At 63.3% G+C, this 57,671-nt stretch carries 48 protein-coding genes (2 of these 48 running past the window's edge); 14 read left to right on the top strand and 34 right to left on the bottom strand.

Translation table 11 applies throughout. From position 1 onward, the window contains the following. A protein-coding gene (locus SJI03_RS17900) for a hypothetical protein (protein WP_322428088.1) crosses the window boundary here: on the top strand, nt 1–755 show its 3' portion. The gene continues 271 nt to the left of window position 1, outside the view; only the last 755 of its 1,026 coding nucleotides appear in the window; the start codon falls outside the window, past its left edge; the stop codon is at nt 753–755. A gap of 2 nt (nt 756–757) precedes the next feature. Here SJI03_RS17900 and SJI03_RS17895 read toward each other — a convergent pair whose 3' ends face one another. Continuing rightward, nucleotides 758–1,795, bottom strand: coding sequence for a hypothetical protein (locus SJI03_RS17895; RefSeq protein ID WP_322428087.1), 1,038 nt, complete (start codon nt 1,793–1,795; stop codon nt 758–760). A gap of 134 nt (nt 1,796–1,929) precedes the next feature. Between SJI03_RS17895 and SJI03_RS17890 the strand changes: the two genes are divergently transcribed. Then, the gene (locus SJI03_RS17890) at nt 1,930–2,661 is read left to right on the top strand and encodes an alpha/beta fold hydrolase (protein WP_322428086.1); all 732 of its coding nucleotides are present in this window, start codon (nt 1,930–1,932) and stop codon (nt 2,659–2,661) included. Here the strand turns inward: SJI03_RS17890 and SJI03_RS17885 are convergent. From SJI03_RS17885 to SJI03_RS17870, 4 genes are all read right to left on the bottom strand, one after another. Further along, nucleotides 2,638–3,003: a hypothetical protein gene (locus SJI03_RS17885; RefSeq protein WP_322428085.1), complete on the bottom strand. Its 366-nt coding sequence runs from the start codon at nt 3,001–3,003 to the stop codon at nt 2,638–2,640. The genes SJI03_RS17890 and SJI03_RS17885 overlap by 24 nt on opposite strands. Further along, nucleotides 3,000–3,389, bottom strand: a complete 390-nt coding sequence (locus tag SJI03_RS17880; RefSeq protein ID WP_099380606.1) for a hypothetical protein — start codon at nt 3,387–3,389, stop codon at nt 3,000–3,002. The genes SJI03_RS17885 and SJI03_RS17880 overlap by 4 nt, the downstream gene beginning before the upstream one ends. A gap of 149 nt (nt 3,390–3,538) precedes the next feature. Further along, on the bottom strand, nt 3,539–5,458 hold the full coding sequence (gene htpG / locus SJI03_RS17875; RefSeq protein WP_322428084.1) for a molecular chaperone HtpG: 1,920 nt from the start codon (nt 5,456–5,458) through the stop codon (nt 3,539–3,541). An 88-nt stretch (nt 5,459–5,546) separates the two neighbouring features. Next, complete coding sequence (locus tag SJI03_RS17870) at nt 5,547–6,980, bottom strand: PLP-dependent aminotransferase family protein (protein WP_322428083.1); 1,434 nt, start codon at nt 6,978–6,980, stop codon at nt 5,547–5,549. A 136-nt stretch (nt 6,981–7,116) separates the two neighbouring features. Here SJI03_RS17870 and SJI03_RS17865 point away from each other — a divergent pair, with 136 nt between their 5' ends. The 3 genes from SJI03_RS17865 (at nt 7,117) to SJI03_RS17855 (ending at nt 11,048) form a co-directional block, all read left to right on the top strand. Continuing rightward, the gene (locus SJI03_RS17865) at nt 7,117–8,028 is read left to right on the top strand and encodes a DMT family transporter (RefSeq protein WP_322428082.1); all 912 of its coding nucleotides are present in this window, start codon (nt 7,117–7,119) and stop codon (nt 8,026–8,028) included. Between the two features lie 176 nt (nt 8,029–8,204). Then, complete coding sequence (locus SJI03_RS17860) at nt 8,205–9,398, top strand: PLP-dependent aminotransferase family protein (RefSeq protein WP_035826548.1); 1,194 nt, start codon at nt 8,205–8,207, stop codon at nt 9,396–9,398. Between the two features lie 291 nt (nt 9,399–9,689). Beyond that, a complete protein-coding gene (locus SJI03_RS17855) occupies nt 9,690–11,048 on the top strand; it encodes a diguanylate cyclase (protein WP_099380601.1) in 1,359 nt (452 codons plus the stop codon). 4 nt (nt 11,049–11,052) lie between these two features. On the opposite strand, the gene SJI03_RS17850 is transcribed toward SJI03_RS17855, so the two are convergent. The 4 genes from SJI03_RS17850 to SJI03_RS17835 all read right to left on the bottom strand — a co-directional run bounded on the left by SJI03_RS17850 (nt 11,053) and on the right by SJI03_RS17835 (nt 16,162). After that, nucleotides 11,053–12,633: an FGGY-family carbohydrate kinase gene (locus SJI03_RS17850; RefSeq protein WP_322428081.1), complete on the bottom strand. Its 1,581-nt coding sequence runs from the start codon at nt 12,631–12,633 to the stop codon at nt 11,053–11,055. Nucleotides 12,634–12,636: 3 nt separating this feature from the next. Then, complete coding sequence (locus tag SJI03_RS17845; RefSeq protein WP_322428080.1) at nt 12,637–12,864, bottom strand: hypothetical protein; 228 nt, start codon at nt 12,862–12,864, stop codon at nt 12,637–12,639. 122 nt (nt 12,865–12,986) lie between these two features. Next, a complete protein-coding gene (locus tag SJI03_RS17840) occupies nt 12,987–14,555 on the bottom strand; it encodes a glycerol-3-phosphate dehydrogenase/oxidase (RefSeq protein WP_322428079.1) in 1,569 nt (522 codons plus the stop codon). Further along, entirely contained in the window at nt 14,552–16,162 is a 1,611-nt protein-coding gene (locus tag SJI03_RS17835) for an FAD-binding oxidoreductase (protein WP_322428078.1), read from the bottom strand. Before SJI03_RS17835 ends, SJI03_RS17840 begins: the two co-directional genes overlap by 4 nt. Before the next feature lie 139 nt (nt 16,163–16,301). On the opposite strand from SJI03_RS17835, the gene SJI03_RS17830 reads away from it, so the two are divergent. The 3 genes from SJI03_RS17830 to SJI03_RS17820 all read left to right on the top strand — a co-directional run bounded on the left by SJI03_RS17830 (nt 16,302) and on the right by SJI03_RS17820 (nt 19,255). Next, the gene (locus tag SJI03_RS17830; RefSeq protein ID WP_322428077.1) at nt 16,302–17,363 is read left to right on the top strand and encodes an AraC family transcriptional regulator; all 1,062 of its coding nucleotides are present in this window, start codon (nt 16,302–16,304) and stop codon (nt 17,361–17,363) included. A 92-nt stretch (nt 17,364–17,455) separates the two neighbouring features. Then, on the top strand, nt 17,456–18,238 hold the full coding sequence (locus tag SJI03_RS17825) for a 3-hydroxybutyrate dehydrogenase (protein ID WP_099380595.1): 783 nt from the start codon (nt 17,456–17,458) through the stop codon (nt 18,236–18,238). A 270-nt stretch (nt 18,239–18,508) separates the two neighbouring features. Beyond that, complete coding sequence (locus SJI03_RS17820) at nt 18,509–19,255, top strand: DUF2071 domain-containing protein (RefSeq protein WP_322428076.1); 747 nt, start codon at nt 18,509–18,511, stop codon at nt 19,253–19,255. On the opposite strand, the gene SJI03_RS17815 is transcribed toward SJI03_RS17820, so the two are convergent. The 3 genes from SJI03_RS17815 to SJI03_RS17805 form a co-directional block, all read right to left on the bottom strand. Next, nucleotides 19,227–20,879, bottom strand: a complete 1,653-nt coding sequence (locus tag SJI03_RS17815; RefSeq protein ID WP_322428075.1) for a methyl-accepting chemotaxis protein — start codon at nt 20,877–20,879, stop codon at nt 19,227–19,229. The genes SJI03_RS17820 and SJI03_RS17815 overlap by 29 nt on opposite strands. A gap of 264 nt (nt 20,880–21,143) precedes the next feature. After that, nucleotides 21,144–21,740, bottom strand: a complete 597-nt coding sequence (locus tag SJI03_RS17810) for a hypothetical protein (protein ID WP_322428074.1) — start codon at nt 21,738–21,740, stop codon at nt 21,144–21,146. Between the two features lie 61 nt (nt 21,741–21,801). Continuing rightward, nucleotides 21,802–22,167, bottom strand: coding sequence for a helix-turn-helix domain-containing protein (locus SJI03_RS17805; protein ID WP_322428073.1), 366 nt, complete (start codon nt 22,165–22,167; stop codon nt 21,802–21,804). 114 nt (nt 22,168–22,281) lie between these two features. Between SJI03_RS17805 and SJI03_RS17800 the strand changes: the two genes are divergently transcribed. Further along, a complete protein-coding gene (locus SJI03_RS17800) occupies nt 22,282–22,989 on the top strand; it encodes a glutathione S-transferase family protein (RefSeq protein WP_322428072.1) in 708 nt (235 codons plus the stop codon). A 117-nt stretch (nt 22,990–23,106) separates the two neighbouring features. Then, entirely contained in the window at nt 23,107–25,203 is a 2,097-nt protein-coding gene (locus SJI03_RS17795) for a prolyl oligopeptidase family serine peptidase (protein ID WP_416208762.1), read from the top strand. Nucleotides 25,204–25,269: 66 nt separating this feature from the next. On the opposite strand, the gene SJI03_RS17790 is transcribed toward SJI03_RS17795, so the two are convergent. The 8 genes from SJI03_RS17790 to SJI03_RS17755 form a co-directional block, all read right to left on the bottom strand. Then, entirely contained in the window at nt 25,270–27,324 is a 2,055-nt protein-coding gene (locus SJI03_RS17790; protein ID WP_322428071.1) for an esterase-like activity of phytase family protein, read from the bottom strand. Nucleotides 27,325–27,397: 73 nt separating this feature from the next. Further along, the gene (locus SJI03_RS17785; RefSeq protein WP_099380587.1) at nt 27,398–28,324 is read right to left on the bottom strand and encodes a helix-turn-helix domain-containing protein; all 927 of its coding nucleotides are present in this window, start codon (nt 28,322–28,324) and stop codon (nt 27,398–27,400) included. A 55-nt stretch (nt 28,325–28,379) separates the two neighbouring features. Beyond that, nucleotides 28,380–29,297 (bottom strand): helix-turn-helix domain-containing protein, encoded by a 918-nt coding sequence (locus SJI03_RS17780; RefSeq protein WP_099380586.1) that lies wholly within the window; start codon nt 29,295–29,297, stop codon nt 28,380–28,382. A gap of 15 nt (nt 29,298–29,312) precedes the next feature. Further along, nucleotides 29,313–30,788, bottom strand: coding sequence for a mannitol dehydrogenase family protein (locus SJI03_RS17775; protein ID WP_322428070.1), 1,476 nt, complete (start codon nt 30,786–30,788; stop codon nt 29,313–29,315). Then, the gene (locus tag SJI03_RS17770; protein ID WP_099380585.1) at nt 30,788–31,837 is read right to left on the bottom strand and encodes an ABC transporter ATP-binding protein; all 1,050 of its coding nucleotides are present in this window, start codon (nt 31,835–31,837) and stop codon (nt 30,788–30,790) included. Before SJI03_RS17770 ends, SJI03_RS17775 begins: the two co-directional genes overlap by 1 nt. 16 nt (nt 31,838–31,853) lie before the next feature. Continuing rightward, on the bottom strand, nt 31,854–32,672 hold the full coding sequence (locus SJI03_RS17765; protein WP_099380584.1) for a carbohydrate ABC transporter permease: 819 nt from the start codon (nt 32,670–32,672) through the stop codon (nt 31,854–31,856). Nucleotides 32,673–32,682: 10 nt separating this feature from the next. Continuing rightward, nucleotides 32,683–33,543 carry a sugar ABC transporter permease gene (locus tag SJI03_RS17760; protein WP_322428069.1) on the bottom strand — a complete coding sequence of 287 codons (861 nt, stop codon included), beginning with the start codon at nt 33,541–33,543 and terminating at the stop codon, nt 32,683–32,685. A gap of 123 nt (nt 33,544–33,666) precedes the next feature. Then, nucleotides 33,667–34,977 (bottom strand): ABC transporter substrate-binding protein, encoded by a 1,311-nt coding sequence (locus tag SJI03_RS17755; protein WP_046684817.1) that lies wholly within the window; start codon nt 34,975–34,977, stop codon nt 33,667–33,669. Nucleotides 34,978–35,286: 309 nt separating this feature from the next. Between SJI03_RS17755 and SJI03_RS17750 the strand changes: the two genes are divergently transcribed. After that, nucleotides 35,287–36,555 carry a carbohydrate porin gene (locus SJI03_RS17750; protein ID WP_322428068.1) on the top strand — a complete coding sequence of 423 codons (1,269 nt, stop codon included), beginning with the start codon at nt 35,287–35,289 and terminating at the stop codon, nt 36,553–36,555. Between the two features lie 70 nt (nt 36,556–36,625). Here the strand turns inward: SJI03_RS17750 and SJI03_RS17745 are convergent, their stop codons facing one another. The 11 genes from SJI03_RS17745 to xsc form a co-directional block, all read right to left on the bottom strand. Continuing rightward, nucleotides 36,626–39,025, bottom strand: a complete 2,400-nt coding sequence (locus tag SJI03_RS17745; protein ID WP_322428067.1) for a chitinase C-terminal domain-containing protein — start codon at nt 39,023–39,025, stop codon at nt 36,626–36,628. 102 nt (nt 39,026–39,127) lie between these two features. Then, nucleotides 39,128–40,573: a glycoside hydrolase family 19 protein gene (locus tag SJI03_RS17740; protein WP_322428066.1), complete on the bottom strand. Its 1,446-nt coding sequence runs from the start codon at nt 40,571–40,573 to the stop codon at nt 39,128–39,130. Between the two features lie 299 nt (nt 40,574–40,872). After that, complete coding sequence (locus SJI03_RS17735) at nt 40,873–41,490, bottom strand: c-type cytochrome (protein WP_322428065.1); 618 nt, start codon at nt 41,488–41,490, stop codon at nt 40,873–40,875. A 10-nt stretch (nt 41,491–41,500) separates the two neighbouring features. Next, nucleotides 41,501–42,721, bottom strand: coding sequence for a molybdopterin-dependent oxidoreductase (locus SJI03_RS17730; RefSeq protein WP_322428064.1), 1,221 nt, complete (start codon nt 42,719–42,721; stop codon nt 41,501–41,503). Further along, nucleotides 42,714–44,141: an amino acid permease gene (locus SJI03_RS17725; RefSeq protein ID WP_322428063.1), complete on the bottom strand. Its 1,428-nt coding sequence runs from the start codon at nt 44,139–44,141 to the stop codon at nt 42,714–42,716. Before SJI03_RS17725 ends, SJI03_RS17730 begins: the two co-directional genes overlap by 8 nt. Nucleotides 44,142–44,420: 279 nt before the next feature. Next, complete coding sequence (locus tag SJI03_RS17720; protein ID WP_051959683.1) at nt 44,421–45,215, bottom strand: ABC transporter permease subunit; 795 nt, start codon at nt 45,213–45,215, stop codon at nt 44,421–44,423. A 79-nt stretch (nt 45,216–45,294) separates the two neighbouring features. After that, nucleotides 45,295–46,110 (bottom strand): taurine ABC transporter ATP-binding protein, encoded by an 816-nt coding sequence (locus SJI03_RS17715; RefSeq protein ID WP_322428157.1) that lies wholly within the window; start codon nt 46,108–46,110, stop codon nt 45,295–45,297. An 84-nt stretch (nt 46,111–46,194) separates the two neighbouring features. Continuing rightward, entirely contained in the window at nt 46,195–47,244 is a 1,050-nt protein-coding gene (gene tauA / locus SJI03_RS17710) for a taurine ABC transporter substrate-binding protein (RefSeq protein WP_416208761.1), read from the bottom strand. Between the two features lie 119 nt (nt 47,245–47,363). Then, on the bottom strand, nt 47,364–48,803 hold the full coding sequence (locus SJI03_RS17705; protein WP_322428062.1) for an FAD-dependent oxidoreductase: 1,440 nt from the start codon (nt 48,801–48,803) through the stop codon (nt 47,364–47,366). A gap of 25 nt (nt 48,804–48,828) precedes the next feature. Further along, on the bottom strand, nt 48,829–49,248 hold the full coding sequence (locus tag SJI03_RS17700; RefSeq protein ID WP_099380819.1) for a nuclear transport factor 2 family protein: 420 nt from the start codon (nt 49,246–49,248) through the stop codon (nt 48,829–48,831). Nucleotides 49,249–49,442: 194 nt separating this feature from the next. Beyond that, nucleotides 49,443–51,251 (bottom strand): sulfoacetaldehyde acetyltransferase, encoded by a 1,809-nt coding sequence (gene xsc, locus SJI03_RS17695; protein WP_322428155.1) that lies wholly within the window; start codon nt 51,249–51,251, stop codon nt 49,443–49,445. A gap of 223 nt (nt 51,252–51,474) precedes the next feature. Here xsc and SJI03_RS17690 point away from each other — a divergent pair, with 223 nt between their 5' ends. The 3 genes from SJI03_RS17690 to SJI03_RS17680 are packed head-to-tail and all read left to right on the top strand — an operon-like array spanning nt 51,475 to nt 55,065. Next, a complete protein-coding gene (locus SJI03_RS17690; RefSeq protein WP_374106449.1) occupies nt 51,475–52,323 on the top strand; it encodes an IclR family transcriptional regulator in 849 nt (282 codons plus the stop codon). A gap of 40 nt (nt 52,324–52,363) precedes the next feature. Continuing rightward, nucleotides 52,364–53,338 carry an AAA family ATPase gene (locus SJI03_RS17685; protein ID WP_322428061.1) on the top strand — a complete coding sequence of 325 codons (975 nt, stop codon included), beginning with the start codon at nt 52,364–52,366 and terminating at the stop codon, nt 53,336–53,338. Continuing rightward, the gene (locus tag SJI03_RS17680; RefSeq protein ID WP_322428060.1) at nt 53,335–55,065 is read left to right on the top strand and encodes a cobaltochelatase CobT-related protein; all 1,731 of its coding nucleotides are present in this window, start codon (nt 53,335–53,337) and stop codon (nt 55,063–55,065) included. Before SJI03_RS17685 ends, SJI03_RS17680 begins: the two co-directional genes overlap by 4 nt. Before the next feature lie 3 nt (nt 55,066–55,068). Here SJI03_RS17680 and SJI03_RS17675 read toward each other — a convergent pair whose 3' ends face one another. From SJI03_RS17675 to SJI03_RS17665, 3 genes are all read right to left on the bottom strand, one after another. Beyond that, on the bottom strand, nt 55,069–55,956 hold the full coding sequence (locus tag SJI03_RS17675; RefSeq protein WP_322428059.1) for an NAD(P)H-binding protein: 888 nt from the start codon (nt 55,954–55,956) through the stop codon (nt 55,069–55,071). A 233-nt stretch (nt 55,957–56,189) separates the two neighbouring features. Continuing rightward, nucleotides 56,190–57,329 carry an AAA family ATPase gene (locus tag SJI03_RS17670; protein ID WP_322428058.1) on the bottom strand — a complete coding sequence of 380 codons (1,140 nt, stop codon included), beginning with the start codon at nt 57,327–57,329 and terminating at the stop codon, nt 56,190–56,192. Continuing rightward, a protein-coding gene (locus SJI03_RS17665; protein WP_322428057.1) for an RNA ligase family protein crosses the window boundary here: on the bottom strand, nt 57,326–57,671 show its end. It continues 542 nt past the right edge of the window; only the last 346 of its 888 coding nucleotides appear in the window; its start codon lies off the right edge, out of view; its stop codon occupies nt 57,326–57,328. The genes SJI03_RS17670 and SJI03_RS17665 overlap by 4 nt, the downstream gene beginning before the upstream one ends.

Below are 57,671 nucleotides of genomic sequence, written 5' to 3'. Positions count from 1 at the left end.
GGCAAGCCATCCATCTGGAAACCTTGGGCGAGCTGCGCCACCTGAAGCGCCTGAGCCTGGGTGTGTACCAGCTGGCCGAGGCCGACATCCTGCAGCTGGACAATTTGCGCGGCCTCGAATTCCTGTATCTGGGCGAGTCGGCCAAAAACAATATCGACCTGGCGCCCCTGCGCCAGTATGCGCACCTGGCCAGCCTGGCCATCGAGGGCCACCACCAGCATATCGACACCCTGGCCAGCCTGCCGGCGCTGCACGAGCTGTCGCTGTACCGCATCAAGAACAAGGTGCCGCTGGATTTTATTTCGGAGATGGCCCGCCTGGACAGGCTGCTGTTGCAGCTGGGCGGCCGCGAATCGCTCGCGCACATCGAGGCGCCGCTGTTGCGGAAATTGGAAGTGATACGCGTGCGCGGCCTGGAAACACTGGGCGATATCGGCCGTTTCCCGCTGTTGCAGGCCCTATGGGTGGAAGACCAGATCAAGCTGCGGCAGATCGCGCTGGGGCCCAATCCCGCGCTCGAACGCCTGAATCTGCACACCTGCAAGACGCTCGACAGCCTGCCCGGCCTGGCCACGTTGCCCGCCCTGCGCCAGCTGTCGGCATCCGAGACCATGCTCGACATCGACGCCTTGCTGGCGCATGGCTTGCCCGCATCCCTGACGCATGCGCGCCTGCGCACGGGCAGGAAAACACGCGACGACGCCATCGCCGCGCAGCTGGCGCAACTGGGCTACGAACAGGCGCGCCCTTGCTAATATCAGCGGCCGGCCGCCAGCTTGCGCTGCCATAGCGCCACGTCGATCATCACGCCATCCGCGCCCGTGTTGCGGATGTAGACGCGGTAACTGCCCTGCCCCATGTCGCCATCGAGGTAAGCCGTGCGCTCGTTGCGTTGCAGCCTGGCGCCCTTGGCCACCCGGCGATAGCGCTCCACCACCGTATCGAAACTGGCATAGCTGCGCAGCGCCACTTCCAGGTCGCGCGGCGGGCGGCCTTCGGCATGGTCCAGTACATTGTTCTGCTTCTTGCCCTTCAAGGTAAGCGGATAGGCAAACACGCCGGCGCCGGCCGACGTCAACACCGTGGACTTATCGAGCAGCAGCGGCAGCAGCGCCGGCGGATACGCGGGCGGCAGCTGGGCGCGATTCCAGCCCGGCAGGGCCGGTTGCGCCAGCACATATTCGACGCTGGCGATCCTCTGCCCATCGGCGCCCGCTTCCTTGTCGCCCGCGATCAGCGCCAGCATGGGCGGCAATTGCCGGGCCCAGGCCAGCAAGGGTGCCGCATCCCCGACCAGCATGCCCTTGCGGTGGAATACCGTCAGCACCGCATTCGGATCGGGATTGCAGACTTTCGCCAGCGGCTGGCCCTCCAGGTGGCAATGCCCGTTGACCAGGCCAAAGGCGATGATGGCGCCGCGCTTGTCGAGCAACATGGCGCCCCGCTCACGGCCCTGCTTGCGGTCATTCATCGACGCCAGCAACTGGCGGCCATCGGCCAGCACGGTACGCGTGGCGTCGCGCTTTTCGCTGATCGCTTCGAGCGCCTGCGCCAGCAGCAGTTCATCGTCTTCCGTGTAGCTGCCGCGCGCGTAACCGAAGAAATCGAACAGGGCCGCGCGCACTTGCGGGTCTTCGCTCAATCGCGGCAAGGGACCGCCGGCCAGCAGTGAGGACAGGCTTTTCCCGGCCGGCGCCGAAGGTGCCGCCGTGGCGCAGGCAGGCTGGGAAAGGACGCAGGACGCTGCCAGCAAGGCGCCGCCCAGGGTACGGTAATTCGAAAAAATGATATGCATGATTCTGTCTGTCGGGGATTTGGCCGCTCTTACGGCCACGCATGGCGCGCTGGCGATTCTAGCATGGCGCCAGCGCCCATGCCGTGCCGCTGGCGGACAGTGCATATGCCGGCGCGGCTGCTATGATGGCCGCAATGACGACTCCCACCCACGCCTCGCCCCTGCTTGTCCTCCTGCCCGGCATGGATGGCACAGCCCGGCTATTCCACCGTTTTGACGCCGCCTTGCGCGCGCAGGCCGCCATCGACACCCTGGCCATCGCCTATCCGGCTGCACCGCTCGATTACGCGGCGCTGGAAGCATTCGTGCGCGAGCGCTTGCCGCAAGACCGCCCTTTCGTCGTGCTGGCCGAATCGTTTTCCGGACCGCTGGGGGCAGCCCTGCGCGCCGATCCGCCGCCCGGCATGCGCGCCCTGATCCTGTGCTGTTCATTCGTGCGCAATCCGCGTCCGATGCTGGCGCCGCTGCGCCACCTGCTCGGCCTTGTGCCCTTTGGCGCCATGCCCGGCTTCGCCCTGCGCCAGGCGCTGCTGGCGCCCTGCTCCACGCCGGAATTGCAGGATGAACTGGCAGCGGCGCTGGCGCAAGTGCCGCCCAGCGTACTGCGCCAGCGCCTGCGCGCCGTGCTGGAAACCGACGCCTCGCGCAGCTTCGCGCGCGGCAGCCTGCCCGTGCTGTATCTGCGCGCGCGCCACGACCGCCTGGTGCCGCCGGCGAACGCCCTGCAGATACTGCTGCAGGCGCCCGGCGCGCAACTGGCCGACATCGCTGCGCCGCACATGCTGCTGCAGGCGGCGCCGGAAGCGGCAGCCAGCGCCGTCACCGCTTTTCTTGATGGCCTGTCAGCCGCGCAGGTATCCGCTTAAACGCGCGCTGGCCAGCACGGCCAGCCAGCTCAAGCCGCCCGCCAGCGCGCTGAAGTAGATTGCCCGCAGCGGATGCTGGGGCAACAGATACGCGAGCACGGCCGCGCCCAGCAAGCCGCACAGCGCCGGCTTCCACCTGCCGGGCGGCAACAGCGCCAGCAGCAGATTCGTCCCCGCATACACGTAAAACACGAGCAGCAAGGCCAGGCCGCCGGCCACGCCGCGCGAGCCGAGGCTGCCGAACAGCTGCGTGTACAGAAAAAATCCCAGCCAGCTCAACACAATAAACAGCAGGCAGCCCAGCGCGTGCGCGCCCAGGCCCGCCACCAGGCGGTTTTTCATGGTTGCCTGAGTACGGGAACGAAGCGGTGGCCGCAGGCATGGCACATGAAGGTACGCGCATATTTGTCCTGCATGGCGGCGGCATCCTTGTCCCAATTGGCGATGAAGGCCGTTTGCGACCAGGCGATGGAGACGACGCCCCCTGCCACGAATATCCAGAACAGGCCATTTGCGCCGGCCTGGTAAAAGACGACGGCGGCGATGACGAAAGCGATGACGCCCAACACGATCAGTCCTACCTTCTGGCCCGCCTGCATCGCCGGCCTGGCGGCCTGGCGCGACAACAAGGTCTGGCTGCGCGTATGCGCATGGCCGTGGATGAAATCACCATCGATCCTGCCCGACATATGGGTCGATGTGCCGGAAATGCCGGAGGCATGCACCATGGAGAGGCGTTGAACGTTGGAACTGTCACATGCAGGGCAATGCGCCATTGCTATTTCCACAAAATAAAATAATCGCGCACTGTAGCATAAAAAAAAGCCGGCCCTTTCACGCAGAAAGGGCCGGCTTGATTACGTCGACAGCAAGGCGTTTACTTCGCCGTATTGAGCAGCAATTCGTTCAGGCGTTTCACGAAACTGGCAGGGTCGGCCAGCGAACCGCCTTCGGCCAGCATGGCCTGGTCGAACAGGATGTTGGCCCAGTCGCCGAACTTGCCGCCTTCCGCGTCTTCATACTTCAGACGCGTCACCAGCGGGTGGTTCGGGTTGATTTCCAAAATCGGCTTCGATTCCGGCGCGTTCTGGCCCGCCGCCTTGAGCATGCGCAGCAGGTTGCCCGACAATTCGTTCTCATCGGCCACCAGGCAGGCTGGCGAATCGGTCAGACGGAACGTGACGCGCACGTCCTTGGCCTTGTCGGCCAGCACAGTCTTCATCTTGCCTACCAGGTCGGCGTACGAGGTTTCCGTTTCTTCGTGCTCTTTCTTTTCCGCTTCGTCTTCCAGCGCGCCCAGATCCAGGCCGCCCTTGGCGACGGAGACCAGTTCCTTGCCTTCGAAGTCCTGGATAAACGACAGCATCCATTCATCGACGCGATCCGTCAACAGCAGCACTTCGACGCCCTTCTTGCGGAAGATTTCCAGGTGCGGGCTGTTCTTGGCGGCAGCGTAGTTGTCGGCCGTGACGTAGTAAATCTTGTCCTGGCCTTCCTTCATGCGCGCCACGTAATCGGCGAACGAGGTGATTTGTTCATCGCTGTCGTTGGCGGTCGACGCAAAGCGCAGCAGCTTGGCCAGACGTTCCTTGTTGGCCGCGTCTTCGCCGATGCCCTCTTTCAGCACCTGGCCGAATTCCTTCCAGAAGACGGCGTACTTGTCCTTCTTGTCCTGCTCGTCCGCGTTCGCCAGTTCTTCCAGCATGCCCAGCACGCGCTTGGTCGAGCCTTCGCGGATCACCTTGACGTCGCGCGACTCCTGCAGGATTTCACGCGATACGTTCAGCGGCAGATCGGCCGAGTCGATCACCCCGCGCACGAATCGCAGGTAGGTCGGCATCAGCTGCTCGGCATCGTCCATGATGAAGACGCGCTTGACGTACAGCTTGATGCCGCCGCGCTTGTTGCGGTCCCACATGTCGAACGGCGCCTTGGCCGGGATGTACAGCAGCTGCGTATATTCGCTGCGCCCTTCCACGCGGTTGTGCGTATGCGTGAGCGGCGACTGGAAGTCGTGCGACACGTGCTTGTAGAATTCGTCGTACTGTTCCGGCGTGATGTCGGCCTTGTTGCGGGCCCACAGGGCGCTGGCCTGATTGACGGTTTCGAATTCGTCTTTCAGGACGGTTTCCTTTTTCTCGTCGTCCCACTCTTCTTTCTGCATCACGATCGGCAGCGAGATATGGTCCGAGTATTTGCGGATGATGGACTTGATCTTCCAGCTCGACAGCAATTCGTCCTCGCCTTCGCGCAAGTGCAGGATGATGTCCGTGCCACGGCCCGTTTTTTCGATGGTCTCGATGCTGTAATCGCCTTCGCCGGCCGATTCCCAGCGCACGCCTTCAGAGGCGTCCGCGCCGGCGCGGCGCGTTTCGACGGTGATCTTGTCGGCGACGATGAAGCCCGAATAGAAGCCCACGCCGAACTGGCCGATCAGGGCTGCGTCCTGCTGCTGGTCGCCCGACAGCTTGCCGAAGAATTCCTTGGTGCCCGACTTGGCGATGGTGCCCAGGTGCGAGATCGCCTCGTCACGGGTCATGCCGATGCCGTTGTCGGAAATGGTGATGGTACGCGCATCCTTGTCGAAGCTGACCTTGATCTTCAATTCGTGATCGTTGCCGTACAGGGCGTCGTTATCGATCGCCTCGAAGCGCAATTTGTCGGCCGCGTCGGACGCGTTCGAGATCAATTCGCGCAGGAAGATTTCCTTGTTCGAGTACAGGGAATGGATCATCAGGTGCAGCATTTGCTTCACTTCGGTCTGAAAACCCAGGGTTTGCTTTTCGGAGACAGCCATTTTTACCTCATAGTCTTGTGGATGGACGGATTCTACCGAGTTGGGGATGGTACAAGCGATTTCAAGAGCCCCCTGCAAATGTGCTGTTTTACCCCAGTGTGCGGCCGAAAAACGCCCAGATGCGCTCATCCTGCACCGTGGCCAGGTTCAGGCGCATGCGCGTCGACGGCAGCTGGCGCGGGGAAAACAGGCTGCCCGGCGCCAGCACCAGGCCTTCGGCCAGCGCTTTTTCGGCCAAGACATTCGTGTCGCAGCCCGCATCGGCCCACACGAACATGCCCGCCGATGCCGGCTCGAAGCGCAAGCCCGCCTGTTCGACCTTGCGGTAGGTACCCTCGCGCACCTTGTCGAGCCGCGCGCGCAGGCGCTCCGCATGCTTGCGGTACAGCCCTTGCGAGAGGATTTTATACACGACCCTTTCGCCGATGTCGCTGGTGGTGAGGGTAGCCAGCATCTTGCGGTCGGCCAGGCGCTGCGCCCGTTCCGGGGACGTGGCGATGAAGCCCACGCGCAGGTTCGCCGCCAGGCTCTTGGAAAAGCCGCCCAGGTAAATCACGCGGCGCAGCTGGTCCAGCGCGGCCAGGCGCGTGGCCGGCTGCACCGCGCCGCCCGGGTGCATGTCGCAATAAATGTCATCTTCGACGATGAGGAAATCATGCTGTTCGGCCAGCCGCAGCACCTGAAAAGCCTTGGCCGCCGACAGCGACGTCGAACTGGGGTTGTGCAGCACCGAGTTGATCACGTACAGCCTGGGGCGATGCAGGGCCGCCAGCTCGGCCAGCACGGCGATATCGGGACCGTCGCCGAGGCGCGGGATGCCGATGACGTGCATGCCCATGGCGGCAAAGGCGCCGAACATCAGCCAGTACGCGGGATCGTCGACGAAAATGGTCTCGCCGGGGCGGGCAAACTCGCGCGCCACCAGGTCCAGCGCCTGCATTACGCCCACCGTGGTGACGATCTGCTCGGGCGGGCAGGCGATTTCCAGCTCCGCCAGCTTCAGCTGCAACTGCTGGCGCAACGGCAGGAAACCCTGCGGCGCGCCATAGCCCAGCAGCAAACTGCCAGGCTGGCGGCTGACGTCGCGCAAGGCGCGCGCCACCAGGTCGCCATCGAGCCATTCGGCGGGCAGCATGCCGGAACCGGGCGCGGGGATGGACGGTGTCTGGCGAAACATGTTACGGATCAACCACACCACGTCCATCGGCTGCGCCACCGCGTCCTGCGCGCCAGCGGGCGGCGCCGGCGTGTTCAGGGGCGAGCGCTCGCGCACGAAAAAGCCGGCGCCGCGCCGCGATTCCAGGTAGCCGCGCGCCACCAGCTTGTCGTAGCTGGCCACCACCGTGGCGCACGACACGTCCAGGCTGGCGGCGCACTGGCGGATCGACGGCATGCGCGCGCCGCCGCGCAGCAGCTTGTCGTCGATGCGCGCCGCCAGCGAGCGCGCGATCTGGTCGATCAGGGTTTCGCCCGAGGCGCGCGACAGCAAGGGCAGGGACGGAGAGGCGAGTGTATTGCTCATATGACCATCACAGTATGTGGAATTATGCGTAAAAGTGTATTTGCACTGTATTGCTATTGCGCCCTAGGATAGCAGTACCGGGCACATTCATCCACCTCTGCCCGCCTTTATCTCACACACCCGCACCAGGACAGCCATGCCATCGCACGCCACCACCTCCTCCAGTCACCCCTTGCGCCTCGGCGCCGACCGCACAGGCCTGTTGCTGGGCTTGATCGCCGTCGCCCTCTTCAGCCTGACCCTGCCCTTTACGCGCATGGCCGTGGCCGAACTCGATCCCACCTTTGTCGCCCTGGGCCGCGCTCTGGTGGCGGCCATGCTGGCCGGCCTGTGGCTGTGGCAGCAGCGCGCGCCCATGCCGCGGCGCGAGCAATGGTTGCCGCTGGCGCTCGTGTCGCTGGGCTGCGTGCTGGGCTTTCCCTGGCTGACGTCGATCGCCATGCGCAGCCTGCCTGCCTCGCACGGCGCCGTGCTGGTGGGCATCCTGCCGCTGGCCACGGCCGTCTTTGCCGTGCTGCGCGGCAAGGAACGTCCATCACCGGGTTTCTGGCTGATGGCCCTGCTCGGCACGGCGCTGGTGGTGGCGTTCGCGCTGCGCCAGGGCGGCGGCAGCTTCCACCTGGCCGACTGGCTGATCTTTGCCGCCGTGCTGCTGGCTGCACTCGGCTATGCGGAAGGGGGACGCCTGGCGCAAGCCATGCCGGGCCAGCACGTGATTTCCTGGGCGCTGCTGCTGGCCGTGCCGTTTGTCTTGCCCGTGGTGCTGTGGAACGCCTGGCCGCAGCGCGCGCTGATGGCGCAGGCCAGCGGCGCAGCTTGGCTGGGCTTTGCCTATATTTCCGTGTTTTCCATGTTTATCGGGTTCTTTTTCTGGTACCGGGGCATGGCGCTGGGCGGCGTGGCGCGCGTGGGACAGACGCAGTTGCTGCAGCCTTTCCTCACCCTGGTGGGCGCGGCGCTGCTGCTGAATGAACCCCTGACGGGGGAAAGCCTGCTGTTTGCCGGCGCCGTGATCGCCGTGGTGGGGATCGGGCGCAAGCTGAAGTAACGCTCCCTGACGCCCATTTGCAACGCCCTTGCGCGTGCGGATGGGCAGAGCGACGTGCAAGCCGTACAATACCGCAGCACCATGGCGACGCCTATCCGGCGCCGCTTGCGCACGCACCGCCACAAGCGGGCCAACAAATCCAGCCGGCGCAGCTCGGCATCTTCTGTGAGACTCGTATGAAAATTGAAAATCCGAATCCGATCCAATGGCGCTTTGCCGAACGCGCGGAACAGCTGCAAAGCTCGTTCATCCGCGAAATCCTGAAGATCACGCAGCGTCCCGAGATCATCTCGTTTGCCGGCGGCCTGCCCTCGCCCGCCACCTTCCCCGTGGAAGAAATGAAGACCGCCTTCGACAAGGTCCTGTCGAACAATGGCAAGGTCGCCCTGCAATACGGCCCGACCGACGGTTACCTGCCGCTGCGCCAGTGGATCGCCGATTCGCTCTCGGGCAATGGCGGCACCATCATGCCGGAACAAGTGCTGATGACGTCCGGCTCGCAACAGGCGCTGGACTTGCTGGGCAAAGTTTTGATCGACGAAGGCAGCAAGGTATTGGTGGAAACCCCCAGCTACCTGGGCGCCCTGCAGGCGTTTTCGGTCTACCGTCCCGAATTCGTTTCCGTCGACACCGATGACGAAGGCCTGGTGCCGTCGTCGATCAATCCCGTCGCCGATGGCGCGCGCCTGCTGTACGCGCTGCCGAACTTCCAGAACCCGACGGGCCGCAGCCTGTCCGTGGCGCGCCGCGTGGAACTGGTGGAAACCTGCGCCCGCCACGGCCTGCCGCTGATCGAGGATGATCCGTACGGCGCCCTGAGCTACAGCGGCGAGCCGTATCCGAAGATGATCAACATGAATCCCGATGGCGTGATATATATGGGCTCGTTCTCGAAAGTGCTCACGCCCGGCATCCGCCTCGGCTACGTGGTGGCGCCGATGCCGCTCGTGCGTCGCCTGGAGCTGGCCAAGCAGGCAGCCGACCTGCACACCTCGCAGCTGACGCAGATGGTCGTGCATGAAGTGATCAAGGATGGCTTCCTGGACCGGCATATCCCCAGCATCCGCAGCCTGTACGGCAACCAGTGCCAGGCCATGCTGTCGGCGCTGGAAGAGCACTTCCCGGCCGGCGTCACGTGGACCAAGCCGGAAGGCGGCATGTTCATCTGGGTCACCCTGCCGAAGCACATCGACGCGATGAAACTGCTCGATGAAGCCATCGCCAACAAGGTCGCCTTCGTGCCAGGCGCGCCGTTCTACGCGAACACGCCGGAAACGCACACCCTGCGCCTGTCATTCGTGACGGTGCCGCCGGAACGCATCCGTGTAGGCATCGCTATCCTCGGCAAACTGATCGCCGCAAAAATGTAACTCGCCTCTTCACGCCCCGCCCGCCGCGGGGCGTGTCCCAGCTGCCCCCTGCGCCAGGGGGGGCACGCGTCTTTTCCGCCTAAAAACCGCCTTCACGATAGCAACTGCGTGTATTTATTCTTAAAAATAGTATAAAAATAATATTTTACCGCGTCGCACAACGTCGATTTTTTCACCCAAAAAATTAGCAAAGCGGTATGATTTGACCGCTGTATCCGATTTGAATCCGGTCAGCATCACCGACAGCGGCAAACGCTGGCAGCGCAGAGTACATCGAGAAGGCCGGAAGCAATGAGTTCAGGCAGTGTGGATTATTCCCAGCGGCGCGACGCCGCCATTTTGATTGTCGACGATGCGCCGGCCAACCTTGAGGTGCTGCGCAAGCTGATGAGCGAACAAGGTTATCAAACCTATGTCGCCACGTCCGGCGAACGGGCGCTGGCGATCGCCCAGCGCGCGCGCCCCGACCTGATCCTGCTCGACGTGCTGATGCCGGACATGGACGGCATCGAAACGTGCCGCCGCCTCAAGCAGCACCCGCTGACGCAGGGCATCCCCGTCATCTTCATGAGCGCCAAGACGGAAACGGAAGACGTGGTGGCCGGCTTCGACTGCGGCGCCGTCGATTACATCAGCAAGCCGCTGCGCATGGCAGAAGTGTGCGCGCGCGTGCGCGCCCAGCTGCAAATCCGCAGCAACAATGAAACCCAGCAGGAACAGGCCGAGCGCCTGCGCACCATCGTCAACAACATGGCCGAGGGCTTGCTGATCATCGAGGCGGACGGCCGTATCCAGTACACCAATCCGGCCTGCGACCAGTACCTGGGCTACCGCGAAAACGAACTGGCAGGGCGCTCCATCGGCGAGCTGCTCAGCCCCCTGGTGACGCAGGAATACCTCGATTACTTCGCCATGCACGCGGCCAATCCGGAAAAAGCGCACAACCACGGCACGCGCGAAGTGGCGATCCGCCACCGCAACGGCGAGGCGCTGAGCATGGACCTGACGCTGACGCCCATGTACCTGCGCCAGCCCCTGTATATCGGCCTGCTGCACGACATCACGCACCACAAGCAGTCGGAAGACGCCTTGCAGCGCGCCGCCTACCTCGACCCGCTGACGCAGATCGCCAACCGCCGGCATTTCGACAGCTTCCTGGAAAAGGAATGGCAGCGCGCCGTGCGCGGCGGCGGCGTCCTGTCGCTGGTGGTGCTCGACGTCGACCACTTCAAGCTGTACAACGACAGCCTGGGCCATCCGGCCGGCGACAGCTGCCTGCAGCAGGTGGCGCAAGCCATCGCCTCGCACGCCGCACGCCCGGGCGACCTGGCGGCCCGCTACGGCGGCGAGGAATTCGTCCTGCTGTTCGCCGACACGGATGCCGAAGGCGCCCTGCACCTGGCCGCAGCCATCCGCACGCACATCGAGGCACTGCAACTGCCGCACCCGCGATCGGTCACCTCGCCGTGGATCACCGTCAGCATCGGCGTGGCGACGATCCGCCCGCACCAGCTGGACAACCGCGAAGCGCTGTTCGTCGCCGCCGACCGCGCCCTGTACGTGGCCAAGGAAGGGGGCCGCAACCAGGTGCGCGTCACGCAATCGGGCAGCGCGGCCTGGGAAACGGTCAAGGCGCTCGTTCAGCGCTAGCCGGTCACTTTTCAGGATAGCCGGTGATGTCGGCGATTTCACGGTACAGGGGCTGCAGCCGCGCATACATCTTCTGGTACACGCGCCGGTACAGTTTTTCATAGACCTTGCTGTGCCCGGGATGCGGCTGGAATACCTTGCCCTTGCGCGTCATCGCTTGCACGGCGGCGGGAAAATCCGCATGCCAGCCCAGGCCCACGGCGGCGGCGATGGCCGCGCCGAGGCCCGAACTTTCATACACGTGGGCGCGCGCGGCCGGCAAGCCGAAGATGTCCGCCGTCAGCTGCATGGCGGCGTCGCTTTGCGAACCGCCTCCCGCGATGCGCAGCTCCGTAATCGCAATGCCGCTGCGCCGCTCGATGCGCTCCTTGCCTTCGCGCAGCGCATACGCGAGACCTTCGAGGATGGCGCGGTAAATGTGCGCGCGCGTGTGCACGTCGCCAAAGCCGATCATCGCACCCTTCGCTTCCGGGCCCGGCACCTTGATGCCGGGACTCCAGTACGGCTGCAGCATCAGGCCCATGGAGCCGGGCGGCACGGCGTCGACCAGGCGGTCGAACAGCGCTTCGGCGGACAGGCCGGTGCCGTCTTCGGCCGCGGCCGCCCGTTCGCGGTCGCCGAACTGCTCCTTGAACCAGTTGACCATCCAGTAGCCGCGGAATATCTGCACTTCCGTGCTGTAGGCGCCCGGCATGGCGGCCGGATACGGCGGAATGAAGCGCGTCACTTCCACGTACTTGCGGTTAGTCGTGTTGATGGTGGCCGTGGTGCCGTAGCTCAGGCACGCCACGTGCGGTTCGACACAGCCGGCGCCCAGCACTTCGCACGCCTTGTCGGCGGCCGCCGCCAGCAAGGGCGTGCCCTCCGGGATGCCCGTCGCCGCGGCGGCGGTTGCCGTGATGGCGCCCATGCGCGTGCCGGGCGTTACCAGCTCGGGCAGCATCGAGGGCTTGACAGCAAGGGCCTGCCATTTCCAGTCGAAACGCCCGGCCCACGCATGGCGCTTGTAGTCGAAGGGAATATACGCCACTTGCGACCCGGTCGAATCGACGTAGCGCCCGCAGAGGCGGTGGTTCAGAAAGCCCGACAGCAGCAGGAATTTGTGCGTGCGGCGCCAGATATCGGGCTGGTGCGCGCTGATCCAGTTGATCTCGGCCTCGCGGCGAAAGTACGTAATCGTGCCATCGAGGCGCGTGGCGCGGAAGGCGGCGCGCCACCATGGCGCCAACTGGGGGATATCGCGCGTGCTGCGCTGGTCCAGCCAGGTGATGGCAGGCCGCAACGGTGCGCCATGTTCATCCACGTTGACCACCGTGCCGCGCTGCGTGGTGACGGCCACGCCTGCGACCGACGATTTATTGATGTCCGTGCTGCGCCACAGCTGCTGGCACGCTTCGCACACGGCTTGCCAGTAGCCGTCGGCGTCGTGCTCGGCCCAGCCGGGGTGCTCCGAGTAATACGCTTCCAGGAACACTTGCGCCTTCGCCGCCAGCTTGCCGTCCCGGTCGAACAGCAGCGCGCGCACGCTTTGCGTGCCATTGTCGATGGAGAGGATATACGGGCCAGCGCCCGCTAAGGAGGCCATGGCTTACGCCACACTGGCCAGCGCGGCGCGCAGCGCCTGCAGCAGCGCCTGCGGATCTTTTTCCGGCTGCGCGCTGAAGACAGGCGCGTCCCAATCCTGCCCCCGCACGGCCACCACGCGCAAGCGTCCCTGTGCATTCCAGGCCGGATACCAGCCCACGTCGACGATGTCGCCATTCGCGCACGTGATTTGCAGCAGGTCTTCGCCCAAGTCGTCGACTAGGACGTCCACGCTCTGGCGCAAGTCCAGCGGCGACAGGCTGTCGTAGGTGATGCGGGCGTCGCCCAGCGCCAGGGGCTGGCCAAACAGGGTGGTCTCGATGATGCTCTCCTTTTTATATTTTTATCGTTTCTTCACTCGCCTTGCGGCACGCTGTAATGGCGGCGCCACAGGGCCAGGTAGCGCGCCTGCTCCGCATCCCAGCGTACATCATCCCAGCCCAGTTCATGCTGGCAGATGGCGCGCAGGCGCGACATGATAGCAAGCGCGCCGCCAGCCAGCTGCAAACCGAGGCGCGTGCGCCGCAGCAGCAAGTCGTCCAGGTGCCGCACGTCCTCCATGCGCGCGCCCCAGCGTAGCTGCGCCCACAGGGTCTGCGTGCCGGGAATCGGCTCCAGTTCGCCGTCCTGCGCCGCCTCGCACAACGCTTGCGCGGCCACGCCATGACGGCCCAGCAGGCGTTCGCGCTGCTCGCCATCGAGCGCCAGCGCCTTGCCCGACAGGGGCGGCGTTGCGGCGAAAATCGGCAAGGGACGCAGATCCGCCTGCCAGCCCGGCAGCAGCGGCGCGGCGCGGCGCAAGGCATCGAGGGCGATCACGCGAAACGTCGTCAATTTGCCGCCCGCCACCGTCAGCAAGCCGTTTTCCAGCCATAGCGCATGTTCGCGCGCTTCCTTCGACGGGTCAAGCTGGCCGCTGTCGATCACGGGGCGCACGCCGGCAAACGTGGCCAGCACGTCGTCTTCGCCCAGCGCCAGTTGCGGGAACTGCCAGCGCAGCGCCGCCAGCAGGTAATCGAGTTCCGCGCGCGTGATGGCCGGCTCCATATCCAGGCTGGCGCCGTGATCGACATCGGTGGTGCCCACCAGGGTTGCGCCCTCCCAGGGATAGGCAAACACGGGACGGCCATCGTGCGGATGCATCAGGCTGACGGCTTGCGCCAGCGGCAAACGCCAGGCGGGCAGCAGCAGGTGGCTGCCGCGCAGGGGTCGCAGTTTCGGCTTTTCTCCCACCTGGCCGCGCAAGCCATCGGCCCAGGCGCCCGTGGCGCTGATCACCAGGCGCGCGCGCGCGGTGCATACCGTGCCATCGAGCGCATCGTTCAAGGTGGCGCCGGCGACCTTGTCACCTTCACGCAGCAGCGCTGCCACGCCCAGGTAATTGACGGCCACGCCGCCATGGCGGCGCGCCTCCTGCAGCACGCGCAGCACCAGGCGCGCATCGTCCGTCTTGGCGTCCTGGTACAGCATGCCGCCCCGCAGATCGTCGCGCCGGATGTGCGGCGCCAGCATGGCAAAATCCGCCGCATCGACATAGCGGCGCGCGCGCCGGCCCGCCATCACGTCGTAGATGGCCAGTCCCAGCATGAACTGGCACCGCCCCGGCTTCCGGCCCCTGTAGTCGCCAAAGGCAAAGCCCTGCGGCTCGACCAGCCCCGCCGCATCCGTCAGCAAGGCTTGCCGCTCATGCACCGATTCGCGCGTCATGCCGAACTGGCCCTGCTTCAGGTAGCGCAAGCCGCCGTGCACCAGCTTCGAGGAGCGGCTCGACGTGCCCCAGGCGAAATCGCGCTGCTCCACCAGCAAGGCCTTCAAGCCGCGCCGCGATGCTTCCAGCAAGATGCCGGCACCCGTGATGCCGCCGCCGACGATCAAGATATCCCACTCGCGCGCCAGGATGCCAGGCAACTCCGCCCTGTTCACAAGCCGCCTCCCGCTTCGGGCAGCAGTTTGCCGGGGTTCATCATGCCCTGCGGGTCAAACTGGCGCAGCAGCGCGCGCATGGCAGCGATGCCCAGCTCGCCCTTCTCCGCCGCCAGCCATGGCGCGTGGTCCGTGCCCACCCCATGCTGGTGGCTGATGGTGCCGCCGTTGGCGACGATGGCGGCGCTGGCAGCGTCCTTCAGACTGCGCCAGCGCGCCATGTTTTCTTCAAATGTCGGCGCCAGCCGGTACACATACGTGGTGTAGACGCTGGCACCCTGCGCGTACACGTGCGACAAATGCGTGTACGCATGCACCTGTTCGCCGTGCTGCGCCAGCGCGCCGGCGCCCGCCTGCTCCAGCGCAGCCATCATCGCCGTGACGCGCGGCCAGTCAACGGCCGTTTCCACCGTGTCGATGACATAGCCGTGTTCCCAGGCCCCGTTGCGCAGGTAGACGTTGCGAAAGCGTCCCTGCTTCCATTTATCGCCCATATGCCGTCCCACGTGCACGCCCCCGTGCCGCCGCGCCAGCGCCAGGGCGCCGCGCAGGGCCGCGCGCGCCGTTTTTTCTTCTCCGCTGACGCCCAGCATCAGCATGCATTTGCCTTCGCCGCAGCCGCGCAGCGACAAATAGCGTTCCAGCAGTCCCACCAGTTTTTTATGCCCGGCCAGGGTCAACATGGTTTGCGTTTCCAGCGCATTCGACAGGCGCAGCATGCACAGCGGCAGGCGCGACTGGGCCAGTACCCGCACGGCTGCCTGCGCCTGGCCCCAGTCGGCGAAAAACACGGCGTGGAATGCTTCATAAGGCGGCAGCGGCGAGACGCGCACCGTCGCCTGCGTCAGGATGCCCAGCCGCCCTTCGGAACCAAGCACCATTTCGCGCAGGTCGATGCCGGCCGCCGAAGCGGGAAACGTGGGGATGCTCAAGGTGCCGGCCGGCGTTTCCACTTCGCCGCCCGCGAACAGCTGCTCGATGCGGCCATAGCGCAACGATTGCTGGCCCGACGAGCGCGTGGCGATCCAGCCGCCCAGGGTCGAATACTCGAACGACTGCGGATAATGACCGAGGGTGTAGCCCTGCGCGCGCAGCTGCGCTTCCAGGTCGGGGCCATACACGCCCGCGCCGAACGTGGCCAGCTGCGCTTCGCGGTCCAGGTGGCCCAGCGCGCACAGGCGCGCGAGGCTGATCGCCAGCACGGGACGCGGCCCCGCCGCCACCGTCAAATGCCCGGCCACGCTGGTGCCGCCACCATGCGGAATGACGGCCACGCACGCCTGGCGCGCATACGCGAGCAGCTGGCGCACCTGCAGCGCGCTGTCGGGAAAGGCCACCCCGTCGGGCACGGCACCGATGCGGCCATGGCGCAGCTTGAACCAGTCGGGCAGGCTTTGACCGAGCGCATGGCGCACGCGCGTGGCAGGCTTAGTGTCGATCAGCGGATGCGGCGCCAGGCGCGAAGCGGGCACCCGCGCGCAAGCGTCGTCGAAAGTGGCATCGACAATGCCGCTGCCAGGCCCCAGGCGCTCGCCCAGGAAGGCCAGCGCGTCCTCGCTCAGCGCATACGTGATGCTCTCGTCTCCCCAGCCATTCCAGCGTTGCATCGATATCCCCTGTGTTCGGCCAGTTGCGTGCCACGGCGGCTTGCTATACTGTTCTTGCCTGATTTTCTTGCTAGATCAATAGCATATGCCGCCACAGACGAAGGGTATTGGTTTTTCATGACAATCGCATTGTTCCATCATGACAAATACTGACGGCCGGGTCGCCGGCGCCTATCTGCTGCCGCTGCTGGAAGCGGCCGGCGCGCACGGCATCGATAGCGCCAGCCTGGCGCAGGCAGCCGGGGTGGCGCCACACGGCCTGGAAGCGTCTGCGCCCGGCCTGGCCGCGCGCGACTACGTGCGCCTGCTCGATGCGGGCGCGCAGTTGGCCGGCGATGCGCATTTCGGCCTGCACGTGGGCCAGCGCGTGCGCATGGGCACGTACAGCGCGTATGGCTTGATTTTGCTCAGTTGCAGCAACGTGGGCCAGGCGCTGGAACAGACGGCTCGCTACGAGCGGCTGGCGCACGACCTGGGCCGCTCGACCCTGCAGCGCGATGGCGCTGTCGCGCATTACCGCTGGGCCAGCAATTATCCGGGTGCCAGCCGGCACCTGGTCGACAGCGTCTTTGCCGGTGTCAAAGTCTGCGGCGACTGGCTGGCCGGCATGCCGCTGCCGCCGGCCCAACTGGCCTTCACCCACGATGGCGGCGGCGACTTGCTGCGCCATGCGGCGCACCGCGACGAATACGTGCGCGTGCTGGGCAGCCTGCCCGCCTTCAACGCCCCCGCCAACACGGCCACCTTCGACGCGCAATTGCTGGACTGGCCCGTGCCGAACGCCGACGTCAGCCTGTACCCCGTGCTGTGCCAGCATGCGGAACAATTGCTGGCACAGCGCCAGGCAGAAGCGGACACCGGCGGCGCCATCGACGCGCAAGTCCACGCGGCCATCGTGGCGGGCTTGCGCCAGGGTTCGGCGCGGCTGTCCACCGTTGCCGCCACCCTGGCCATGACGCCGCGCACCTTGCAGCGCAAGCTGGCCGACGCGGGCACCAGCTTCCAGGCCCTGCTGGACCAGGCCAGGTACGGCCTGGCGCGCGATTATCTGCGCGAGCCGGGTTTGTCGCTGGTCGACATCGCCTTCCTGCTCGGTTACCAGGAACAAAGCGCGTTCAATCACGCGTTTCGCACCTGGGCGGGCACCAATCCCGGCGCCTGGCGGCTACAGGAAATCCTTGACAGGCAGCAAGCCGTTTAGCCGTGCGCGGGGCATGCGCGGCCCGTTTTCTGGCTATACTGGCATAGTCAGGTTTTCCACGATCACTCCAACCCGCAATGCAAAGGATTAATATGCAACTCAAAGACAAAGTCGCACTGATTACCGGCGCCGCCAGTGGTATCGGCAAGGAAATGGCCATTGAATACGCGAAGCAAGGCGCCAAGGTCGTCATCGCCGACCTGGCCCTGGAAGCGGCCAGCAAGACGGCCGAGGAAATCAAGCAGGCTGGCGGCCAGGCGTTTGCCGTCGCCATGGATGTCTCGAGCGAAGAGCAAGTCGACAAGGGCGTGGCAGATGCGGCGGCCCACTTCGGCAGCATCGATATCCTGATCAGCAATGCGGGCATCCAGATCATCAGCCCCGTCGTCGACTATCCGTTCGACCAATGGAAAAAGATGCTGGCCATTCACATGGACGGCGCCTTCCTCACCACCCGCGCCTGCATGCGCGAAATGATCAAGGCCGGCCGCGGCGGCGCCATCATCTACATGGGTTCCGTGCACTCGCACGAAGGCTCGCCGTTCAAGAGCGCCTATGTTGCCGCCAAGCACGGCTTGCTGGGCCTGGCCAAGGTGGTGGCCAAGGAAGGCGCCAAGGATGGCATCCGCGCCAACGTCATCTGCCCCGGCTTCGTGCGCACGCCGCTGGTCGACAAGCAAATCCCTGAACAGGCGGCCCAGCTGAACATCAGCGAAGAGGACGTGATCAAGAAAGTGATGTTGAAAGACACCATCGACGGTGAATTCACCACCACGCAAGACGTGGCGCAAACGGCCGTTTTCCTGGCGGCGTTCCCGTCGAACGCCCTGAGCGGACAATCGATCGTCGTCAGCCACGGCTGGCACATGCAGTAGTGGACCCGCCCACATCGGCTGCGCGGCGCCCTGTGCGGCCTGCGATGCTCGCTGTGCTCCAGCACAGCTGCGCGTCTCGGCCACACATCGCTGCCGCTCGCGATGATGTGGGCGGACGTTGCAGCGTTAGCGTATCAACCTTCCTGCGCCTTTCCCGAAAGCTCCCAATTGCAAGACAACACTTACCGTCACCCGCGCGCGGGCTGGCCGGGGCGATTGTTTGCCGCGCTCGCCAATAGCACGCGCTTCGCCAACCTACGCCAGGCTGTCATGTCCCGCCTGCCCTTCCTGACCCTGCACAGCGACGTGCGCGATGTCATCTACGTGAGCTGGCTGGTCGACGCCGCTGCCGCGCAGCAATTGCTGCCGGCCGGCGCAACCCTGTGGCAGCGCGACGGCAAGACGCCATTTACCGTGCTGACCTACCGCCACGGGCATTTCGGCCCGGCCCCGCTCGGTCCCTTGCGCCGCCTGCTCCCGTCTCCCCTGCAAAGCAACTGGCGCCTGTACCTGGATCACACGCCTGCGGGCGCGCCGGACGTGCCTTGCGTGTATTTCTTGAAAAACATCATGGCCAGCTTGCCGCACGCGCTGGGCACGCGGCTGTTCAGCGATATCTTGCCGACCCACCTGGCCGCCGGCATGGCGCATGACGTGACGGCCACGCAGGCCCGCTGCAGCATTGCCAGCGGCGCCGGCAGCGCGCCGTCGCTGGACGTGCAGGCGGACATCGTCGCGGAGCATGGCCTCGATGCCGACTGGCAAGCGCTGTTCGGCAACTGGTGCGACGCCGTCGCCTTCCTCGCCTGCCAGGATGCGGCCATCGCGCATGTGCCGCGCAACGGCAAGCTGGTCTTCGGCGAAATCGACTTGCCCGTTGATGTGGATCAAGTGCAAGCGCTGACGGCCTTGCGCGCCGACTGCGGCTTGCTGGCGCAATTGCCACCCGTGTCAACGCCATTTGCCTTTCTCGTGCCCAGGGTGCCCTTCAAGGCGTTGTCAGAGCGCCTGCTGTAGCACGGCGGCGCTCGGGCGCGCGCAGGGACGTGGTCGGACCTGCCGGGCCGCCGCGCCGCCGTTCCAGCTTGAACAAGGCCATCGCCTGTTCCAGCTGCAAGGTCTGGTCTTGCAGCGAGGCCGAGGCGGCCGCCGATTCCTCCACCAGCGCCGCGTTCTGCTGCGTGACTTCATCCATCTGCGTGACGGCCATGTTGACCTGGCCGATGCCGTGGCTTTGCTCGCGCGACGCCGAGGCGATCTCTTCCATGATGCCGTGCACGCCCTGCACGGCGCCCAGCATCTCGGCGCTGCTGGCGCCCGCCTGCTGCGCCAGCTTCGCGCCCGCCTGCACCTGCGCCAGCGATGCCGTGATCAATTGCTTGATTTCCGTGGCGGCCGCCGCACTGCGGTGGGCCAGGCTGCGCACTTCGCCCGCCACGACGGCGAATCCCCGCCCCTGGTCGCCCGCGCGCGCCGCTTCCACGGCCGCGTTCAAGGCGAGGATATTGGTCTGGAAGGCAATGCCTTCGATGATGCCCGTAATGTCGCCGATCTTCTTCGATGAAGCGTTAATGTCCGCCATCATCGTCACCATCTGGTCGACGAGCTCGCCGCCGCGCCCGGCCAGGCCGTGCACCTTGCCCGCCATGTCGCTGGCATGCACGGCATTGCCGCTGTTTTGCTGCACCGTGGCGGCCAGTTGCTCCATGCTCGACGCCGTCTGCTGCAGGGCCGACGCCTGCGCTTCCGTGCGGCCCGACAAGTCCATATTGCCGGCGGCGATTTCCTGGCTGGCCATGCTGATGCGCAGAAAATTGCCGCGCACGTCGCCGACGATGGAATGCAAGTTCACGCGCAACTGGCGCAAGGAACGCAGCAACTGTCCCATCTCGTCGCGCCGCGTGGTGTCGAGCTCGCCCGTCAGGTCGCCGCCCGCCATCACATCGCAGGCCTGGCGCGCCTGCTGCAAGGGTTGCAGCACGGCGCGGTGCAAGCTGTGCCAGAAATACAGGGTCGCGCACACTGCCACCAAGGACAGGCCCGTCAGCCAGCCATGGATCGCAGCCGGCAACACGCCCGCATTCCACGCCAGTTGCAGCAGCAGAACGACCGTCAGCAAACCCAGATTCCAGCCGATGCGCTTGCCCAGCGGCAAGTCGCGCAGGCTCGCGAACTTGGCCAGCCAACCCGTGCGCACGGCCGCGCCCTGACTGATCACGATGCCATCGGCCTGCCCCGCCTTGATGCGCGCGTACAGGGCGGACGCCTGCGCCACCTGCTGGCGCGTGGGCTTGGTACGCACGGACATGTAGCCGACGGCCACGCCGTCCTCCACCACCGGCGTCACGTTCGCCAGCACCCAGTAGTAATCGCCATTCTTGCAACGGTTTTTCACCATGCCGCTCCACGAGCGCCCGGAGCGGATGGTGGCCCAGAAATCGGCGAACGCCTCGACCGGCATGTCCGGATGGCGCAGGATGTTTTGCGGCGCACCGATCAATTCTTCCGCGCTGTAACCGCTGACGGCGATGAAATACGGGTTGGCATACGTGATATTGCCTTGCAAGTCGGTAGTCGAGACGATGGTCTCGGTATCGCTCAGCTTGATTTCGGTGTCGCTGACGGGAAGATTGAGTCGCATGGTCGTATCCTTGGCTGTAGCCCGTGCGGGAGCGGGAGGAGAGTGGGAAATAGGCAAAACGCCGGACAGCGCCGCACCGGCGGCAGTCCGCATCGGCACATTAATTTTAATATTAAATTATTAATTTAAAGCGGCAATTTTCAAGGATGAGATTGCCTTGCAAATCTGCAAATATTGCGGAGGACGGCGTGGCCGCAGGGGGATGGCGAGAGCGAGGGCAATACCGGAACAGCGTGACTGTTCCGGCGGCAAACGGCGAGGCGTTTAACGGGGCACGTAGCGCCAGCTGGCGTTTTCCAGCATGAAGGTCAGTTCCGTCTTGATGGCTTCCGGACGGCTCGGCACGCTCAATTCCGTATCGCATACCAGATAGCCCGTCTTGCGCTTGACGTCGCACTCGTTGACGGACTTGACCTGCATCGTGCTCTGCGCTTCCTGCATCTGCACATCCTTGGCCGCTTCCGGATTGCGCGCCACTTCTTCCTTGGCCCAGGCGCGTATCATCGCTTGCGCCTCGGCCGGCGATGGCCCGGTGAACTTGGCGTTCTTGCGTTCGACGCCGACCCAGGTGCCGCCCTCGTTACGCAGGGGCAGTACGTTAAAAGCATCGCGCATGCCGGCGCTCATGCCTACCAGACACACCACTTCGCCCGGCACTTCCTGCGACTCCTGGCAGCCCTGCAGGCTGGTCACCTTGACGGCGATCGGTACCGGCATAGCCGATTGCATCTTGGCTTGGGTCTTGGCCACGCCCGCCTGCACAGCGGCATGGATTTGTTCGAGTGTCGGCATGGTGGCCGCCTGGGCCGGCAAGGCGGCGAACAGGGCGGCGGCGGTCAGGGCGAAGGAAGTCAGGCGCATGGGTGTCGGGAGTAGTGATAAAAGGCCGGCAGTCTAGCACTTTGCATCAAATCAGCTGTTTCTATAGGGAATTATCCACGGCATCGGGTGCGAGAAAGGCGCCGCCCGCGTCCGCCTGCCCGCGCAAGCGCAGGCCGATACCGCGCAGCATCTCGACCAGCTCGCGCAGACGCAAACCCTCGTCCGTCAGCCGGTATTCCACCTTCACGGGCACTTCCGCGTAAATCGTGCGCGTCAGCAAACCGGCCTCTTCCAGCGCGCGCAAGTCCAGGGTCAGCATGCGCTGCGAGATATTCGGCACGGCGCGGCGGATTTCGCTGAAGCGCTTCGGCCCCGCCATCAGATAGCTGAGCAGCACGGTTCTCCAGCGCCCGCCCAGCAAGCGCATGGCTTCTTCCACGGCGCAGCCGGAGACATTGTCTTTCATGCTTTGCTTCCCATCTGGTATAAAAAATGTACCTATACCACATTATTCTGCCTTCTTCCAAATAGTAACCATTGCCCTTAGACTGCCCTTCCCTCATCCCATCGGAGTTTCGACTTGGAAACCACCCTGATCTACAGCGTGCCGTTCGGCTGCTCGTTTGCCGCCCTCGCCGCCCTCGAATGGAGCGGCTTGCCGTATCGCCTGGCCCGCGTGGAAGCGCGCGATCCGGCCAGCAAGCAGCATCCCGCCTTTCTCGCCATCAATCCGCTGGGCCAGACGCCGGCCCTGCTCACGCACGCAGGCGCACCACTGCTGGAAAGCATGGCGATCCTGCTGCACCTCGCCGCCCGCGCGCCGCAGAGCGGCCTGGGTTTTGCGCAAGGCACGCCACAATACGACCGCCTGAACAGCGTGCTGTCCTTTTTGCACACGACCTTTCACGCGGCCTTCATGCCCGCCTTCGAGGCGTCGCGTGCGGCACCTGACGATGCGCGCGCGGCCGTCTGGCGCGAGATGGCCATCGAGAAGGTCAACAAAAGCCTGGCGCACCTGGAGCGCCTGCTCGCTGGCCGCGCCTGGCTGGCATCGGACACGGCGCCGACCATCGCCGACGCCTACCTGGCCGCCACGGCGCGCTGGGTCGATCCGCTGCAACTGGCCAGCCTGGCCGCCTATCCGCACGTGGCGCGCGTGCTGGCCGCGCTGGAACGAGACCCCGGCGTGCGCTTTGCCCACGCCATCGAGGCGGGCTTGCCGGCCACCAGCCAGGGCGGTTTCCTGGGCCATGTGGCGCTCGACCAACTGGCCACTCAGACCGGCTAACCGGCGGTCAACTCCCGCAGCAGGCGCGTCTTTATTGCTATGATGTCGGCCTGCCGGCGGTACAGCCGGCCACGTTCATATCACATCAACAACGTCGCAATAACATTGGGAGTTTGAATGAGTTTACGTCTGCTGCTCTTGGGAGCATTCAGTGCCGCCATGGCCACTACCGCCGCCGCAGTTGCTGCAGAGCCGGCGTTGGCCGCGCCGCGCGGTTTCACCGTGGAAGACATGGTTGCCATGGAACGCGTGGGCAGCCCCGTGCTGTCCCCGGACGCCACGCGCGTCGTCTACACGGTGCGCACCACCAACCTGGATAAAAACCGCGGCAACACGCAGCTGTGGATGATCGACCTGCGCGCGCCGAATGCGGCGCCGCGCCAGCTCACGCGCGGCGATGCCAGCGCCAGCGACCCGCAATGGTCGCCGAACGGCGACGCCATCTACTTCCTGTCGGGCCGCTCCGGCTCCTCGCAAGTGTGGCAACTGCCCCTGACCGGCGGCGAAGCAGCCAAGGTCACCGACCTGGCGCTGGACGTCGACACCTACCGTTTGTCGCCGCAAGGCGACCGCCTGGCCTTCAGCATGGGCGTCTTCCTCGATTGCGCGGATCTCGCCTGCACGAAAAAGCGCCTCGATGAAAAAGCCAAAAACAAGGCGAGCGGCATGGTCTACGACCAGATGTTCGTGCGCCACTGGGATACCTGGGCCGATGGCCGCCGCAACGCGCTGTACTCGGCACCGATCGACGCCACCGGCAAGGTCAGCGCCGCGCCAGTGAGCCTGAGCGGCACCCTCGATGGCGACGCGCCTTCGAAGCCATTCGGCGACAACAGCGAATACCACTTCAGCCCGGACGGCAAGACGGTAGCCTTCTCCGTGCGCGTGGCCGGCCGCACGGAATCGTGGTCGACCAACTTCGACGTCTACACGATTCCTGCCGCTGGCGGCCAGGCGCCGCGCAACCTCACGGCCGACAATCCGGCCTGGGATGCCAAGGCCACCTATTCGCCCGATGGCCGCACCCTGGCCTATGTCGCCATGACCAAGCCAGGCTTCGAAGCGGACCGCTTCCACCTGGTGCTGATGGATGTCGCCACCGGCAAGAAGCGCACCGTGGCCGACGACTGGGACCGTTCCGTGGCCGACTTCCGCTGGACGCCGGACAGCAAGGCTTTCCTCGTCGCCGCCGATGACGTGGGCCAGCACCGCCTGTTCCACATCGACGCGGCCAGCGGCAAGGTCGCTGCGCTGACGGGCAAGGGCGCCGTGGGCGACTTCGACGTGCGCGGCAATACCATCGTGATGGCGCAAGCCAACCTGGCCTCGGGCGCGCAGTTGTATACGCGCAAGCTCGATGCAAAGTCGGAAAGCGCACCGATGGTCCAGCTGACGAAGCAGAATGCGGCAGCCCTGGCCGACGTGCGCTTCGGCGAATATGAACAGTTCTCGTTCGCCGGCGCGAATGGCGAAACCGTCTACGGTCACGTCATGAAGCCGTGGAATGCCAAGGCGGGCGAAAAGTATCCGGTCGCTTTCCTCGTCCACGGCGGCCCGCAAGGCAGCTTTGGCAACAGCTGGAGCTACCGCTGGAATCCGCAAGTGTATGCGGGCGCCGGCTACGCCACCGTCTTCATCGACTTCCACGGTTCGACCGGCTATGGCCAGAAATTCACGGACTCCATCAGCGGCGACTGGGGCGGCAAGCCGCTGGTCGACCTGCAAAAGGGCCTGGAAGCGGCGACCAAGAAGTTCGCCTGGCTGGATCGCGAGCGCAGCTGCGCGCTGGGCGCATCGTATGGCGGCTACATGATGAACTGGATCGCCGGTAACTGGCCGGACGGCTTCAAATGCCTGGTCAACCACGACGGCGTGTTCGACAACCGCGGCATGGCGTACGCGACGGAAGAACTGTGGTTCACGGAATGGGAAAACGGCGGCCCGTACTACGACGCACCGGCCAAGCACGAACAGTTCAACCCCGTCAACTTCGTGAAAAACTGGAAGACGCCAATGCTGGTGGTACAGGGCGACCTGGACTTCCGCATCCCCACCGCGCAAGGCCTGGGTACCTTCACGGCGCTGCAGCGCCAGGGCATCCCGAGCAAGCTGCTGGTCTTCCCGGACGAAAACCACTGGGTGCTGAAACCGGCGAACTCGCTGCTGTGGCATCGCACGGTGCTCGATTGGCTCAATACCTACACTAAAAAGTAAGCCTGTTCCAAAGTAAAAAGCCGCACAGTTCGCACTGTGCGGCTTTTTTACGTCCGTCAAACTGCATCAATACGCAGTGAGCGCCTTGGCGAACTTCACGATCCACAAGCGGCTTGGACGCTCGCGGTCGTCGCCGCGCGCCACGCGGATGGTGTTGGCCGCGTTGCAGCCGGCAGCGCTGCTCGTGACGATGGCGCCGTTCGCGTCGACCGTGCACTTGGTCACGTCGGCATCCGCCACTTCCACGCCATTTGCGTCAAAGATCTTGGTTTTCAGGCCAAAGTCGTTGTCATTGGCCAGCGCGATGGTGGAGTCGTCGATCAGGGTCAGGCCTTCCGCCTTTTCCGCCGCCCAGCCGATGGCGTTCAAATCCAGCAGCAGCGTTTTCTTCAGCGGCGTGACGGCGGCCCAGTCGGCGCCATTGACGGCCGCGCCGCCCATGCTGCTTTTTTCCAGGTCCGACGTCGTCGCGTTGAAGGCGGCGGCCGCGATGTCCGTGGCGCCCTTCAGTTCCACCAGCATCAGCTTGTTGAAGACCTTGCCCGACGGCGCTGCGCCCTGCTCGATGACGAGGAATTTGCCGCCGCCCAGCGCCACCATGTCGCCCAACTTGGCGTTGCCCGTGCGGCCGTCCTGGTAGTCGGCGGCATTGAGCGGATACGCATACATCTTGCCGCTGGTACCCGTCGTCGGGTCGAATTCGATCCAGCGCGTGAAGCGGGCGAAGCGCTCGACCTGTTCATTCTTCTTCGTCACCGAATAGGGTGCCGTGCCGTCAGACAGGGGGCTTTGAAGGAAGGCGTACAGCTTGTCGTTGCTCGCATCTAAAGTCATGCCTTCCATGCCGCGGTTCGCGCGGCGCTTGGCGAACAGCGCAGGCAAGCCCTTGCCCGGCTCGTACTTGGCCTGGATGATGCCCGTGGCGGCATCAATCTTGACAATGAAAGGGCCGTATTCGTCGGACACCCACAGCGCATTGCGCTTCGCATCGACGACGATGGCTTCCGAATCGAGGCCGCCCGCATTGAAGACGGCCTTGCCGGCTGCATCGAACTTCATCGCATCCATGACGGGAATCTCGGCCGAATTGCCGACGGCGCCCACTGGCACGGGCAAGCCCGAGCTGTTGACGGTGGCCGATACCTTGATCGGTGTCGACGAACTCAGGACGGCGCCGTTCTTGCCCACCGTGAGCACGCCGAACGATGGAGTAAAACTGGGCGACGGGAAGATCTTGCTGCCGATGGTGCCCTTGCCCGAGGGATCGGGCACCAGCGGACCGTCGCCGTTCGGGCCGCGATCCGTCAAGCCATAGAATTCCAGGTCGCCTGCCGCATTCTTGCCCTTGTAGGCCAGGCCGGAGCCGTACGACGGCAGGAAGCCGTTCGGGAATTCGCCCTTGATCTTGGCGTTCGCGCCTTCGTACGGCACGTAGAATTTATCGGCCGCCTGGATCTGGTAGCGCGTCACCGTCACTTTCACTTCGCCCACGGGATTGGCTTGCGTCAGCGCTTCATTGACGGGCGCACCCGCCTTGGAGGCCAGCGTATCTTCGAAATGCTCGCGCACGAGGGCGCGGCGCTCCGCATCGACCGTGCGGCCGGCGAATTTCGCGCCCACGGCAGTCAAATGTGCGGCCAGGGCCGTGTTGAAGGCGGCCGGGGCGGCGGTAAAGTCCAGGGTCTTGCCGGCCAGCGCCGCCTTCACTTCGGCCGTCAGCCTGATACCGTTCGACGGATCGCTGTCGTCGTCGAGCAGTTGCAGCGCCAGCAGGCGGTTGATGACCTTGTCATCCGCCACGTTCGTGCTGGCGGCCAGCGCCAGCGGCGTGACGATGGCGCCGCATGGCGCCGAGCCCAGGGCCAGGCCGCCCATGCTGAAGGCCACCGTGTCGCCCGGGTTGCAAAGGAATTCGCCCTTGGCATTGGTACTGGCCTTGGCGGCGCTGCCTGCCACGTAATCGAGCCCTTCCACCGCGCCGTCGAGGAACACGCCCGTTTGCGCCACGGGCCTGGAAGGCTCCGCCGGCGTATTGTCGCTGCCGCCGCAAGCGGCCAGGGTCAGGCCGGCGGCGATGGCCAGCAGGGTCAGTTTCGGGATCGACGTTACGGCAGTATTCATGCATTCCTCGGCTAAGGTGGGTGGATTTAGCCGTGGAGCATAACCAGTCAACGTGACAAGCCCATGACAGTCCTCAAGCCTGTGGCATATCCGCCACGGGTCCGCCGATGCCGCCAAAGCGGCCATCGGCCTGGCGCCGGAATTCCTTGGGCGTGACGCCCTTCACCTGCAGGAAGCGGCGGTTGAAATTGGCCACGTTCTGGAAGCCCACGTCGTAGCAGACGTTCGACACGTATTGATCGGTGTCCATCAGCAGCTGGCACGCCTTGTTGATGCGCAAACGGCTGATGAAATCAGTAAAACTGTTACCCGTCGCCTTGCGGAAGAAGCGCGAGAATTTACTCAGCGACATGCCCACCTGCTCGGCCAGCATTTCCGCCGAAATCGGCTCGCGGTAATTGTCCGTGATGTAGTTGAGGACGGAATTGACCTTGGCCAGGGTGGCGTCATCGTCGTACGAACGCAGGGAAGCGCTCGACAGCAAGCGATAATTGGCCGTGCGCGCCAGTTTGCTCATCAGTTGCACGAATTCGGCGAAGCGCTCGGCGCCATGCGTGGCGCGGATGCGCGCCAGGTGCTGCTCGGCCTCGTGGCCCATGTCGAAAAATTCCACGCCATAGCTGGAGCGTTCCAGCAGCGGCAGCAGTTCGCGCAATTCGGGGATGACGCGCGCGGCGCCCGTCAACGGCGCGTGGGCGAATTGCACGATCATGTCGCGCAGGGCCACGCCGCCTTCCGGCATCACGTTGGAAATCCAGTTGTGCGGCAGGCGCGGGCCCGTCAGCACCAGGTGGCCGGGCGAGAATTCGCCGATATAGTCGCCCACGAACAGGCGCCCGCTGGTGGCGACGATCAGGTGCAGCTCATATTCTTCATGGCAGTGCCAGCGCACGCGCGAGCTGGGATAGCCGTGTTCCAGGTAATTGATGATGCCATCGTAGCTTTCGCGTTCCAGTTCGGGCGCCTTGCGCTCGCTGTCCTTCTGCCATAGGTGTTCCATGCTCGTCTCTCTCAGGCTGTCCCCGCCTGTGCCATCCAATGTACCTCAAAAAGCCTCACTCGCCAAAACGGCCCAGCGCCTGCTGGCGAAACTCCTTCGGCGTCATGCCCTTCAATTCCAGGAAGCGCCGGTTGAAATTGGCCACATTGTTAAAACCCGCCTCGTAGCAGATGTTGCTGACGTAGCGCTCCGTTTCCATCAGCAGCTGGCACGCCTTGTTGATGCGCAGGCGATTGACGAAGTCCGTGAAGCTGTTGCCCGTGGCGCTGCGAAAGAAGCGTGAAAACGTCCGCTCGGGCATCTCCACCTGCTCGGCCAGCTGTTTCAGCGAAAACTGGCTGCTGTAATTGTGCACGATGAAGTTGATGGCGGAACTGATGCGCGCCAGGGCCACGTCGTCGTCGCTCGACTGCATGGGTACCGTCGACAACAGCTGGTAATCGCTGGTCTGCGCCAGTTCGCCCAGCAGGCTCAAAAATTCGATCAGGCGCGGCAGGCCGCTGCTGTCGCGGATGCGCTGGAAGCGCCGCAGCGACTGTTCGCTGACGCCAAAGAATTCCACGCCGTGCAAGGCGCGCTGCAGCAGCGGGAAAATATCCTTCAATTCGGGAATGGCGGCAGCCATCGAGGCCAGCGGCGCATGTGAAAACTGGATCACCATGTCGCGCAGGGCCACGCCTTCCGGCGGCGTGCCAAGCGAGACCCAGTTGTGCGGCACGCGCGGTCCCGTCAGCACCAGGTGGCCAGGCGCGAACTGGCCGATGTAGTCGCCGACAAACACCTTGCCGCTGCTCTCGACGATCAGGTGCAGTTCGTACTCGTCGTGGTAATGCCAGCGCACCAGCGCATTCGGAAAGCCGTGCTCAAGGTAGCGGATGAAACCGAAACTGCCTTTCGGCTCGAAGCCGGGCGTGGCGTCGCGCTGCTGTTCCAGTTCCATCTGCGGCAGCGAGACATCGGCTTTGCGTGGCATGGCGCGCGCTCTCCGTCAGGCGACGATCTGTTCCAGCGCCGCGCGCGCGCCCAGCCCATACAGGCTGGCCAGCGCATCGCTCACCGCCTGCGTGAACGCTGGTGTGTCGGAGAGGTCGCCGAACAGCTCGCGCAGGGACAGCAGCGCTGAAGCGTCCGCCCCGCCCTGCAGCGCCAGCGCGCGCAGGCGCGCCGCATACGGATCGTTCAGGGGCATCTCGCGCCCCGCTTCGTCATGGCCTTCCAGGTAGCGGAACCAGCACGCCACGGTAAACGCCAGCAACTGGATGGCGCCGCCCCGGGCCAGCGCTTCGCGCACGGAGGGCAGCACGAATTTCGGGATGCGCGCCGAGCCTTCCGTGCCGATGCGCGCCAGCTGGTCGCGCACGGCCGGATTCGAGAAGCGCTCGATCAGGGTGTCTTTGTAGCTGTCCAGGGCTATGCCTTCCACTTCGTCCAGCAAGGGCGTCACTTCATCATCCATCATGCGCCGCACGAGCAGGCGGATGCCAGGATCTTCCATCGCTTCGTGCGCAAACGTGTAACCGAGCTGCATGCCGATGTAGCACAGGGCCTGGTGGCTGGCATTGAGCAAGCGCAGCTTCATCTTTTCATACGGCAGCACGTCGTGCGTCATCTGCGCACCCACCTTTTCCCAGGCCGGCCGTCCCTGAGGAAATTCGTCTTCGATGACCCACTGGCGAAACGGCTCGCACACGACGGGCCAGGCGTCGATGATGCCAAAGCTGTCGCGCACCAGCGCCCGGTGTTCATCCGTGGTGGCCGGCGTGATGCGGTCGACCATGCTGTTGGGAAAGCTGCCATGCGTGGCCAGCCAGCGCGCCAGTTCTGCGTCTCGCAGGGCGACAAAAGCCAGCAGCATCTTGCGCGTCACGTCGCCATTGTTTTGCAGGTTATCGCAGGACATGATGGTGAACGGTGCCAGGCCCCGCTGGCGGCGCAGGGCCAGGGCGGCAGCCAGGTAGCCGAACGAACAGCGCGGCGCATCTGGATGCGCAAGTTCATGCACGATGTCGGGGTGCGTCGCGTCAAACTCGCCCGTGCCCTGGTTCACATAATAGCCCCCCTCGGTGATGGTCAGCGCGACGATGCGCGTGCCAGGGTCGGCCAGCTTATCCAGCACGGCTTGCGGGTCGTCGGGCGCATATAAATATTCGCCGATGCAGCCGATGATGCGCGCCGTATCGCCGGCCGCGCTGCGCTCGACCACCGTGTACAAGCCATCCTGCGCCCGCATGGCGTCGCGCATGGCCGCGTCATGCGCCAGCAGGCCCACGCCGCAGTATCCCCATTCTGCGTTGCCGGGCAAGGCCAGCAAATCGTCGAGGTACACGGCCTGGTGGGCGCGGAAAAAGCCGCCCACGCCGATATGCACGATGCTGGGCACGAGCACGCCGCGCGCATACGCGGGCACGGCCACCTGGGCTGGCAGCTGCGCCAGATTCGCCTGGTTCAATGCGATCGCTTCCATTACAGCGCTCCTTTCGCCGCCGCGTAGGTCTTGCCGGCGCGGTCAAAATAATGGACGAAGCCCGGCTCGAACGTCAGATGCGTCTGCTGGCCCGGCTGCAGGCTGCTGCGCTCGGCGCCGCGCGACACCACCTGCACATTGTTCGGCAAGCGCACATAGGTCAGGGTTTCCACGCCCAGGGACTCCACCAGGTCGACGGTGACGGGCACGCTGCCCGGCTGCGCCGCGCCCAGGTGCACGTGTTCCGGGCGGATGCCGACAAAGCCGTCCGCCTGCGCCGCGCTGCCCGCCTGCGCCAGCAGCTGCGGCGCCGCATCGGCCGGCACCACGTTCATGCTGGGCGTGCCGATGAATTGCGCGACAAAGCGGTTGGCGGGACGGTCATACAATTCCAATGGCGAGCCATGCTGCTCGATCTGCCCATCGCGCAGCACCACGACCCGGTCGGCCAGGGTCATCGCTTCGACCTGATCGTGCGTGACGTAAATCGTGGTGGCGCCCAGTTCGCGGTGCAGCTTGGCGATCTCGATGCGCGTCTGCACGCGCAGGGCCGCGTCGAGGTTCGACAGCGGTTCATCGAACAGGAACACTTTCGGGTCGCGCACGATGGCGCGGCCGATGGCCACCCTCTGGCGCTGGCCGCCCGACAGTTCCTTCGGCGTGCGCTCCAGGTAACGCCCAAGGTCGAGGATGGCGGCCGCCTTGTCGACTTTCTCGCGGATGATGGCCGGATCGACGCCCGCCAGTTTCAAGGCAAACGACATGTTCTGGAACACCGTCATGTGCGGATACAGCGCATACGACTGGAACACCATCGCCAGGTCGCGCTTCGATGACGGCACGCTGGTGATGTCGCGCCCGTCGAGCGACAGCTTGCCGCCGTCGATCGGCTCCAGGCCTGCGATCAGGCGCAGCAAGGTGGATTTGCCGCAGCCGGACGGTCCGACAAAGACGACGAACTCGCCCTGTTTGATCTCCAGGTCGATGCCCTTGATGGCGCGGTGCTCGCCAAAGAATTTTTCGATATTGCTCAGTTGAAGGTAAGCCATGATGTCATCCTAATTTTTACTTAACGGCGCCAAAGGTCATACCTTGGACCAGTTGCTTTTGGCAGAACCAGCCCAGCGCCATGATGGGCGCAATCGCCATCAGGGAAGCGGCCGACAATTTGGCCCAGAACAGGCCTTCCGGACTCGAATACGAGGCGATGAGCCAGGCCAGGGTGCCCGCGTTGGAGGCGCCCAGGTTCAGCGACCAGAACGATTCATTCCACGACCACACCATGCACACGAGAGCCGTGGAAGCGATGCCGCCCACGGACAGGGGCAGCACGACGTGGCGGAATTCATCCCACACGGTGGCGCCATCCATGCGCGACGCCTCGAGGATTTCGCGCGGCAACTCCTTCATGCTCGTGTACAGCAGCCAGATCATGATAGGCAGGTTCATCAGCATGAACATGATGGTCAGGCCGATGCGCGTGTCGAGCAGGCCGAAGTACTGGTAACAGATATAGATCGGCATCAGGGCGCCCACGCCGGGCATGTAGCGCGAGCTGAGCATGAATTTCAGCAAGCCGATGGTGCCGCCCGTGGGAAAGAAGGCCATCGAATACGCGGCCGGGATGGCGATCAACAGGCCGATGGCCGTCGAGAGCACGCTGGTAAACAGCGAATTCCACGCGTAGCCGAAGTAATTGTCGCGCGCCAGCACTTCGCGGAAGCTGTCGAGCGTGGGCGTGAAAAACAGCAGCGGCGGCGTGGAAATGGCTTGCCCTTCCGTCTTGAAGGCCATCAGACCGAGCCAGAAGATGGGAAAGAACAGCAGCAGCGCGAACAGCCAGGCGGCGGTCGTGCGGCCATACAAATTGAGTTTGCTATGCATCAAGGTCTCCTTATTTCGACAGATTCTTGCCGATGACGCGCATCAGGAAGAAGGCGGCGATGTTGGCGATGAGCACGGCGAACAGGGCACCGGCCGAGGCCGCTCCCACGTCATAGGACAGCAGTGCCTGCTGATAAATCATGAAGGTGATGGTGGTCGTGTCGAAACCTGGCCCCCCTCCCGTGGTGGTAAAAATTTCCGCAAAGATCGACAGCAAAAAGATCATCTCGATCATCAGCACCACCGAGACGGCGCGGCCCAGGTGGGGAATGTAGAGGTAGCGCAACTGCTGCAGATACGTGGCGCCATCCATGCGCGCCGCTTCCAGCTGTTCCCGGTCCATCGATTGCAGGGCCGTCATGAAGATCAGGCAGGCGAACGGCAGCCATTGCCACGAGACCATCATGATGATGGAAAACAGGGGGTGGGCCGACAGCCAGTCGACGGGCGTGGCGCCAAAGAAGATGCTGATCTGCGCGAACAGGCCGTAGATCGGGTTGAGCAACATGTTCTTCCACATCAGGGCATTCACGGCCGGCATGACGAGGAAGGGCGAGATCAAGAGCACGCGCACGATGGCGCGTCCCGGAAACGCTTCATTGATCAGCAAGCCCAGCGCCGTGCCCAGCACCACCGTGATCAGCATGACGGAAAACAGCAGGGTAAACGTGTTCTGCAAGGCCGGCAGGAAAGAGGCATCCGTAAAGAAAAAGTGAAAATTGGCCAGGCCATGGAAAGGATGGCCGCTCGGATCGAGCATGGAATAGCGCACGAACGAGTAATACAGGGTAATCAGCAGCGGGATGATGGAAATGACGGAGACGGCGACCACGGCCGGCGTCAGCAAAGTCCGGGGGATAATGCGTTTCATAATGTTCTCTTGGGGCAAGGGGAAACAATCGCCGGCAGAAATCTGGGGTCAGACCCGGCGGGTCTGACCCCGGCTTTCAGCTAGTGGATTAATAGCAATGCCAGTTATTAACCGGCATACGTGCTATTTGTAATACCCGCCTTTACGCATCTCGCGCTCCGCCGTCTGCTGCGACAACTCCAGCGCCTGGTCCACCGTCACCTTGCCCAGCAGCGCTGCCGCCATCTGCTGGCCAGCGGCCACGCCGATCACCTGGAATTCGGGGATGGACGCGAATTGCACGCCCACGTACGGCGATGGCGGCAAGGTGCTTTGCACGGCGCGCGTGGTGGCCAGGGCCTTGCCTTCCGCGGCGGCAAATTTCGCCACTTTCTGGAACTCGGGGCTGGCATACGTCGACTTGCGCGTGCCGGTCGGCACGTTGGCCCAGCTGGTTTCCTTGGCAACCAGTTTCACGTAGTCGGGCGAGGTGGCCCAGTTGATGAAGCGTTGCGCTTCATTCGGGTGCTTCGAGCTTGCTGGAATGGCCAGCGACCAGATCCACAACCAGTTGGCGCCCCGCTCCGTCACGCCCACGGGCGACTGGGCGAACGCCACCTTGTCGGCCACCTTGCTTTGCTTGGGATCGGTGATGAAGGAAGCGGCGATCGTCGCGTCGATCCAGATGCCGCACTTGCCCTGGTTGAACAACGCCAGGTTTTCATTGAAGCTGTTGGCAGCCGCGCCCGGCGGGCCGTATTTCTTCATCAGGTCGACATACATGTTGACCGCGTCTTTCCACGGCTTGCTGGTAAATTGCGGCTTCCATTTCATGTCGAACAACTGGCCGCCATAGGAATTGGCCATGGTGGTGATGAGCGCCATGTTGTCGCCCCAGCCCGGCTTGCCGCGCAGGCAGATGCCGTACACGCCGTTGGCAGGATCGTGCAGCTTGGCCGCCACGTCGCGCAACTGGTTCCAGGATGGACGGTCCTCGATCGTCACGCCCGCCTTTTTCACCAGGTCGCTGCGGTACATGATCATCGAGCTTTCGCCATAGAACGGTGACGCGTACAGCTTGCCGTCGCCGGAGAGCCCCTCGCGGATGGCGGGCAGCAAGTCGTCGATATCATATTTGGCGTCCGGCTTGATGGGAATCAACCAGTTTTTCTTGCCCCAGATGGGCGTTTCATACAGGCCGATGGTCATCACGTCGAACTGGCCGCCCTTGGTGGCGATGTCCGTGGTCATGCGCTGGCGCAAGACGCCCTCTTCCAGGGTCACCCATTTGAGCTTGATGTCGGGATTGGCTTGCTCGAAGAACTTGCTGAGCTTTTGCATTTCGATCATGTGGCCGTTGTTGACGGTGGCGATGACGAGGTCGGTTGCGGCGAAGGCGGACGAGGCGAAGCAGAAGGCGCCGGCGCACAGCGCGGCAATGGCGGAACGTTTCATTGTGTGTCTCCAGTGTTTTTGTCGTTGGCAATGCCCGGTTACTTGGCACCACGACCACAATGTAGCACCGGACTTTGATACTTTCTGATACTCCAAAACCGCAATTCGATACTCTTTTGCAAGCTTGCTATGCGCGAGAGTATCGATATGCAGCAAAAACAACACTCTGAAAGAAAGTATCAGCACTTGCACGTTTTGTATCAGGGTGGTTAAAAAAGCGCTGCTAGACTTGGTTTTCGGCATTAGACCGTGTGCGGTGACCGCCCCCTGGGGCGCCACCGCTACCACCTACATTCTTCTGGAGACCGCATGAACCGCACTGCATTGAAAACCTTACCTGCCCTGCTCCTGGCCATCGCCAGCGCTTCCGCCCTTGCCGACCCCATGTACCCATCCGACGCCGAAGGCTTCCACGGCTACCTGCGCGCCGGCGCCGGCAGCAATACGTCGGGCGGTGGCGGTTCGCAAGGCTGCTTCGGCCTGGGTGGCAACACCATGAAATACCGTCTGGGCAATGAGTGCGACGCCTACACGGAATTCGGCTACACCAAGTCCGTCGCCAAGTCCGGCGGCGTGAACTACCTGGCCACCATCTGGGTCAACGCCTACGCGCCAAACTCGGATTTCGGCGACAACAAACTGGGCATCGTCAAGGCCTATGTCGAAGCGCAGGGACTCGATTTCCTGAACGGCGGCACGGCCTGGATCGGTAAGCGCTTCTACTACCGTCCTGACATCCACATGCTGGACTTGCAGTACATCAACATGAACGGCACGGGCGCCGGCCTGGACCGCATTCCAGCAGGACCGGGTAAATTCTCGTACGCCTTCTTCAAGGACAGCGACGTCAAGGTCCCGTTGCCGAACGGCGGCGTCAACACCAAATCGGCCGTGCGCCAGAACTTCATCTACGGCGAGATTCCCGTCAATGAAAACGGCACGCTGGACCTGGCCGCGACCTACATCATCGGCGAAGGTAAGGATGACGTCATCACTGGCAAGCGCAATAATGGCTGGCAGCTGTCGGCATTCCACCGTCAAGGTAAAGTGTTTGGTGGCGGCAATACCTTCGGCGTGCAGTACGGCGTCGGTCCTGGTACGGGCAAGGGTGCGCAGTTCGGCGCCTCGGGCGACACCGGTTTGGGTTCGGACGTGAAACGCACGCGTATCTTCAATGACATGGCGATCCAGCCGATGGCCAACTTCGGCATGGAATTCGTCGCCCTGTGGCAAAAAGACGAGTCGAACGCCAACGGTTCCTCGACCTGGACCTCGGTCGGCGTGCGTCCCGTGTATGCCTTCACCGACAACTTCAAGCTGGTGGGCGAACTGGGCACGGACCGCGTGACGCAAGCGGGCGGCCTGCCGGCCAAGCGCTTGACCAAGCTGACCATCGCCCCGACGATCTCGGCCGGCCCTGGCCTGTGGTCGCGTCCTGAACTGCGCGCTTTCGTCACCTACGGCAAATGGAACGATGCGGCTACCGCCTCGGTCAATGCGTCGAACAACGGCGGCCCGATCTACAACAACAATACCAGCGGCACCTCGTATGGTTTCCAGGTAGAAACGTGGTTCTAAACGGAATCAGCGGTAAAAACTAAAAAGGGCGGAACCTCGGTTCCGCCCTTTTACTTTCGGCATCCCCAATTTACGGCAGCGCCACCGGCAGTTCCGGATACTCCTGCGTCAACGCATACTTGGTGCCGCCCACGGTGACCGTGTAGTTGGCCGGTCCCGAGATCGGCAAGCGGTAGTTCAGGGTCAGCGCCACGGAGCCGCCCGGCGCCAGCGATTGCCAGGCGGGAATCGCAAAGCGGGCACGGTTGTAGTTCTTCGTAAAGCCGCCGATATTGTTCGGCCCCGTGTAGCCGGCATTGATCACCGTCAAGCCGAAGCCGGACTGGTCGCTCATGTCCGACGGTGCCGACACGGGATAGTCGAACTCCACCACGGTGCCGCCCGGCAGGGTCGACGTGGTGTTGTTCTTCACCGTCATCACGGGATTGATGGGGAAGTTGTTGTCGCCCAGCTTCCATCCGCCCAGGGTGATGCTGACGTTGGCCGCCGTGCCCGGCATGGCGATTTCGGCGCGCTTGTTGCCATACACGCCAGCCGTGCGGAAAGCCTGGTACAGCACGTCCGTCAGGGTGGTACCCATGAAGTACTCGCCCTTGCCGCTGTTGCGCGTGGCATCCCAGGCATAGTCGCCCGCCATTTCCCAGATCATCACGCCGCCGATATTGTTGTTGACGATGTACTGGGCCTTGGCCGCGATCGATTGCGTGGTTTCCGTGGAAATGAACACTTTCTTGGTCGCATTCCACAGCCACGGCGCCACCATGGTACTGCTGTAATACGGCACATAGCTGCCCACCAGCGCCTTGTCCGTGACTTTATACGCATCGAGGTAGCTTGGAACGATGCCGTTCTGCAAGTTCAGCGCATGCCAGATGGGGTTGCCACCGCCCGGCGTGGGTTTGCCCTGCGAGTCCAGGTCATACCAGACGTTGTCGATGCCAGTGGCGCCCGTGCCGCAGGTCTTGGTGCCGGCGCAGGTGACAGTGGAACTGATCAGTGGCGTCGTGCCCCACAGGCCGTTCGTGCCGCCCGTCACATCCTTCCAGCCCCGCGTGTAGAACGGCACGCCGATATTGATGCGTCCCGCCTGCATGGCGCCACGGTAGTAGCGGTAGGCCCAGTCCGTGTTCAGGTAGCCGATGTTCTGGAACTGGTAGGCGTTACCGGCGCGCAATTCGCCATCATTGCCATCGTCAAACAGCGCCGCGTTCGGTCCCACATACTGGTTCCAAGCGCCATGCAAGTCATAGCTCATCAGGCTGGCGTAATCGAGATAATTCAATCCCGACATGTTTTCTTCGCCACGCAAGACCCAGCCCGAGGCGGAACCGGCGATGGTCAGCAGATAGTATTTATTGTCCTGCACGGCCGCTTCGTCGAGCTTCTGGCGCAGCACTTTCAGCAGCACGTTGTAGCTCGTCATCAGGCCGGCCAGGCGCGGCTTCGAGACGGCGAAATCGTTCGGATTGCCCGCTTCATTGTTGGTGGTCGGATGTTCGTAATCGACATCGACGCCATCGAAGAAGTTGTACTGGCGCACGAAGGCCACCATGGAATCGGCCAGGGTGTTGATGCCGGCCGTGTTGATGCTGCCATCCGCGTTCGTCGTGGCCGTATAGAAGCCGCCGCTGCCGGCCCAGCCGCCCACGGAAATCATCAGTTTCACGCCCGGATACTTCTTCTTGTATTGCGACAGCAAGTTGAAGTGGCCCTTGTACGGCAGCGACGCGTCCATGGCGGCGGCCGGCACGTTCGGCCATGTGAGGCCCGTATCGGGATTGGCCGCGCCGCTGCCGATGGCGATTTTCGACGTGGCGGGATCGACGGAGGCGAACGCATAGTTCAGGTGGGTAATCTTGTCCCACGGCAGGTTATTCACGAGGTAAGTCGGGCTGCCGTCGACGCCCGTGCGCCAGCTGGCGAAATAGCCGACGATGCGCCGGTTCAAGCCATTGCTCAGCACTTCGCGGCCATTCGTATCGTACACCTTGCAGTACGGCACATTCGGCACGGCCGAGATCAAGCCGTCCGGGCGGCAAGCCGTGGGGGTCGGGGTCGGTGTCGGGGTTGGCGTTGGCGTTGGTGTTGGTGTCGGTGTCGGCGTTGGCGTTGGTGTCGGCGTTGGCGTTGGTGTCGGCGTCGGCGTCGGCGTCGGCGTTGGCGTTGGTGTCGGCGTTGGCGTTGGCGTCGGTGTTGGGGTCGGCGTCGGTGTATCCGTCACGGCCCATGGGCCCCACTGGTCCGTGGCGCTGGGGACATTGCCCTGCGTCCACCACTTGGCCTTGTAGGTGACGCCCTGGTACAGCACGCACTGGCCGCCCGTGTAGACGGTGGCGGCGTCCCAGACGGCGCACGCTTCGACGGCGGCGAGCAAGGTGTTCGGCGTGGGGGGCGTGCCTTCCTGGCCGCCGCCTCCGCAAGCGACGAGCACGCCGCTGAGCAGGGCCATCAATAATGCATTCGATTTCATATTGTATTGGTCTCCGTTATGGTTTTACATCGAGAGCTGTTGCAGGCCCCTGAAGGGGCTCTTGTCAACTGTTATCCCTGGCCGGCTTTCCTGCTTTTGCTGCTACTGCAACTTCACATTCCAGTTGGCTTCCACGCATTTCACGTAGTTCCCGGCCAGCAAGGCGCTGTACGGGGTTTGATAGCTGACCAGCTGGCATTGGTTGTCGCCACCGGCGCTCCAGTTCTTTTCCCAATAGATGTTGTAGGAAGCGGAACTGGCCGGGGTGAAGCGTTGCATGTTGGCGCAAGACAATTGTTCGCCGGAATAATCCCAGCCCATGTCGGCGGCAAATTGTTTGTAGTAATCGATGCGGTTTTGCGCGGCCTGCTTTTCCGTGCCCTGCCCGCATTCGGCGTTGATGATCATGATGGTGGTGGCGAAGTTATTGCCCGCACCCGCCGTCGTATCGGCCGCGTTCGGCACCCACGTGCCGTCGAGCACATGCAGCATCGACGGCTTCGGCGGTTGCGGATAGACAAAGAAGAACGTGGCCGAGGCCAGGTTCAGCCAGGTCGACGCCACCAGGTCCGGATTTTTCAGCAGCACGGATTGATCGCCGTCATGCATGGCTTGGGAAAACGGCCCATAGTTGTAGTTGTACGACAGCTGCTTGGCGCCGCGTCCAAAATACTTTTTGAAGCTGCCGTCGGCATTCTTGCCGCAGGTCCACACCTTGTTGAAGACTGGATCGGCGCACTCGACGTTGTAGCCGCAACCGGCGCCCGTCTCGTCGCAGCCCAGCTCGCGCAAATACTTCAAGCCCTGGCGCCATTGCGGCAGCGGACTGCTGGCGTTATGGTCGCCCGTTTCCTGCACAAAATGGGCGAACATGGTGGACAGACTGTGGCGGCAGATGGCGTCCGCATTGCGTCCGTCGCTGTAGTCGTCGCACACGGCGGGGAACTTGGCCACGGCTTGCAGGAAGCGCTGATACGTGTAGCTGGCGTCGTGCGCGGCAAAATAGTAATCCCACTTCGCCGCCGGCAGCAGGCGCTCGACCCGTTTGACGTTGAGCGGATTGCTGGCCAAGCCAGGCTGCACGGCCTCGACGGCCGTATTGCCCAGGGTGCGGATCGAGGCCTTGACCTTGCGGAAGAAATCGTTGTTCGTCAGCGCCGCCTCGTTCGCCTCGGCCTGGGCCTTGGTGGGCACGCCTGGCGTCGGAGTCGGTGTCGGAGTGGGCGTTGGAGTCGGGGTGGGTGTTGGAGTCGGGGTGGGAGTCGGAGTGGTCGTATCAAGGCTCCACGGCCCCCACTGGTCGTTGTTCGGCGCCGTGCCCTGCACCCACCATTTGGCCCGGTACACCTTGCCGTCGTAGACGGCGCACTGGCCCGCCGTGTAGACGGCAGCGGCGCTCCAGGCCGCGCAACTGTCGCTGGCGGCCGTGGCGGCCAGCAGGGTCGATGGGGGTTCGGTGGTGGAATTGCCGCCGCAAGCGAGCAGCGCGCTGCCCAGCAGGCCAGCCATCAAAGGCGAGGCCAGCCGGCTAATTTGCCGTGTCTTCACAATGTCTCCTGAACGTTATACGAAAACTATCGAAGTAGCTTTTTATGTTGTACGTAAAGAAAGCACAGCGAAGCGTCGGCTTTCTGCACAGAGAATGCGACGCCCTAAATTGGTAGTCAAGTGGTTTTATATAACGGTGTTTTTTACAATACCAGTGGTAGCGATCGCTGCGCTGGCAAGCGATGCAATGGCGAATGGCGGACGTAAAAAAAAGCCCGCTGCGTAATGGCAGCGGGCAATACCGCGCAAGATGGGTGGCGGCAAGTGGTATTAAGGGTTGTCGCGCGTCCGGGACGAACTTATCTGTTCAGCACGTACTTCGCCAGGCTCGCCGCATCCGCTGCACTGAGCTGGCTGAACGGCGGCATGGGCACGGGGCCCCATTTGCCGGCGCCGCCGCTGCGGATGTTGGCCGCCACGGCAGCAACACTGTCCTTGCCCTTGTATCTGGCTGCCACTTCCGCAAAGCCGGGGCCGACCACCTTCTGGTCTAGCGCATGGCAAGCCATGCAGCCGTTCGCCGCCAGCAAGGTTTTCACGTCCTTGCCGCTGGCGGCCGGGACAGCGGCTGCGGCTGCGACGGGTTTGGCAACGGCGGCAGGTACGATGGCGCCCCGTTCCGCACCATAGGTTTTCACCAGGTAATCGACCATGGCCGGCATGTCCGCATCATCAAACTGCGCGCCAAACGGTTTTTTCATCTTCTTGACGGTCGCTTCCCAGTAGGCGCGCGGCGAGGCGGGCGGCTGGCTCGATGCATACTGGGCCGCGTGGCACGTCATGCAGTTGCGCTGCACCAGCTGGTAGCCGGGCAATTCGCTGGGTTTATAAGTCGCCGTTTCCGGTGGCAAATGGATTTCCAGCGCGCACGCGCCGCCCGCCGCCGACAGTGCCAGCGCGGCAAGTAATATCTTCATATGGTTCTCCTCAGACTGCCTGGATGCGCGTGGTTTCCACCACGTTGCGCATATAACCCATGGGATTCCACAGGGCTTTCATGGGCTGGCTCTGGCCGATGCGGTTGACGGCGCGCACCATCAGCACATGCTTGCCCTTGCGCGGCGCCTTCAACATCAGCGTCCACTCGCGGAACGAAAAGCGCCCCAGATCCTTGCCCAGCTTCGCTTCCTGCCACGTCTGGCCGCCGTCCACCGACACGGTCACTTCGCTGATGCCCTGGCCGCCGTCAAAAGCGATGCCGCGCAGTGCCAGGTCGCGCCCCGCTTTCACTTGCGCACCATCTTGCACGCTGGTAATGAACGAGCGCACGTTGAGGCGGCTGATCGGCGTCGTCTTGCCCACAGGCGTGCCCGGTTCGATGAAGCCGGAGCCGTTGTCGGGAATGCGGTAGCCCGTGCTCATCCAGAAGCCGTCGAAGGGCTTGTCGAGCACGGTGATGTCGCTCAGGTGCTTGACCCAGTAGGTGCCATAGAAGCCGGGCACGATCAGGCGCAGCGGATAGCCGTTCAGGAAAGGAATGTCTTCGCCATTCATGGCCCAGGCCAGCATGACGTCGCCGGCCATGATGTGCTCGACCGACAAGGCTTTCTGAAAATCGGGGCCATCACCCACGGGCGGCGTTTCCAGGCCATTAAAGGCGACCTGCACGGCGCTGGCCGCGATGCCGGCCTTTTCCAGCACGGTTTTCAGGGGGATGCCCGTCCAGCGGGCATTGCCCATGGCGCCATTACCCAGCTGCCCGCCATTCGCGCGCGGGGCGAAAAAGCCGCGGCTATTGCCCGAACATTGCGTCACGGCCACCACCTCGACGGGCGCGGCCAGCTGTTTCAGTTCCGCCAGCGACAATTCCAAAGGCGTTTTGACAAGGCCGCCGATGCGCAGCCGGTAGCTGCCACCATCGATGCTGGTGGGCAAGCCACTCCAGTGGTAGCGCACGAAAAACGCGTCGTTGGGCGTGATCGCGCCTTCATTGAACACGCTGAACGGCGTTTCCAGCTGGGGCGGACGGCTGGTCAGCAGGATCAGCGGACGCTTTTGCGGGAAGGCCACCAGCTCGCGCTCGCCGTTTTCAAACGGCAAAGTGACGGACTCCGCCAAGGCTGGGCCGGCCACGACGGCGGCGCCCAGGGCGGCCGTCGTGCGCAGGAAGCGGCGCCGGCCTGCGGGCAACAAGGTCGTATCAGACATGTTTGAGCTCCACCTTGGCTTCGTTGCCGCCGTTGCGGTCGTCGTTGACCAGTTTCTTGATGTAGTACATGACGCTCATGATGACCACGCTCAACAGGCCGAACCAGAACGACACGCGCTGCTCCGTATCGGACGACACGCTCATGGCGCCCAGGATCACCAGCATGGCGATGATGGTGAAATACGTCAGGTAGGGAAACAGCCACATGCGCACCTTGATGCGTTCCGGGCATTCGCGTTCCAGCCGGCGACGGAGGCGCAATTGAGATATCGCAATGAGCAGGTAGACGAACAGGATCAGGATACCGTAGGAGTTGACGATGAAGGGGAACACCAGGTCGGCTGACACATACGAGACGGCGATGGCGAAATAGGCGAACAAGGTGCTGAACAAAATGGCGCGAATCGGCACGCCGTTCTTGCTCAGCTTGACCAGGCCCGTGGGGGCGTCGCCGCGGCGCGTCAGCGCAAAGATCATGCGCGACGAAGCGTACAGGCTGGAATTCAGGGCAGACAGCACGGCCGTCAAAATGATGGCGTTCATGATGTGGGCCGCGTACGGGATGTTCATGACGGTCAGGGCGCTGACGAAAGGCGTGGCGATGGCCGGCGAATCCCAGGGCACGATGCAGACGACAACAAACATGGATCCCACATAAAACATCAGCACGCGCGTGATGACGGAATTGGTGGCGCGGGCGATGGCCTTGGCCGGGTCCGACGTTTCGGCGGCGGCGATGGTGACGATCTCGGCGCCCGAATAAAAGGCCGTGGCGGCGACGGCGCCACTCAATACAGGCCCCCAGCCATGCGGCATGAAGCCGCCGTTGCTGGTCAAAAAGCCCAGGGTTGGAATGCTGTTGGGCAAGCTACCCGTGATGAACAGGGCGCCGACAAACAGGAAGACGATGATGGCGACGACCTTGATCGAGGCGAACCAGAACTCGAATTCACCGAACGCTTTCACGGAGAACAGATTGAGCACGGTCATCGAGACGAGCAGCACCAGGCTGATAGCCCACGACGGTACGTCCGGCAGCCAGAAGTTGACCAGCTTGGCGCCGGCGATGGCTTCCAGGGCCACGACGACGACCCAGAAATACCAGTACATCCAGCCGCTCATGAAGCCGAGGAATTTCGAGACCTTCGGCTTGTCGTCGAAGGCCAGACGCGCATATTCGTAGAAGGAGCCGACCACGGGCAGGGATGAAGCCAGCTCGCCCAGCATGCGCATGATCAGGACGACGAGGCCGCCCGTGAGCAGGAAGGAAAGGATGGCGGCCGGGCCGGCGGCCTTGGCGATGACGCCGCTGCCGACAAAGAGGCCGGCGCCGATCACGCCGCCGATGGCGATCATGCTCATGTGGCGTTGCTTGAGCGAGTGCTGCAAGCCGGTACTGTTATGCGATTCGCTAATCATGTTTTGTCTCCTGAAAATCTCTGAAGCCCGGTGCGCCCTGCCTGCTGCGGCTTGTTCTTGCCGCGCGGCTTTGTTTTATTTAGGCAACACCGTCAAGCAGCATCGATACATCGTGTGAATCAGTCTGGTTGGCCGCATTCCATAAGTCAATCTGGAAATGCAGCGGCCCGGCGCGGCAGCCAAGGGGCAAGCGCGCTGGAGGTTACGTACAGTTAGGGTTGCTAAAAAAAAGGGAGCGGCGGCAACACTTGTGGCGTGCGCGCCACTCCCGGGAACGTCTTACACCTTGCCCTTCCATGGCACGAGGGTACGTTCGAGGTAACGCATCATCAAATCAAACAGGAAAGCAAAGAAGCCGATCACGATGATGCCCATGATCACCACGTCGCTGGCCAGGAACTCGGAAGCGCTCAGCACCATGTAGCCGAGGCCGCGCGTGGCCGCCACCATTTCACCCGCCACCAGGGTGGTCCAGCCCACGCCGATGCCGATGCGCATGCCGGTGAGGATTTCCGGAATCGCGGCGCGCAGAATCACGTGCACGATCACCTGGAAACGGGTGGCGCCCATCGAATACGCCGCGTGGATTTGCTCCAGCGACACGGAACTGACGCCGGCGCGGGCCGCAATCGCCATCGGCGCGAAGATGGCCAGGAAGATCAGGTAGACCTTCGAAAACTCGCCGATGCCGAACCAGATGATGACCAGTGGCAAGTAGGCGAGCGGCGGCAGCGGACGGTAGAACTCGATCAAGGGATCGAAGATGCCGCGTGCCACGCGATTGACGCCCATCATCACGCCGATGGGAATGGCGAACAGGCAGGCCAAGCCAAAGGCACCGAACACGCGCACCAGACTGGCGACCGTGTGTTCCCACAGCGTGGCGCCGCCGAAACCGGTCGTGGCCGCCATGATGAATTTTTCATACACGGCTTGCGGCGACGGTAAAAACAGCGGTTTGACCATGCCGCTGGCCGTCACGCCAAACCACAGCAAGAGCACGGCGATGACGGTGACGGTAGCAATGCGGCTGGAATTGCCCTGCCCCGGCGCGCCGAACGCTTCGCCGGGCATGGCGCAGCGGGGAGCGAACAGGCGGCCAAAGAAACCGGCGCGCTTGGCGGTGGTGGGAGGAAATCCCACGACGGATGGGCTATGCATGGGACACCTCCAGCTCTTTATTGACGGCGCGTTCGTCGCCATAAATGATGTTGAGCACCGTTTCGCGCATCTTGATGAAGTCCGGACTCGATTTCACGGCGCGCGCATCGCGGCATTCGAGGAAGCGCTTGTTGAAATCGAGTTCATACGTGTGCGTGATGCGGCCCGGACGGGGCGACATGACGATCAGCCGGTTCGCCAGGAACAGCGCCTCGTCGACGCTGTGGGTAATGAAGAAGAACATGGTGCTGGACTTGGCCCAGATATCGAGCAGCAACTCCTGGATGGTTTCGCGCGTCAACGCGTCGAGCGCCGCCATCGGTTCATCCATCAGCAGCATGGCGGGATTGCTGGTCAGGGCGCGGGCGATGCCCACCCTTTGCTGCATACCGCCCGACAATTGATAAATCATATTGTCGTGAAAGTCCTTCAAGCCGACCAGCGCCAGGTTCTTGGCCGCCTGTTCGCGCCGCACGGCCTTAACCACGCCTTGCAGTTTCAAGCCGAACTCCACGTTTTCCATCACGTTCAGCCATGGCAGCAAGGCATGCTTCTGGAATACGACGCCACGGTCGGCACCCGGCCCTTCCACTTTATTGTCTCCGAGCATAATCTCGCCCTTGGACGGGGCGATAAAGCCCGCCATCAGACTGAGCAAGGTTGTCTTGCCGCAACCCGAGGCGCCCAGCGCGACGACGAAGTCGCCGCTATTGATGGTGAGATTGATATTATTTAAGGCATGTACGCGTTCACCGGCCGTCTTGCCCGGATAAATCACGCTGACATCCTTGACGTAGAGATTTTCCATCATGTGCCCCGCATAGGTGTAGTCACTTCAGTTCAACGCATTCTGTTCAGTCAGCGCGCCCGCAGGCGCGCCATCGCACAACGTTTACTTCAGCAGGCCGGCGGCCTGTGCATACTTGGGTGTCACATACTTGGCGTAATCTGTTGCCAGGGTGTCGATCTTGCCTTCGCCCTTCAGAAATTGCGCCGTGGCCAGCAAAGCTTGCGCCACGCCGCCCTTCGCGCCACCGCCGAGCCAGGCCGGCGACGCTTGCTCCTGCAACGATGGATAGGCGTACAGCGCCACTGAAGCGGCCACGTCCTTGGCGGCCGCGCCCGAATGCTTGACGTTGGCTTTCACTTGCGGGGAATCAATGGTCCACGCTTTCGGATTGGCGCGGTAGTCGGCGTCGGCAGCGGCCATCACCTTGACGAACTTGGCCATGAAGTCGGCATTCGCCTCGCCCCAGGCGCGCTCGACGGCCATGCCGTCAAACGTGGCCTTGCCCTTCTTGCTCAGTTCGCCAGAGGTGACGAGCACCTTGCCGTTTTGCTTGAGCTTGCTCAATGCCGGATCCCACACGAAGGCGGCATCGATATCGCCCCGTTCCCAGGCCGCGGCGATCTGGTTCGGCTGCATGTTCAGCAATTTCACTTCCGTGGGCTTGATGCCCCACGTTTCCAACGCGAACATGGTGTGGAAGTGCGTGGTGGAAACAAAAGGTACGGCGATTTTCTTGCCGCGCAAGTCGGTCGGCTTGGTGATGCCGGCGCCATTGCGGGCCACCATCGCTTCGGCTTCGTTGATGTCGTCGATGATCCAGAACAGCTGCAGGTCGACACCGCGGCTGACGGCCGCCGTCAGAGGGCTGGAACCGATGACGCCGATCTGCACGTCGCCGGACGCCATGCCGGTGGCTACCTTGGCGCCCGAATCGAACTTGCGCCAGTTGATTTTATAGCCGGTGGTTTTTTCCACTTCGCCGCTGGCGATGGCCACCAGGAAGGGACCGTTGATTTCCTGGTAGGCAATCGTCACTTCCTTGCCTTGCGCAAAGGCGGTACCGCTGGAGGCCGCCACTACGCCCAGCACCAGGGTGCCGAGGACGGCGCGGCGCATCGTTGAAAAAACCGTTTTGCTCGTATTTGTGTTCATGTCTCACTCCAAGATTTATTGTTATGTGTGAACGTTCGGGCAATATCTGCTCCTTGCGGAACAGGCGCCGCTGGTTGCTCTTTGTCAACCATACGGCGGCTTGGTACGGCTACTGCTATTTAAAACACTTCATCCTTCAAGTGATACCAGCGGTACAGGAAGCGCTGGCCCAGGCGACGGAACGGGGCGAAGGCTTGCGATTCGACCAGTTCCATCATGTTGGGATATGGCAATTTGGAATTGAAGATCGGCAAGCCCGTGTCGCTGGCCTTGCCCGCGATGCGCTCGGCCATGCGCCGGCCCGCCTGCGCCGAGTACATGACGCCGTTGCCGCCGTAACCGAGCGAATAGAAGATCGATTGCTTCGGGTCCGGTTGCACGATGCGCGGCATCATGTCGTGGCTGACGTCGACCCAGCCCCACCACGAATAATCGATGCCGATCCCGGTCAGCGCGGGGAACTTGCGGTGCAGATCGTTGATCAAAAACTGTTTGTATTTCTCGTCCGGCGCGTCGGCGCCCGTGATGGCACTGCGGCTGCCGATCTGCACGCGGTTGTCCGGCATCAAGCGGTAGTAGTGGCGCAGGATGCGCGTATCCGTGATCACTTGGTGGGTGCGGAAATTGCACGCCGCGATTTCCGCCGGGGTCAACGGACGCGTGACGAGCGAGTTCGACAGAATCGGCAGCAGGCGGTTTTTCACTTGCGGGTGCAGGTGCGGCGAGGTGTAGCCGCCCGTGGCCACGGCCACGGCACGGGCACGCACCACGCCGCCTGGCGTTTGCAGGTAATGCACGCCATTACGCGTTTCCCAGCCCATCACCGGGCTCGACGGGTGCACTTTGGCGCCCAGCGCGCGCGCCTTGCGCAGGTAGCCGAACGCCAGCTTGCCCGCGTGGATGCCGATGCCTTCCGGCTCGTGCAGCGCGCCGGCCGCTTCCTTATCGTCGACGAATTCGCGCTTGACGGTATCGGCGTTGAGGATGCGCGCGTCATACTTGAAGATCTCGCGCATGATCTTGGCTTCTTTTTCCAGCGCGGGCATGGCTTTCGCCTTGTGGGCGATGTACAGGTGGCCGCCCGGCTGCGGGTCGCAATCGATATCGGCCGTGATCTTCTTGAACGTTTCCATCGCGTCGCACACTTCCGTGTGCAGTTTCAGGGCCGTGTCCAGCCCATAGCGGTCTATCCACTGCGAGCGCTTCAGGCGGCCCGTCGTGCATTGCGCCTGGCCGCCATTGCGCGTGCTGCAGCCCCAGCTGACGCGGTTCGCTTCTAGCACGGTGGCCTTGATGCCGTGTTCCTGGGCCAGGAAGATGGCGCAGGAGAGGCCGGTAAAACCCGAGCCGATGATGGCCACGTCGACGTCGATGTCATGCGTGATGGGGCCGTCATCGGCGGGCGGTTCGCCGGCCGTGCCGATCCAGTAGGTGGGCGCGTAGGCATTGCCGTGGCCGGGGCGCTGGGCCACCAGCGGATCGAAGGCGGGATCGTAGGGCGTGCGGGCAGCGGTGCTGTTGCCCAGTACGTCAGATGGGGTGTCGACAGGTTTGTTCATGATCATTCCCGGTGAACGTGCTGGCTCAGGCGGCTTTGTTGCCGGTAGCGACGGGTGGGCGATCCTTGCGGAAAGCGTTCTTCACGGCGATCTTGCCATCGCGGAAAGTAAAAATGTCGACCATGCGCGCTTCGATGCGCGTGCCGTCCGCCTTGGTGCCGGCAAACGTCGATTCCGTCACGCCGCGCTCGCCGCTGACGAAGTGTTCTGGATTAAGCCAGGCGGCGTCAGGGAAGGTTTGCCAGGCCAGCTCGAAGCCGGCGCGCACGGCGTCGCGGCCAATAAAACTCTTGCCCAGCAAGTCAGGGCCGGCCACGGCGTGGAATTCGCAGTCATCGGCCATGGCCGCCATCAGGGCGTCGATATCGTGGCGGTTCCAGGCATCGCCGAACGCTTGCAGAAAGTCGGTGGTGACGGCGTCGGTGTGCGGTACAGGGTGGTTCATGGCTATCTCCGTAAATCGTTTTTGATACGCTACGTTCCGTTTTTTGTCTTTTATTGAATTTAAGCCTTAAGCATGGCCTTGTCAAATCAAATAATCCAAAAAACGGGACGCCTTGTATTCTTTAATGAAATTATGATGTATTCGTGACAATCTGTGAGAATTTGGTCACAGCCCATCCTCACAGGCTGGCTTACTTAAACATAGTCTTTATATTTGTCCAGGTGACGGATCGGCTTGCTCAGCGCATCGCGGCGGAACGGGTCGCCCAGTTCGCGCGTGCACATGATTTCGATGATGGTCGTCTTGCCTTCATTCATCTGCATGTCGATCGCTTTCTTCAGGGCCGGACCCACGTCTTCCAGCTTGTCGACCGTGATGCCTTCGGCGCCCATGGCCCGCGCAATCTCGGCAAAGCTCTGGTTGTCGAGCTCGCCAGCGACGAAGCGGCGGTTGTAGAAATCGACCTGGTTTTTCTTTTCCGCACCCCACTGGCGGTTGTGGAACACCACGGCCGTCACGGGAATGTTATGGCGCACGCAGGTCATCGTTTCCATCAGGCTCATACCCCAGGCGCCGTCGCCCGCATACGACACGGCCGGACGGTGCGGCGCAGCCACTTTCGCGCCGATGATGGTCGGGAAGGCATAGCCGCAGTTGCCAAAGCTCATCGCCGCAAAGAAGCTGCGCGGCTTTTCAAAGCGCAGATAGCTGTTCGCCACCGAGTTGATGTTGCCGATGTCGGTCGACACCATCACGTCTTCCGGCATGGCTTTTTCCAGCTCGCGCAGCACTTGGCGCGGATGCAGATAGTTGCCCGGCTCTTTCTTCTGTTCCTCAATCATGTCCAGGCTGTACGCATCTTTCTCGTGCGTCCAGTTGGTCAACTCCTCTTCCCATGCGGCTTTTTCGGCTTGCACGGTGGCATAGCGCTCGTCGCGCGTGGCATCGCAGTCGAGTGTCTTGCCATCCAGGCGGGACAGGATGGCTTTCGCGGCCGCCTTGGCGTCGCCGCAAATGCCCACCGAAATCTTTTTCACCAGGCCCAGCATCTTGTTGTCCGCGTCGATCTGGATGATCTTGGCGTTCTTCGGCCAGTAATCCATGCCATGCTGCGGCAAGGTGCCGAACGGCCCCAGGCGCGAACCGAGGGCGACGACGACGTCGGCCTTGGCGATCAGTTTCATGGCCGCCTTGGAACCCTGGTAGCCGAGCGGACCGCACCACAGCGGATGGCTGGCGGGGAACGAGTCGTTATGCAGGTAGCTGTTGACGACGGGTGCGCCGAGGCGCTCGGCCAGCGCCTTGCATTCCTCTATCGCTTCGCCCATGACGACGCCGCCGCCCGAGATGATCACGGGGAACTTGGCCTTGGCCAGCAATTCGGCCGCATCGTTGAGGCTTTGCTCGCCGCCGGCGCCGCGGTCCAGACGGTTCGGCTTTGGAATCTCGGCCTTGATTTCGCCATAGAAATAGTCGCGCGGGATATTCAATTGTGTCGGGCCCATTTCCGACATGGCGCGGTCAAAACAGCGGCCCGTGTATTCGGCCATGCGGGCCGGATGGGTGACGTGGCCTTGATATTTCGTAAATTCTTCGAACATCGGCAGCTGATTCGCTTCCTGGAAACCGCCCAGGCCCATGCTCATCGTGCCCGTTTCCGGCGTGATGATCACGACGGGGGTGTGCGCCCAGTAGGCGGCGGCAATGGCCGTGACGCAATTGCTGATGCCGGGGCCGTTCTGGCCGATAACGACGCCATGGCGGCCCGAGACGCGGGCATAGCCATCGGCCATGTGGCCGGCGCCCTGCTCGTGCACGACGGGAATCAAACGGATGCCGGCTGGCGCAAAGATATCCATCGGGTCCATGAAGGCCGAGCCCATGATGCCGAACATGTCGGTCACGCCATTGGCGGCCAGGGTTTCCACGAACGCTTCGGAAGGCGTCATCTTTTGCGGGCCGGTAGGGGTAGCCGCTGCGGCGGCGGCTTTTTGCTCGGTCATGTCATTCATGGGTGTCTCCTGGTCTGTTGTAATGAACTGCAGTGAAATGATCAACTTATTTATCAAAAATCGGTATATTTTGTTCCGAAATTTGATATACAATTCAATTTAAGCGTTCGACGTGCAAAAGTCAAACAGATTTTCAAGGAAACGGTACAATTTGAGTTCGAAAATGAAATAAGCTGATGTAACACTCAGATACCCAACCGAGGCCACCATGGACATGATTTCATCCCCAAAACTTGAGCCGGAAAAACTGGAAGGCGACACGCCCACGATGCGTTTGTTTGCCTTGCTGGAAGTGATTGCCGAGAAAGACCAGTTGCTGTCGCTGCAAGCGCTGGTGGAAGAAACGGGCTTGCCCAAGCCCACCCTGCACCGCATGCTGCAACAGCTGGAAAGCGTGGGCGTGCTGCAGCGCGAGAGCGATGGCCGCCACTACAGCACGGGCGTGCGCCTGCGCCGGCTGGCGTCGAACCTCTTGATTAACAACACCTTCCATGGCGCCCGCCGCATGGTCTTGCGCCAGCTGGTCGAGGAAGTGGGCGAAAGCTGCAACTTGACGGCCTTCAGCGGCAGCGAAGTGGTGTACCTGGACAGGGTGGAAACGGCGGCGCCGCTGCGGTTTTACCTGCATCCCGGTTCGCGGGTGCCGGCCCACTGCTCATCGAGCGGCAAATTGTTCCTGGCGCAAATGACGCCAGTGCAACGGCGCCGCCTGCTGGGCCACATGGAATTGACGCGCTTTACGGACAAGACGGAAACGGACCCCGTCAAGCTGGAACGCGAACTGGAACTGGTGCGCCGCAACGGCTATGCGCTGGACGACGAGGAATTCCTGCCCGGCCTGCTGTGCGTGGCCGTGCTGGTGCCGAACCCGAACGGCCGCTCGAACCTGGCCGTGGCGATCCAGGCGCCCATCATCCGTTTGACGCACGACAAGGCTTTACATTTCTTGCCTGCATTGCAGCGCGCCGCGCAAGCCCTGGCCGCCATCGAATCGGAAACCATGCCGACGACGGGCGGGGACGACGACGCATTGCAAACCGGTAATTCCGCAACTCACACATAACCGCTGCGGCACCCATGCTGCGGCTTCACAGGAGAACAAGGTGCCAGATTCACGCCAACATCCCCCCGCCGCCGCAGCGCAAACCTTGCAGTCCGTGCGCAGCCTGTTCAGTATTGACAGCGACCTGCTCGTGCCCGTGTTTACCGAGCGCGACCCGCACGTGCCCGACATCGATCCAGCCTACCGCTTCAACAAGGATGTCACCTTGGCGATACTGGCCGGCTTCACGCATAACCGCCGCGTGATGGTGCAGGGCTTGCACGGCACGGGCAAGTCCACGCATATCGAGCAAGTGGCGGCGCGCCTGAACTGGCCTTGCGTGCGCGTCAACCTCGATGGCCACATCAGCCGCCTGGATCTGGTCGGCAAGGACGCCATCGTGCTGCGCGAACAGCAGCAGGTCACGGAATTCCAGGAAGGCATCGTGCCCTGGTCGTTGCAAAGGCCCGTGGCCCTGATCTTCGATGAATACGACGCGGGCCGCCCCGACGTGATGTTCGTCATCCAGCGCATTCTGGAACGCGACGGCAAGTTCACCCTGCTCGACCAGAACCGGGTCATCACGCCCCACCCCCACTTCCGTTTGTTCGCCACCTCGAATACGGTGGGCCTGGGCAACCTGAACGGCATGTACCACGGCACCCAAGTGCTGAACCACGCGCAGATCGACCGCTGGAACATTGTTGCCACCCTGAACTATTTGCCGCAGGACGAGGAAACGCAGATTGTCCTGGCCAGAGTCCCCGCCATGAACGACGAGGCGGGCCGCCAGTTGGCGAGCAGCATGGTGGCCGTGGCCAGCCTCACGCGCCACGGCTATGCGGCGGGCGACCTGGCCTGCCTGATGTCGCCGCGCACGGTGATTACCTGGGCGGAGAATTGCCAGATCTTCCGCGACCCGGCCCTGGCCTTCCGCCTGTCCTTCCTCAACAAATGCGACGAGGCCGAGCGCCCCATGGTGGCCGAGTATTACCAGCGCTGTTTCAATGAGGAATTGCTGGCGAGCCAGGCATGAGCACTGAAGCCATCATTCCTGCCGCCTACACGCGCGAGCAGCAGGAAACGGATGAACTGTGCGCGGGCGCCATCCGCGCCCTGAGCGGCGTTGCCTCCATCCGCTACCGCGGCCGGCGCCTGCACGACGGCCACCGCCCGCTGCCCATCCATGCAGCCCATCTGCAGCCCGATGCGGCGCTGCAGGATTTGCCGTCGCTGCGCGGCGCGGCCGACAGCGTGGCCCTGCGTTTGCTGCATACGGATGCGGCCCTGCACAAGTCCTTGTGCCCGCCTGAGCCGGTCGCACGGCTCGTCTTCGAGCTGCTGGAGCAGTTAAGAGTGGAAACGCTTGCGCCCGATCAACATGCCGGCGTGGTGCACAACCTGCGCCACCGTTTTACTGCCTGGTCGCACGCGTTCTACGATTCCGGCCTGGCGGAAGGCGCATCGGGCTTGCTCTTGTATACAGTGTTCCAGATGTGCTGGTCACGCCTGACGGCCAGGCCCGTGCTGGAAAAGACGGAAGATTTTATCGAGGCGACGCGCTGGTCCCTGTCGTCGCAGCTGAGCGGCGACCTGGCCGGCTTGCGCCGCCACCGTGCCGACCAGGCGGCCTTTGCCCGCCACGCACTGGCCATCGCCCACGCCGTCCATGCCATGCTGAAAGAGGCGCAAGCGGCGCAGGATGGCCAGCAGGACGATGCCGGCGACGCCAAGGCGCAGGCAGCCTTCAAGCTGCTGCTCGATTTCGACAGCGATAACGACAATATTCCAGACGCCGCCCCACTGGGCGACAGCCGCGCCTTCAGCGATGGCGATGGCGGCTACAAGACTTACTCCACGGCATATGACCGCGAGGAAAAAGCGGGCGAGCTCGTGCGCCGCGCCCTGCTGCTCGACTACCGCGAACGCATGGATGGTCGCATCGCCAGCCTGGGCATCAACACGGCCCGCCTGGCGCGGCGTTTCACGCAACTGCTGGCCGTGCCCCAGCGCGACGGCTGGTCCTTCGGCGAAGAAGAGGGATACATCGATGGCCGGCGTCTGGCGCAACTGATCAGTTCACCGTCCGAGCGCAGGCTGTTTCGCAAGGAACAATTCCTGCCGCAGGCCGATTGCCTCGTCACCTTTCTTGTCGACTGCTCCGGCTCCATGAAAACGCATGCGGAATCCGTGGCCGTGCTGCTCGACATTCTGCTGCGCGCGCTGGACCAGGCGGGCATCGCCACGGAGTTGCTGGGTTTTACGACGGGTGCATGGAACGGGGGACGAGTCAAGCGCGACTGGATGCGCGCCCGCTCTCCGGCGAATCCGGGCCGCTTGAATGAACTCGTACACATGGTGTTCAAGGATGGCGATACGAGCTGGCGCCGCGCGCGGCCCGACATCGCGGCGCTGCTGAAGGCGGACCTGTACCGCGAAGGCGTCGATGGCGAAGCCGTGGACTGGGCGTGCAGCCGCATGCTGGCGCGCCCGGAACGGCGGCGCATCCTGCTCGTCGTCTCCGACGGTTGCCCGATGGATACAGCCACGAACCTGGCCAACGACGAGTTTTACCTGGCGCAACATCTGAAACAGGTGGTGGCGCGCCGCGAAGCGCAGGGTGCCATCGAGATATGCGGCCTGGGACTGGGCCTGGACCTGGGCGCCTACTACAGCCGCAGCCTGGCCACCACCCTGCCCGCCTCGCTGAACAATGAACTGTTCAGCGAGATCGCAGAGTTGCTGGGTGGACGCAAAAAGTAATCGTTATGCCGGCGGAAGTGCCTGCAGGAAGGCTTGCGCGGATGATGCCTGCCTGCCCGTCAACGCGCCATAGTCGTCACTGACGATGTGCATCGCATCGGTGGCCAGCCAGCGCTCGATGCCCGCCAGCATCTGCGCCATCGGCGCCGGCATGCCACCGGCAATGAAATGGCGCACGCGCTCTTCCGCATCGAGAGGCACGACCTTGACGGACCTGCCGAATACCTGGGCGGCGATGGCGGCCAGCGCCTGCGCATCAAGGGCGGCAGGACCGGTAATGTCCAGGATGCGGCTGCCAAGGTAGCCATCCGATAGCGCCACGGCAGCCGCATGCGCACAATCCTCGCGCGCCACGTACGACACATGGCCTTGTCCCATGGCCGTGCGCAACTGGCCATCCACGGCCGCGGTGCCGAGCACTACCAGCAGCAAGTCCTGGTAAAACGCATTGCGCAAGATCGTGTAGCCGATGCCGCTCTCTTTCAGCAACGCTTCCGTGGCCCGGTGGTCGTCGTTCAGCAGCGACCGCTTGCCCTCTTCCGGCTGCAGGAACGAGGTGTAGACGATATGCCCGACACCAGCCTGGCGCGCCGCCTCGATGGCATGGCGGTGCTGTTCCAGCCGCCGCCCCGTGCCGTCGATGGTATTCGTGCTGATCAGCAACAGGCGCTCGACGCCGTGAAAGGCTGCCGCCAGGCCCTGCGGCTGGTCAAAGTCGCCAAAGCGCACGCCGATGCCCTGTTCCTGCCACGCTGCGTGGCGTTCCGGCGCGCGGGTGATGGCCGTGAGCACCATATCGGGCCGGCTGGCCCTTAGTTGGATGAGTTCATTGACGACGAGGGAACCCAATTGGCCGGAGGCGCCGGCGACGGCGAGGTGCATTGTTTTCATGTTCTTTTCCTTGTGGCGAGCGCAGGCACACCCCATGCCGGTGCGGCATCGCTCGCAGATGATGTGATGAGATCAAAGATGGCCATGCAGCGGCCTGCCCCCTGCGGGGCGACACTGCGGCTGGCTTACAGGAAAGAAGGGAAAACAAGTGTCATGCGCCCAGCATGGCGCGTGGCGCCCGCCCGGTCAAGCGCTTTCGACGGCGCTTGAGCGTTGCATGGCCCTGGCATGGTCTAGTCGACGCAGTAACGCACGGCATGCGCTTCCATCGGCAGCGGGATTTCCCAGTTCCACAGCATCGCTTGCAGCTTCTTGTTGCTGAGCGATGTGTCGCGCTGGCCATTGCGCCGCAGTAATTCCTTGCGCGGCTGCTCCAGGTACACGAGCTCCACCTGCGCGTGGTATTTATACAGCAGGTTGAGCGTCTTTTCGCGCATCAGCTTGGACAGATGCGTGGCGTTCCACACGAACGGTTCGCCCTTGCGCAACAGTTCGCGCGCCCGCTCTTCCGCATAGTCGCCCACCTGCCCTTCGTTTTTACCGTGCTTCAAGCCCAGGGCCGTCCGCGCATCGTCAAACGACACGACGGGCAGGCGCGGATGATGCTTCTCCACCCACGTGTTCTTGCCCGACGCGGGCAAGCCCGACATGACGATCACGTGCGAACCCGCTTCCTGGAACAGGGGATAGTCGGGATGCGCCTCGGCACCGCGAAAATATTTCACGCGCGTATGGTCGTCGACAAAGGCGCGCCGCTGGCCATAGCAGCCCTCCTCGTGCGCCAGTTCGCGGAACAGCTCGATGGCATCCAAAATGCGCTGCGGATCGGGACAGATGCGGCCGCGGATATCGGCTTCGGCCAGCATGGCCAGCAGGCGGATATCAACTTGCCACGACAGCTCGCGCACGGTAAATTCCGGCGTGACGCCGCGCCGCGACGTTTCCAGTGCAAAGAAGGGCACTTGATGTACGTTAATCAGGCGGCAGATTTCCTCGCGCGCGGCAAACGGCACGTCCACGTCCCACAAGGCGATGCGCGCATCGAGGGCGCCCTTGCGCGAGTGGCCCGGCTGGCCGATGGCGCCCGTCACCGGATCGATCACCGTGGTGCTGCACTTGGCCACGTCGTGCAGCAAGGCGGCCAGGAACACGATTTCCTGTTCCGCCCGTGGGGCTTGCTGGTACTCGGGCATGGCCAGCAGCGATTCCACCACCATCATCGTATGCGTCCACACATCGCCTTCCGCGTGGTACACGGGGTTTTGCGGCGTCGTCTTCGCCAGTTCCAGCTGGGGAAAGGCGGCCAGACAGGCATCGAAATCGGGCGCCTGGCCCGCCGACGGCACCAGTTGTTGTAACTGTTTCCAGTTCATCTTGTACTCCTTGAAAAGGTTGCCAGTTCGTCCAGCGACCGGCAGGTGTGCAAGCCCAGGCTCTCCCAGGTCACCAGCGGCTGCGGCGCGTACAGGTCGACGCCCTCGGCCAGCTGGTTCGGGATCAAGGGCCGCGTGCTGTGGTGCGAGCCGCTGTCGAGGATGGTTTGCGTAAAGTCATGCCGCACCAGCTTGTAGCGCGCCAGCACTTGCTCGTCGTCTTCCACTTTCAGGTACAGGCCTTCCGCGTGGTCGGATTTGTCCGTCTGCTTCCAGCACAGGTCCAGCGGCAGGCGTTCGCGCGCCACCGCGTGTTCAAATGTGTCGCGCCAAAGACGGGAC

Origin of the sequence: Janthinobacterium sp. GMG1, assembly GCF_034427795.1 — a bacterium.
GTDB lineage: Bacteria > Pseudomonadota > Gammaproteobacteria > Burkholderiales > Burkholderiaceae_D > Janthinobacterium.
The sequence above is the reverse complement of the archived record's forward strand: the minus strand, read 5'-3'. Positions and strand labels throughout refer to the sequence as shown.

Excerpts from the sequence above, each read along its gene's own strand:
- SJI03_RS17835 (WP_322428078.1), bottom strand. The coding sequence starts at position 16,162 with ATGCAACGCTGGAATGGCTGGGGAGACGAGAGCATCACGTATGCGCTG.
- SJI03_RS17725 (WP_322428063.1), bottom strand. The coding sequence starts at position 44,141 with ATGATTAGCGAATCGCATAACAGTACCGGCTTGCAGCACTCGCTCAAG.
- SJI03_RS17855 (WP_099380601.1), top strand. The coding sequence starts at position 9,690 with ATGAGTTCAGGCAGTGTGGATTATTCCCAGCGGCGCGACGCCGCCATT.
- SJI03_RS17795 (WP_416208762.1), top strand. The coding sequence starts at position 23,107 with ATGAGTTTACGTCTGCTGCTCTTGGGAGCATTCAGTGCCGCCATGGCC.
- SJI03_RS17810 (WP_322428074.1), bottom strand. The coding sequence starts at position 21,740 with ATGCGCCTGACTTCCTTCGCCCTGACCGCCGCCGCCCTGTTCGCCGCC.
- SJI03_RS17745 (WP_322428067.1), bottom strand. The coding sequence starts at position 39,025 with ATGAAATCGAATGCATTATTGATGGCCCTGCTCAGCGGCGTGCTCGTC.
- SJI03_RS17720 (WP_051959683.1), bottom strand. The coding sequence starts at position 45,215 with ATGCCCGGCGAAGCGTTCGGCGCGCCGGGGCAGGGCAATTCCAGCCGC.
- SJI03_RS17860 (WP_035826548.1), top strand. The coding sequence starts at position 8,205 with ATGAAAATTGAAAATCCGAATCCGATCCAATGGCGCTTTGCCGAACGC.
- SJI03_RS17670 (WP_322428058.1), bottom strand. The coding sequence starts at position 57,329 with ATGAACTGGAAACAGTTACAACAACTGGTGCCGTCGGCGGGCCAGGCG.
- SJI03_RS17760 (WP_322428069.1), bottom strand. The coding sequence starts at position 33,543 with ATGAAACGCATTATCCCCCGGACTTTGCTGACGCCGGCCGTGGTCGCC.
- SJI03_RS17705 (WP_322428062.1), bottom strand. The coding sequence starts at position 48,803 with ATGAACAAACCTGTCGACACCCCATCTGACGTACTGGGCAACAGCACC.
- SJI03_RS17715 (WP_322428157.1), bottom strand. The coding sequence starts at position 46,110 with ATGGAAAATCTCTACGTCAAGGATGTCAGCGTGATTTATCCGGGCAAG.
- SJI03_RS17865 (WP_322428082.1), top strand. The coding sequence starts at position 7,117 with ATGCCATCGCACGCCACCACCTCCTCCAGTCACCCCTTGCGCCTCGGC.
- SJI03_RS17890 (WP_322428086.1), top strand. The coding sequence starts at position 1,930 with ATGACGACTCCCACCCACGCCTCGCCCCTGCTTGTCCTCCTGCCCGGC.
- SJI03_RS17675 (WP_322428059.1), bottom strand. The coding sequence starts at position 55,956 with ATGAAAACAATGCACCTCGCCGTCGCCGGCGCCTCCGGCCAATTGGGT.
- xsc (WP_322428155.1), bottom strand. The coding sequence starts at position 51,251 with ATGACCGAGCAAAAAGCCGCCGCCGCAGCGGCTACCCCTACCGGCCCG.
- SJI03_RS17680 (WP_322428060.1), top strand. The coding sequence starts at position 53,335 with ATGAGCACTGAAGCCATCATTCCTGCCGCCTACACGCGCGAGCAGCAG.
- SJI03_RS17770 (WP_099380585.1), bottom strand. The coding sequence starts at position 31,837 with ATGGCTTACCTTCAACTGAGCAATATCGAAAAATTCTTTGGCGAGCAC.
- SJI03_RS17880 (WP_099380606.1), bottom strand. The coding sequence starts at position 3,389 with ATGGTGCATGCCTCCGGCATTTCCGGCACATCGACCCATATGTCGGGC.
- SJI03_RS17895 (WP_322428087.1), bottom strand. The coding sequence starts at position 1,795 with ATGCATATCATTTTTTCGAATTACCGTACCCTGGGCGGCGCCTTGCTG.
- SJI03_RS17815 (WP_322428075.1), bottom strand. The coding sequence starts at position 20,879 with ATGCGACTCAATCTTCCCGTCAGCGACACCGAAATCAAGCTGAGCGAT.
- SJI03_RS17700 (WP_099380819.1), bottom strand. The coding sequence starts at position 49,248 with ATGAACCACCCTGTACCGCACACCGACGCCGTCACCACCGACTTTCTG.
- SJI03_RS17870 (WP_322428083.1), bottom strand. The coding sequence starts at position 6,980 with ATGAGCAATACACTCGCCTCTCCGTCCCTGCCCTTGCTGTCGCGCGCC.
- SJI03_RS17790 (WP_322428071.1), bottom strand. The coding sequence starts at position 27,324 with ATGAATACTGCCGTAACGTCGATCCCGAAACTGACCCTGCTGGCCATC.
- SJI03_RS17825 (WP_099380595.1), top strand. The coding sequence starts at position 17,456 with ATGCAACTCAAAGACAAAGTCGCACTGATTACCGGCGCCGCCAGTGGT.
- SJI03_RS17735 (WP_322428065.1), bottom strand. The coding sequence starts at position 41,490 with ATGAAGATATTACTTGCCGCGCTGGCACTGTCGGCGGCGGGCGGCGCG.
- SJI03_RS17785 (WP_099380587.1), bottom strand. The coding sequence starts at position 28,324 with ATGGAACACCTATGGCAGAAGGACAGCGAGCGCAAGGCGCCCGAACTG.
- SJI03_RS17885 (WP_322428085.1), bottom strand. The coding sequence starts at position 3,003 with ATGAAAAACCGCCTGGTGGCGGGCCTGGGCGCGCACGCGCTGGGCTGC.
- SJI03_RS17850 (WP_322428081.1), bottom strand. The coding sequence starts at position 12,633 with ATGGCCTCCTTAGCGGGCGCTGGCCCGTATATCCTCTCCATCGACAAT.
- SJI03_RS17755 (WP_046684817.1), bottom strand. The coding sequence starts at position 34,977 with ATGAAACGTTCCGCCATTGCCGCGCTGTGCGCCGGCGCCTTCTGCTTC.
- SJI03_RS17730 (WP_322428064.1), bottom strand. The coding sequence starts at position 42,721 with ATGTCTGATACGACCTTGTTGCCCGCAGGCCGGCGCCGCTTCCTGCGC.
- SJI03_RS17750 (WP_322428068.1), top strand. The coding sequence starts at position 35,287 with ATGAACCGCACTGCATTGAAAACCTTACCTGCCCTGCTCCTGGCCATC.
- htpG (WP_322428084.1), bottom strand. The coding sequence starts at position 5,458 with ATGGCTGTCTCCGAAAAGCAAACCCTGGGTTTTCAGACCGAAGTGAAG.
- SJI03_RS17765 (WP_099380584.1), bottom strand. The coding sequence starts at position 32,672 with ATGCATAGCAAACTCAATTTGTATGGCCGCACGACCGCCGCCTGGCTG.
- SJI03_RS17820 (WP_322428076.1), top strand. The coding sequence starts at position 18,509 with ATGTCCCGCCTGCCCTTCCTGACCCTGCACAGCGACGTGCGCGATGTC.
- SJI03_RS17690 (WP_374106449.1), top strand. The coding sequence starts at position 51,475 with ATGATTTCATCCCCAAAACTTGAGCCGGAAAAACTGGAAGGCGACACG.
- tauA (WP_416208761.1), bottom strand. The coding sequence starts at position 47,244 with ATGAACACAAATACGAGCAAAACGGTTTTTTCAACGATGCGCCGCGCC.
- SJI03_RS17775 (WP_322428070.1), bottom strand. The coding sequence starts at position 30,788 with ATGGAAGCGATCGCATTGAACCAGGCGAATCTGGCGCAGCTGCCAGCC.
- SJI03_RS17830 (WP_322428077.1), top strand. The coding sequence starts at position 16,302 with ATGACAAATACTGACGGCCGGGTCGCCGGCGCCTATCTGCTGCCGCTG.
- SJI03_RS17805 (WP_322428073.1), bottom strand. The coding sequence starts at position 22,167 with ATGAAAGACAATGTCTCCGGCTGCGCCGTGGAAGAAGCCATGCGCTTG.
- SJI03_RS17780 (WP_099380586.1), bottom strand. The coding sequence starts at position 29,297 with ATGCCACGCAAAGCCGATGTCTCGCTGCCGCAGATGGAACTGGAACAG.